The sequence below is a fragment of the Streptomyces sp. NPDC042364 genome, from assembly GCF_056437585.1.
The window spans coordinates 1-57,438 of record NZ_JBWKAJ010000016.1 but is presented as its reverse complement, the minus strand read 5'-3'; the positions used below and the strand labels follow the sequence as shown (position 1 = coordinate 57,438).

Sequence of the window (57,438 nt, the reverse complement as noted above, 5' to 3'; positions counted from 1 at the left end):
TCTACAGGGGCGATTGGTGTCAGAACGAACGCGACTGGCCCGAAGCCCTGGCCGTGCTCGGGCTGTCCGTGCCGGTGTCGGTCGTTGGTGTGGCGCTCTTCACCGGCGGGAGCGTGAGTATCCGGATGAGCGCCCACGCCGAGGCGATGCGGGAACTGGACAAGTACGCCGACGCGAGGAACTCGAACGCGTAGCCTCCACGGGGCAGCCGGGCCGGCTGCCGGTTCGAGTGCGTCGGCCGCCCGGATCAACGGGCCGACATCACCGGGAGGGAGGGCCCATCCTTCGGGTGCCTGGCTCGTCGCCGGCCCGCGGCGCCCGCCGGGCGCGCCGGCCCGGCGAGGTGACTGGATGGTCGTTGGGGCGGGGGTGGACCGGGTACACAGGGCGGCATGGCTGACGTTGTGCTGGCCGGGTTCTGGGGGCTGGTGGCGGGGGGCGCGCTGTTGCTGGGGGCCCTGTTGGGCTTTGGTGTGCGCGTGCCGCAGAAGGTGATCGCGAGTGTGATGGCCTTCGGGGCCGGGGTGTTGATCTCGGCGGTCTCCTTCGAACTGGTCGGGGAGGCTTACGAGGAGGCCGGGCTCGCTCCCGCCGCTGTCGGCACCCTGGTGGGGGCGCTGGCCTATACCGGCGGGAATGTGTGGCTCGCCCGGCGTGGTGCGCGGCATCGCAAGCGCTCCGGCCAGGCGCAGCCGTCCGAGGCCGAGCAGGGCGGGTCCGGGATGGCGCTGGCGCTGGGTGCGTTGCTGGACGGGGTGCCCGAGTCCGCGGTGATCGGGGTGAGCCTGCTGGACGGGGGCGCCGTCAGTCTCGTGACCGTGGCTGCGGTGTTCATCAGCAACGTTCCCGAGGGGCTGTCCAGTTCGGCGGGGATGAAGAAGGCCGGCCGCAGTCGCGGCTATGTGTTCGGGGTGTGGGGGGCCATCGCTGCCGCCAGCATGGTCTCGGCGATTGTCGGCTATGCGGTGGTCGGTTCTCTTCCGCCCGCCGTGATCGCCGGTGTGACCGCGGTGGCCGCCGGGGCGATCCTCGCGATGGTCGCCGACACCATGATTCCCGAGGCGTTCGAGGACGCTCACCTGGCTATTGAGGGATCAGTGGGTCTACCGCGGAGGGCTCGGCCGCTGTGGTGCTGCCGTGCGGAGAGGTGGCGGGTGGCGGGGGCGATACACCGTGGGCGCCCTCACATGACTGCAGCCGGGTGATCGCACATGCGGGGATTTGGAGGCAGACCTGCTGCTTGTGCAATGACACCGTGCGCTTTCAGCTTGCATCTGCGGCAGAATGGATGCCGTGTGGCCGGTTGGGGCTGTGGTGTTCGGAGGATCTTCGAGGCCCCCTGCGTGAGGTCCGGGAGGAGTGAGGGGCGTGGTGGCGCGTGTTCGGGGGCGGGGGTGGTCCGGTCGGTGGGGGGCCTTGATCGGTGGGGTTGTGCTGCTGGGGGTGGCCGGGTGTTCCTCGGGGGAGGGCGCCGGTGGGGGCGGAGCATCCTCGGCGGCGGGTGGGGTGTCCGGGGAGGTGACCGTGTTCGCCGCTGCTTCGTTGAAGGAGAGCTTCACGGAGCTGGGGAAGCGGTTCGAGAAGTCACATCCGGGAGTCGAGGTGACCTTCAACTTCGGCGGCAGTGACGCGCTGGCCGCGAGTATCACCGGTGGGGCCCCTGCGGATGTGTTCGCGTCGGCCAGTCCCGGGACGATGAAGATCGTGACGGACTCCGGGGATGCGGCCGGGGCGCCCGTGACGTTCGTGCGGAACGAGTTGGAGATCGCCACCTTGCCGGGCAACCCGGACGGGATCACCTCCCTCGAGGACCTCACCAGGGGCGGGCTGAAGGTCGTCCTGTGTGACGAGGAGGTGCCGTGCGGTGCCGCCGCGCGGAAGGCGCTCGATGCCGGCGGGCTCCGGCTCACTCCCGTGTCCTATGAACAGGACGTCAAGGCGGCGCTGACGAAGGTCGAGCTCAAGGAGGCCGACGCCGCGGTCGTCTACAGGACGGATGTGCTCGCCGCGGGTGACAAGGTGGAGGGCGTGGAGTTTCCCGAAGCCGCAAACGCCGTCAATGACTATCCGATCGCCCTCCTCAAGGACGCCCCGAATGCGAAGGCCGCCGAGGCGTTCATCGCGTTGGTGCGGTCCGCCGAGGGGCAGGGGGTCCTGAGCGACGCCGGGTTCCTGAAGCCGTGACCGCGGACTCGGTCGACGGCTCGGGGGCCGGGTCCAGCCGCGGCTCGGGCGGCTTCCGGTTCGGGCGTGGGCGGGCGACGATCTCGCCACGACGCGGCCCCGTGCCCGTCCCGTTGCTCGTGCCGGCGCTCGTCGGGCTGGCCTTCCTGGTTCTGCCGTTGGTCGCTCTGCTCGTACGGGCGCCCTGGTCGGACCTGCCTGCTCAGCTGACCAGTCCCGAGGTGTGGCAGGCGCTCCGGTTGTCGCTGCTCTGCGCCACGGCGGCCACGGTCGTGAGTCTCGTGCTCGGGGTGCCCCTGGCGTGGTTGCTCGCTCGGGTCGAGTTCCCGGGGCGGGGTGTGCTACGAGCGCTGGTCACCCTTCCCCTGGTGCTGCCGCCTGTGGTGGGCGGCGTGGCGCTGTTGATGGCGCTCGGGCGCAACGGGGTCGCCGGGCAGTGGCTGGAGTCGTGGTTCGGGATCAGTCTGCCCTTCACCACCGCCGGGGTCGTGGTCGCCGAGGCGTTCGTCGCCATGCCGTTTCTCGTCATCAGTGTCGAGGGGACGCTGCGGGCCGCCGACCCCCGGTACGAGGAGGCCGCGACCACACTCGGGGCCTCACGGTTCACCGCGTTCCGGCGGGTGACCCTGCCGTTGATCGCGCCCGGGATCGCGGCCGGAGCGGTTCTGGCGTGGGCGCGGGCGCTGGGCGAGTTCGGTGCGACGATCACCTTCGCCGGGAATTTCCCCGGGCGTACCCAGACCATGCCGCTCGCCGTCTACCTCGCCCTTCAGAGCGATCCCGAGGCCGCCATCGCCCTCAGTCTCGTCCTGCTGGCCGTGTCCGTCGCGGTCCTCGCGGGGCTGCGCGACCGTTGGATGCGCGCCCCGTGAGGGAGGCCGGGAGCAGGAGTGCGGCCGGCGGAAGGACTGTTCACAGAGGCGTGAGAAGGGCTCATGACTGACGGCGGTGGGATCGAGGAGGGCGGGAGCGGGGCCGCGGCCCCCGGTTCCGGCGCCGGCGAGGGCGGTTGCGAGCCGGCGTCCCCTGATCGCGGTGAAGGGCTGGATGCCCGGCTCGTCGTCCGGCGGGGGCGGTTTCGGCTCGATGTCGGGCTGCGGGTCGCGCCCGGGGACGTCGTGGCTCTGCTCGGGCCCAACGGGGCCGGGAAGACCACCGCGTTGCGGGCGCTGGCGGGGCTCGTGCCGCTCTCGGACGGGTATCTGCGGCTCGACGGTGCCGCGTTGGAGCGTACGCCGCCCGAGGCCCGTCCGGTCGGGGTCGTCTTCCAGGACTATCTGCTGTTTCCGCATCTGACCGCCCTCGACAACGTGGCCTTCGGGCCGCGTTGTCAGGGGGCCTCCAAGGCCGAGGCGCGGGCGCGGGCCGCCGGGTGGCTGGAGCGGATGGGGCTCGCCGAGCACGCCGGGGCCAAGCCCCGCAGGCTCTCCGGCGGCCAGGCCCAGCGGGTCGCCCTCGCCCGGGCCCTCGCCACCTCCCCCCGACTGCTGCTCCTCGACGAGCCCCTCGCCGCGCTGGACGCCCGTTCCCGTCTGGACGTCCGCGCCCAGCTCCGGCGGCATCTGGCGGACTTCGAGGCCGTCGCCGTGCTCGTCACCCACGACCCGCTCGACGCGATGGTGCTGGCCGACCGGCTCGTCGTCATCGAGGACGGTCACGTGGTGCAGGAGGGGACGCCGGGTGACATCGCCCGGCATCCGCGTACGGACTACATCGCCCGTCTCGTCGGCCTGAACCTCTACAAGGGCATGGCCGACCGGCACACCGTACGGCTCGACGGCGGGCCCGCCATCACCACCACCGAGGACCTCACCGGGCCGGTCTTCGTCACCTTCCCGCCGAGCGCCGTGACGCTCCACGGCGAGCGCCCCACCGGGGTCAGCGCGCGCAACCTGTGGCACTGCGAGGTCGCCGGGCTGGAGACCCACGGCGATCAGATCCGCGCCGACCTCACCGGCGAACTCCCCCTCGCGGCGGACCTCACCACGGTCGCCGCCGCCGAACTCGGCCTCCACACGGGGGCGGAGGTCTGGGCCGCGGTCAAGGCGACGCAGACGCACGCCTATCCGGCCTGAGCCACCAGCAGGGCGGTGCTGGTGGGCACGGGGCGTGCGGGCGGGCATACGGCCGGTGCTAGGCTCGCCGGGCCTCTCGTGGGGGAAGCCGGTGGGAATCCGGCGCTGACCCGCAACGGTGTGCGTGGGGACCCGACGGTCCGTGCGCGAGCCCGATTGCCCATGAGGGGTGCGACCCGTTGACTGCTCGCCGTGGACTGCGAGAGGGGACCGCGCGGCCGTCCGGTCGTACGGGCTGTCTCCTTGCGTGAGGTTCCGCAGGCGGCCCGGAGGACTGAGGACCGCCTCGATCGTGCGTCAGAGCCACAGTGACAGCCCCAGGCAGGGGCAGGGCCAAGGGCAGCGTCGTAGCGGCGTCGGCCGTGGGCCCGTTCCGAGGCGCGTGTCTGTGCCTGTGCTGGTGGTCGGGCTGAGTCTCGTGCTGGCCGGGTCGGTCGTGTGCGGGGTGGGGCTCGGGGCGGCGGGGGTCGCGTGGGGGGATGTGTTCCGGTTCCTGTGGGCCGGGGGGACCGGGGGGAGCATCCGGGCCGCGGATGTCGCCGCGTACACGATCGTCTGGGAGATACGGCTGCCCCGGGTGGTCCTGGGGGCCGTGGTCGGGGCGGGGCTCGCGGCGGTCGGGGTCGCGGTGCAGGCCATGGTGCGGAACGCGTTGGCCGATCCGTTCGTACTGGGCATCTCCTCCGGGGCTGCCGTGGGGGCCAACGCGGTGATCCTGCTGGGGGCGTTCGCGGGGCTCGGGGTGTGGGCGCTGTCGGTGTCGGCGTTCGGGTCCGCGTTGGTGGCGATGGCGCTGGTGTACGGGGTGGCCAGGTCGGGGTTCGGGCTCACGCCCCTGCGGCTGGTGCTGACGGGGACGGCGCTGGCGTACGGGTTCGAGGCCGTCACGACGGTCATGGTGTTCGGGGCCGCCCGGGGCGAGGCCGCCCGCGCGGCCATGATGTGGCTGCTGGGGAGCCTCGGCGGGGCGACCTGGGCGCAGGTGCCGATCGCCGCGTTCACGGTCGCCGCCGGGTGGGTGTGGCTCCGGACGCGGGCCGAGGCGCTCAACGCGCTCGCCATGGGGGACGAGACCTCCGCCGCGCTCGGTGTGCGGCCGGAGCGGCTGCGGCGGGAGTTGTTCGTGGTCACCGCCGCCGTGACGGGGACGGTGGTGGCGGTGAGCGGGGCCATCGGGTTCGTCGGGCTGATGGTGCCGCATGTGGTGCGGATGGTGGTCGGGGCGGATCACCGGCGGGTGCTGGCCGTCGCGCCGCTCGTCGGGGCCGTGCTGCTCGTCTGGGCCGATGTGCTGTCCCGGCTGCTGCTCGCGCCCGCCGAGCTGCCCGTCGGGGTGATCACCGCCGTGGTCGGGGTGCCGGTGTTCCTGCTGCTCATGCGGCGGGGCGGCTACGCGTTCGGAGGGCGGTGACCATGCGGCGCGACGGTGTGGGTGGGGGTCTGCGGTTCGGCGGGTGGGGGGCCGTGCGGGTTCGGCCCGGTGCGTGGCGGGTGCGGTCCGGCGCGCGGGGGGCCGTTCCGGGCGGCGGTGCGGGTGGCGGGGCGGGGGCGCGCGACGACGCGGGCGGCGGGATGTCCGGCGGCCCGGCGGCCGACGCGGGTGCCGGTGGGGCCGGCGGTCAAGGAGACGGCGCGGGCGCCGACCTGCCCGGCGAACAGGGGGCCGACCTGGGCGCAGACCCGCCCCGGGGCGGGTCAGGTGTGTCGCTCGGGGTCGAGGACGTGAGTGTCGAGGTCGCCGGGCGGCGGATCGTCGAGGACCTGCGGCTCGCGGTGGACGGCGGGGCCTTCGTGGGGCTCGTCGGGCCGAACGGCAGCGGCAAGTCGACATTGCTGCGGTGTGTGTACCGGGCGCTGCGGCCGGCCTCGGGTGTGGTGCGGATCGGCGGGGCGGACGCGCATGCCCTGCCCGCCCGGGAGGCGGCGCGTCTGCTGGCCGCACTGCCCCAGGAGTCGGCGTCGGAGTTCGACTTCACCGTGGCCGAGGTGGTGGGCATGGGGCGGCTGCCGCACCGGGAGCGGACGGCCGCCGGGGACCGGGAGATCTGCGCCGAGGCCATGGCGCGCACAGGGGTCGGGCATCTCGCCGACCGGGGGTTCCTCGGGCTGTCCGGTGGTGAGAGACAGCGGGTGCTGATCGCGCGGGCGCTCGCCCAGCAACCCCGCGTCCTCGTCCTCGACGAACCGACCAACCATCTCGACATAGCCCATCAGCTGGACGTCCTGTCCCTGGTGAGGGGCAGTGGGCTGACCGTGCTCGCGGCTCTGCACGACCTCAATCTGGCCGCCGCGTACTGCGACGCGCTGTACGTCGTCGACGGCGGGCGCGTGGTCGCCTCCGGCGCACCGCACGACGTCCTGCGGCCGGAACTGCTCGCCGGGGTGTTCGGGGTCCGGGCCCATCCCGTACGGCATCCCGAGACCGGGGCGGTGCAGCTGCTCTTCGACCGGCTTCCGCTGCCCGACGACGCCTTCGACCGGCATCCGCCCACCCACACGTAAGGACTCTCCATGCGCAAGCTGTTCGTCGCCGCGCTCTGTCTCGTCACGGCCGTCACCGCCACCGGGTGCGGCGCGACGGTCGAGGCGGACGGGGGCGCCGCGTCCGCCTCCGTCACGCTCACCAACTGCGGGAAGAAGGTGACGTACGACAAGGTCCCGGAACGGGTGGTCACCAATGACGTGGGGATCACCGAGCTGATGTTCGCGCTGGGGCTGGAGGACCGTATGGCCGGGTTCGCCATGCCCGACGACAAGGGTGATCTGCGCGGCGTGCCCTGGAAGGACGGCTACGACAAGGTCACGTGGCTGTCGAAGGACCAGCTCACCAAGGAGAACGTCCTCGACGCGCGCGGTGACTTCGTCTTCGCCGGCTGGAACTACGGCTTCCGCGAGGAGGCCGGGTTCACGCCCCGGGCGCTGAGGAAGCTCGGCATACCCTCGTACGTCCTCACGGAGTCCTGCCGCAACGGCCGAACGCAGACCTCGCGGGGCATCATGCCGCCGCTGGAGGCGCTGTACACCGACCTCACCAACCTGGGAAAGCTGTTCGGGGTGGAGAAGCGGGCCGCCTCGCTCGTCGCCGGGTTCAAGGAGCAGGTCGCCGCCGTGCGCGCGAAGGCGCCCGAGGGGGCGGCGCGGCCGAAGGTGTTCCTGTACGACAGCGGGCAGGAACAGCCGTTCACCTCGGGCCGGTACGCCGCGCCCGAGCAGATCATCAGCGAGGCGGGCGGGGTCAACGTCATGCACGACGTGGAGGACTCCTGGACCACCGTGGGGTGGGAAAGCGTCGTCGAGCGGGATCCGGAGGTCATCGTCATCTGCGACTACGGGGAGGTGAGCGCCGAGCGGAAGAAGGAGTTCCTGCTGTCGTACGGGCCGTTGCGGAACGTCTCGGCGGTCAAGAACCGGCGGATCTTCGTCCTCGACTACGTCGACCTGGTCGAGAGCCCGCGGAACCCGTCGGCCATCGCTCGGCTCGGGGAGTACCTGCGCGGGTGAGCGGGGGCTGCGGGCGGTAAGGGTGGAGGCCGTCCGTTGCCGGGGGCCGGGTGCCGGTCGGGGCGGGCGCCCGCCCCCTCGTCACACGGCTCCCCTCCGGTGGGGCGGTGTGACGACGTACAGGTCGAGGATGGGGGGCATCGGCGCCACGCCCGGGCCGCCCGCCCTCACCCAGGCGACGATGTCCTCGGTCGCGTCGGGGTCGTTGACGAGGCCGAGCCAGACCGGGCGGGCTCCGTTGGCGCGGCCCGCGGCGGAGGGCTGGACGACGACCACGTTGGCCTGGTCGCAGACGTCCAGGCAGGTGGAGATGCGGGTGGGGACCGTCTGCCGGAGCCGGGTGGTCTGGGCCTCGTGGTCGACACCGGGGAGTTTCGGGGTGCCGCAGCAGCAGTCCCGGCAGACGACGACCCGGCTGGGGACGGGGGCGGTGACGGCCTGCGCGTCGGGGGGCGACATGGGTGGCGGGAGCCTCCGGGGTGTCACGGACATGCCCAGATGATCTTCATGGGGGCCGAGTCTACTTCCCCCTCCCGGGCCCGCCCCGGGGCCGCCGTTCCGGCCCGGATGTCACGGCAGCGGCTGTTCGGTCCAGATGATCTTGCCGTCGGGGGTGTAGCGGGTGCCCCAGCGTTCGGTGAGCTGGGCGACGAGGAAGAGGCCGCGGCCGCCCTCGTCCTCGGTGCGGGCGCGGCGCAGCCGGGGTGAGGTGCCGCTGCCGTCGAACACCTCGCAGATCAGGGCGCGGTCGCGGAGCAGCCGCAGCTGGACGGGGCCGGTGGCGTGGCGGATGGCGTTGGTGACCAGTTCGCTGGCAACGAGTTCGGCGGTGTGTGCCAGGTCGTCCAGGCCCCAGTCGGTCAGCTGCTCGATGACGGACACACGGGCCCGGGAGACGACCGCCGGGTCGCTGGGCAGCTCCCACTGGGCCACCCGTTCGGCGCCCAGCGCGTGTGTGCGGGCGACGAGCAGGGCCACGTCGTCGCTCGGCCGGGTCGGCAGCAGTGCGTCGAGGACCGCCTCGCAGGTGTCCTCCGGGGCCCGGTCGTCGCCGGCCAGGACGGCACGGAGGCGGTCCAGGCCGGTGTCGATGTCCCGGTGCCGGTCCTCGATCAGGCCGTCGGTGTAGAGGACCAGCCGGCTGCCCTCGGCCAGTTCCAGCTCGACCGTCTCGAACGGCATGCCGCCGAGGCCGAGCGGCGGCCCGGACGGCAGGTCGACGAAGTCCACATGACCGTCGGGGCCGACGATCGCCGGCAGGGGGTGCCCGGCGCGGGTGAGGGTGCAGTGCCGGGAGACCGGGTCGTAGACGGCGTAGAGGCAGGTCGCGCCGATGATGCCGGAGTCCTGGTGGGTGTTCTCCACCGCCCAGCCCTCGCCCCGGTCGAGGCGGGCGACCAGATCGTCGAGGTGGGTGAGGAGGTCGTCCGGGGGCAGGTCCAGGGAGCAGAAGTTGTGGACGGCGGTGCGCAGCCGGCCCATGGTCGCGGCGGCGTGCAGGCCGTGACCGACGACATCCCCGACGACCAGGGCGACCCGGGCGCCGGACAGCGGGATGACGTCGAACCAGTCGCCGCCGACGCCCGCCTGCGCCGGGAGATAGCGGTACGCGACCTCGACCGCGCTCTGCTCGGGGTGCCCCCGGGGCAGCAGGCTGCGCTGCAGGGCGAGGGCGGTGTTGTGCTCGCGGGTGTAGCGGCGGGCGTTGTCGATGCAGATCGCCGCGCGGCCGACCAGTTCCTGGGCCAGCGACAGGTCGTCGTCCTCGAACGGGGCGGGCCGCTGCGATCGGTAGAAGCTGACGACGCCGAGGGTCGTGCCGCGGGCCCGCAGCGGCACGGTGATCAGGGAGTGGATGCCCGCCGCGAGCGCCCGTTCGAGGCGTTCGGGGTCCTGGGCGAGCCAGCCGCCGGCCTCGGCCAGGACGGGTTCGAGCACCGACCTGCCGGTCTCCCAGCTGCGGGCCTGGGGAGTGGAGGCGACGTACTGGACGCGGTCGCCGGCCTCGTACAGGTGCGAGTCGCGGTGGACGGCGCCCAGCGCGACGCGGCGCAGTGACGTGCCCTGCCCCAGCGGGTCGGGCTCGTCGCCCCGCAGGACGGAGTCGGGCAGGTCCACGGCGGCGAAGTCGGCGAACCTCGGGACCGTCACCTCCGTCAGCTCCTCGGCGGTACGGGTGACGTCCAGCGTCGTACCGATCCGGATACCGGCGTCGTGCAGCAGCTCCAGCCGACGGCGTGCGAGCACCGCCAGTCGGCCGACCCCCGGTTCGCCCACGAGCAGCGGCCAGGCGTCGGCGACCGGGCCGGCGCCGGGATCCGCGGCCGTGTCGCCGCAGGTTCCGGGCGGCGGGGCGGGTGCGGGCGGCGGGGCGGGTGCGGGTCGCGCGAGGCGCGTCGGCGGAGCCTGCGGCGGGGCGGAGGGCGGGACGAACGTACGCAGGACGACGGTCGGGCGCACAGGTGCCGCCGGGCGGGGAGGCTGGGCGGCGGGGAGTGTGCCGGGGGGCGCGGACGGTGCGGCGGCCGGAAGGGCCTGCGCGGCCGAGGCGGTCGCGTCCGGCGGCGCGCCTCCCGCCCCCGGTGTGGTCGTCGCGGGCGGGGTCGGCCCTGCCGGTGTCCCCGGCGGCGCGGGCGGGGGCAGCCCCGTCGGCGTCCCCGGCGGCGTAGGCGAAGGCAGCCCCGTCGGTGTTCCCGGGGTCGCCGGCGGCGTGGACGCCGTCGGTTCCGTGTGCCGGAGGTGGGGGCCGCCCAGGACCCGTGCCTCGACGACCACGCCGGTCTCGCCCGACGCGCCCATGATCGGGCGGCGGAGGAGTGTGGCGACGCGGCCGCCGGGGAGCACCACCTGGTCGAGGGTGAGGTGGGGGGAGGCGATGAGTTCCTCGGCCTTCTCGCGCAGGACGGACAGGGCGACCCGGCCGAGGGGCTCGACGTCGTGGCCGTGCGGCCCCCGCGTCCAGGCGGGGTCGTCGGGCTGGCGGGGCCATGCCTCGGTGGGCGGAGCGCCCCGCGCGGCCCGGCGGTACGCGGCGAGCAGGGCACGCTCCCGGTCCGTGGCCTGTTCCAGGAGGCGCGCCTCGATGTCGTGGGCGGCCTCACGGACGAGGCGCAGCATGACGGGGTCCCCGTCGTCGCGCAGGCAGGTGAGGTCGAGGACGGCCTCGACCCGGCCGCTGAGCGGATTGCGGACGGGAGCGCCGGCGCAGGCGAACAGCGAGAGGCAGTCGGCGAAGTGCTCGCGGCCGAGGACGTACACGGGTCCGCGCTCGGCGAGGGCGGTGCCGACGCCGTTGGTGCCCGCGGCGGCCTCCGAGGCGCAGAAGCCGGGGGCGAAGTTCACCTCGTCGAGACGGCTGAGGAGCCGGCGGTCGCCGCCGTGCCGCTGGACCATCCGGGCCTGGCCGTCGCAGAGCACGATGGTCATGCTCACGTTGGAGAGGGAGGCGGTGAGCTGGGAGAGCACCGGGTCCGCCGCGCGGAGGAAGGGGTCCTCCATGGTGAGGTCGGGCGCATAGGGGATCAGCAGCCGGTCCGGTTCGAGCCCCGCGGAACGACAGCGCTTCCAGGAGTCGAGCACCGGGTCGCGGACGTCCGCGTCGACCCGCGCGCCGGCGAGGAAACGCTCGTGCGCATCGACCAGACCGCCGATGTCGTCCCAGGCGACGGACAACGGGATCACTTCCCTCGCACGGAGGCCTCCCGGCCGCTCGCCGCCCCTCGGCGCGCGCCCCGAGGGGCCTGCCAAGCGTTACAACCCTAGACCTCGCGTGACACGAATCACAACATCGTTCGCACAAGGGAACGGGAGAATGCAAAACGCCTGTACGGGTGCCATACGGTGGCTCCGGCGGCGATGGGAATCCGGTTCCCCCGCACTTGAGCGTCACATCCGAAGGGAACGCTCCTGCCATCCCCCTCGTTCTTGTCACGCCTTGCCTCCGCCGGTCCGGTCCCCGTCCGCCCGGCGGCGACACGGAAGGACGACGTGCCCTTTGTATCCGCTTCCGCTCGACGCGCCGCACCCCGCGCGGCCCGCCGCCACTGATCCCGCCCCCGAGCCGCCCTGCTCCACGCTCACTCTCCCCACCGGCCTCCGGAGCCGCCTCCCCGGCGGGCTCCGCCGGCTCGTCCCCTCCCGCTCCGCCGCCACCGCCCGCCGGTTGCGCCTCACGCTCGCCCTGCTGCCGCTGCTGCTGCTCGGGGGGTGGGCCGCGGTCGACTGGCGCACGGTGTACGACGGTGCCACCCGGCTGGTCTCGGCCGACCCGCGGTGGCTGCTGGCCGGGGTCCTCTTCACCGCCCTGTGCTCGGTGGCCGCCGCGTTCGTACGGCAGGGCGCGGTGCCCGAGCGGCTGCCGCCGGGGCAGCTGATCGCGACCCAGTTCGCGGCGGGCGCCGCGGGCCACGCGCTGCCGGGCAACATCGGCGCGCACGCGGTGGTCCTGCGCTTCCTGCGCGGCCGGGGCATACCCCTGCCCCGGGCCACGGCCTCGCTCGCGCTGTACTCGGCGGTCAAACCCGTCGCCAAGACGCTGGTGATCCTCGCGTTCCTGGTCGTCTTTCCCGGCACGCTGAAGCTGACCGAGCTGCTTCCGAAGGGCGAGACGCTGGCCCTGGCCGGCGCGATCACCGGGGTCAGCGTGGCCGCCGTGGTCACCCTGATCACGACCGTACGGCCGCTGCGGCAGCCGCTCATCGGGGGGCTGCGGACCGCGCTGACCGACACGCGGCTCGTGCACAGCCGGCCCGTCCGGGCCCTCGCGCTGTGGGGCGGGGCCGCCGCGTTCCCGTTGTGCCAGGGTGCCGTCGTCGCCTCCGTCGGGACCTCGCTCGGGCTGTCGCTGTCCTGGCCCCAGATGGTCTTCGCCTACCTGGTCGCCAGCACCGCCGCCGGTGCGGTGCCCGCGCCGGGCGGCCTGGGCCCCGTGGACGCGGCCCTCGTCTTCACCCTCGTCGCCTTCGGAGCGCCCGCGTCGGTCGCCACGACCACGGTCATCGGCTACCGCGTCCTGACGGTGTGGCTGCCGCTGCTGCCCGGAACGCTGGTCCTCTCGGCTCTGGTACGGGCGAAGGTGCTGTGAGGGAACCGCGGACGAGCTGACGACGGCCGACGACGACCGTCGCGGGCACGGGTCTTCCGTGCGGAGGCACGGGCCGTGGCCGCCGGGGTACCGGCCGCGGACGCGGGGGTACCGGCCGCGGACGCGGGGGTACCGGCCGTGGACGCGGGGAGGGGTACCGGCCGCGGACGCCGCAGCCGCCCCGACCTGGCCGCAGGCGCCCCCAACGAAATGCAGCCTCCCCCAGCGGCGGCCGGGGCGGGGGGCCTCAGGCCGGGCGTTTGCGGGGGGTCGTCTTCTTGGCCGGGGTCTTCTTCGCGGTGCTCTTCGTCGCGGTGCTCTTCGCCGTGGTCTTCTTCGCCGTCGACTTCTTCGCCGTCGTCTTCCTGGCGCCCTGGGTGCTCTGGGCGCCCTGGGACGACTTCGACGTGGACTTCTTGGCGGAGGCGGCCGAGGGCGCCGACTTCTTCGTGCCGGCCGTGGACTTCTTGCCGGCGGGCTGCTTGGGGGTGCGCATGGGGGTCACGTCGGCGACGTCCTCGCCCCGGGACTCCTTGGCGGCGCGCACGCTGTTCTCCAGCGCCGCCATCAGGTCGAGCACCTTGCCGCCCGTGTCCGGGGCGGGCGCGACCGGCGGTTCCTCGCCGGAGGCCTTCGCGGCGATGAGTTCCTCGACGGCCTCGCGGTAGTCGTCGTGGAGCTCGGTGAGGTCGACCTCGCCGAGCGTCTCCATGAGGGCATCGGCCAGATCGAGCTCCTTGTCGCGGACGGTGACGTTCCCGTCGGGCGCGACCCCCTCCGTCGTACGGATCTCGTCGGGCCAGAGCAGACCGTGCATGGCGAGTACGTCGTCCACCACCCGGAGCATCCCGAGCCGCTCGCGCCCCCGTAGCGCGAACTTGCAGATGGCGACCTTCCCGCTGCGCTTGAGCGCCTCCCGCAGGAGGGTGTACGGCTTGGCCGCCGGCACGCCGTTGGCCGCCAGGTAGTACGCGGCGTCCACCTGGAGCGGGTCGACCTTCTCGGCCGGCACGAAGCCCTCGATCTCGATGGTCTTGGCGGTCGGGATCGGCAGCGACGCGAGGTCCTCGTCCGTGATCGGGATCATCGTCCCGTCGGCGTCCTCGTACGCCTTGCCGATCTCCCCCTGCGTGACCTCACGCTCCTCCAGCTCGCACACCTTGCGATAGCGGATGCGGCCGCCGTCCTCCGTATGGATCTGCCTGAAGGAGACGGAGTGGCTCTCGGTGGCGTTCACCAGCTTGATCGGGATGCTGACCAGGCCGAAGGAGATGGCGCCGTTCCAGATGGATCGCACGAGCAGCACACACCTTTCGGATGGGTTCTGCCGAGTCATCCACACCGTATCCCCGGCCGGTCACCCTCGCCCGCCGACGGTCGACCGCCCGCACCCGAGGCGCTTTGTCCCCTTTTCATGCCATTCTCATTGCATGACGCCGATCACCGAGGTGGAGGGCCACCGGGTCGCCCTGTCGAATCTGGAGAAGGTCCTCCATCCGGCGACCGGCTTCACCAAGGGCGAGCTGCTGCACTACTACGCCACCACCGCGGACGCCCTCCTCCCCCATCTGCGGGACCGGCCCGTCTCGTTCCTCCGCTACCCGGACGGCCCCGGCGGCCAGCTCTTCTTCGCCAAGAACGTGCCGCCGGGCACCCCCGAGTGGGTCACGACGGCCGAGGTGAGGCGGATGGAGGGGCCGTCCCGGATGGTGCTGGTGCAGGACCTGGCCAGTCTGATGTGGGCGGCGAACCTCGTCACCGAGTTCCACACGCCCCAGTGGACCGTCGGCTCGCCAGACGAGGCCGACCGGATCGTCTTCGACCTGGATCCGGGGCCGCCCGCGACCGTCGTGGAGTGCTGCGAGGTCGCCTGCTGGCTTCGGGAGCGGCTGGCGGCCGACGGGATCGAGGTCCACGCGAAGACGTCGGGGTCGAAGGGGCTGCATCTGCTGGCCGCGGTGCGCGGGGCGTCGTCCGAGCGGGTGACGGAGTACGCCCGGGAGCTGGCCGTGGAGGCGGAGGAGGCGATGCCCCGCCGGGTCGTCCACCGGATGACGCGCAGCCTGCGCCCCGGGAAGGTGTTCGTGGACTGGAGCCAGAACGCCGCGCGGAAGACCACGGCCGCCCCCTACACCCTGCGTGCCCGCACCGAGCCCACCGTGTCGGCGCCGGTCACCTGGACCGAGGTCGAGGAGTGCGCCTCCCCCGGGCAGCTGGTCTTCCGGGCACCGGACATCGCCCCCCGCCTCCAGGACTACGGCGACCTGCTCGCCCCCCTCCTCGACCCGACCGCATCCCACCCGCTGCCCTGAAGCCCGGGACACCCACCCGCCGCCCTGAGGCCCGGGACACCCACCCGCCGCTCTGAGGACCCGGGACTTCACCGAGGAGCCACCCCGCCTCTCCCCAGGCACTCCGCCACGAAGCCACCCACCCCGGCCGCTCCGCCGAAGCGACCGCCCCTCGTCACCGAAGGACCGCTGCTCCCGGCCCCTTCGCCCTCGGCGGCGCCCTGCGCTCACACCCTCGTCCAGGTGCCCCGGTCCCTGGCGGCCGCGTACAGGGCCTCGATGTCCGCCGGTTTGAGCATGCCTCCGGTGCGGGCGAGGTCGGGAAGGTCGCCGTCCGTCAGGACGCGGGCCTCCCGCGGGGGCGCGCTGACCCGGAGGCCGGCGGGTTCGACGAGGGCGAGGACGGCGCGGACCTCGGCGGTGAGGGCGTACGAGGCCCGGTCGGTGTCGGCGCGGAGCCGGCGCAGCAGGGGGCGGGGCTCCTGACGGCCGAGGGCGACGAGGGGGTCGGCGACCGTGACACGCTGCCTGCGGGCGTAGAGGGAGTGGACGCAGAACAGGCCACCGGGGCCGATCACCAGATGGTGGATGCGGTCTCCGCCGGGCAGCGGCAGCGAGTGCAGGGTGCGCCAGCCCGCGCCCTCCAGGCCGTCCAGCGCCGCCCCGACCGTCTGTTCCGCCGCGAGGGCCCGGCGGCGCGGGTCGGGGCGCAGTCGGCGCGGCGGCCCGGGGTCGCGGTCGAGGTCGATCAGCAGGGCCTCGCCGGGGCGGTTGGGGGCGAGGTCGTCGTCGGGGTGCAGGCTCAGCCGGGCCAGCTCGGCGGCGGTCGGCACGGGCGGTGGGCCCACCGTGACCGGGCCGGTGACGAACGGGCCCAGGGCGGCGAGCACGTCCGCTCTCGACTCCTCGCTGAGCAGGTTCACCCGGCCCGTCTCACGGTCGTACCAGGCGACGCTGCTCCCGTCGGTGCGGCACACGTACAGGCGCTCCCGTCCGTGCCGCCAGGTCGGTATGACGCGCAGTCCGTCCATGGACCATCACCCCAGACCATGGGAACAGGCGGGGTGCTCCATCGGCAAGAACCCGGATACCTTTGAGGGGACGACCCGTCGTCAGGGGCTTGGGGAGGCCGCCGTTGCCGCCGCGCAGAAAGCAACCCGACGTTCCGGCTCCGCGCGAACCGTGGAGCGAGATCGTGCCCGGCCTGTGGATGGGCGGGCACGAGTTCGCGGGGCGGACCCGCACCGGTGAAGTCGAATTCGCCGTCGTGGGCGATGAGTTCGATCTCGTGCTGTCCCTGTTGCGCCTGCCCGGGTACGGTCCGGGCGACGGCGTCGAGCACCATGTGTGGCCGATCCCGGACGGACCGCTCGACGGTACGCAGCTGGCGGGCGTGATGCGGCTGGCACAGGCCGCCTGTGACGCGCTGGAGGACGGCCGGAAGGTCCTCGTCCGCTGCTTCCACGGCTACAACAGGTCCGGTCTGGTCGTCGCGCACGCGCTGATCCGCGACGGGCACTCCGCCGAGGAGGCGATCCGGCTGATCCGCACCCGCCGCTCGCCGTGGGCGCTGCACAACGAGCTGTTCGTGGAGTATCTGCACACCGGGCTGCCGACCGTCCGCTTGCTGGAGGAGCTGGAGGAACTCGCCGATTAGGGCGGAGCGGGCCGCGCATAAGGTGTACGGGACCCAACACCGTCCTCCAGGAGTCCCGTGTTCCGCAGCCGCTCCGCACGCGTGGCCGTCGGCGCCGCGTCCGTCGCGGCCGTCGTCCTGCCGCTGACGGGCTGCGGCGACTCCGGGGGTCTGGTGAGCGCGGGCGCGACACCCACCGCGAACGGCCCGACCCGGCTCTGGCCCGGGCAGCCGCCCGCCTCCTCCCCCGCCTACGACTTCGGCGAGGCCGAGACCGAGGTGGTCAAGGGGGTCACGGTCCCCGGCGACGACATCCGGAAGGTGGACCCGGTGGCGGTCGTGCGCGCCGAGGTGGCCGCGCACCCCGACTTCTACACGGACTCCGGGGCCCCGTACCGCGGGACGGCCCGGCGCATGGCCGACTGTGCCACGGGCGGCGACCGGGACGAGTGCCCCGTCCTGGAGGCCTATTACCGGGACATCACCGGCGACGGGCACGACGACATGGTGCTGGGTTTCCGGCTGCTGCCGGGCAACCAGACGGCCGTACGGATGTACACCTTCCGCAAGGGCCGGCTGGTGCAGGTGCTGGCCAGCGATGACGCGGTGATCGCGGTCGAGCTCGCCGGCCGCACCGTGATCATCCGCTCCCCGGCGGCGATCGTCGGCTACGAGTACCGCACGCAGTGGAAATGGGACGCCGAGCAGCGGGCGATGCTGCTCACCCGGGACGAGATCCTGCGGGTCGGGAGGTCGCCGGGGGCGTCCGGCGGGCCCGCTCCCTCCCGTTCGGCTTCCGCGGCGTCGCCCACGCCGTCGGCCCCGTCGCCGTCACCGTCGTCGTCCCCGTCGTCGGAGCGCCCGTGATACGGGCGGAGAAGCCCGTCATACGGGCCGGAGAGCCCGTGCCGCGCGGCGCGGGAAGGCGTCCGGGGCTGCGCCGCAGGGCCGCCTCGCTCACCTGGAAGGCGCTGGCCTTCATCACCGTGATGTGCTGCGGTCTGGCCGCGCTGCTCGGTGCCCTCGTGCATGTCTCGGTCACCCACCAGACCGTCAGCGACGCCCGCTCGCGGGCTCTGGGCCGGCTGGAGACCGCGACCCGGGCGTACGAGGCCGGGAACCGGCTCCCGCCGGACGCCGCGATCGATCCCCCGGGGCTCCCGAAGGCGCTGCGCGCGCTGGCACAGGACGGACGGCGCGGCACGATGGTCGGCGTCGTCGACGGCCACCCGGCGATGTGGGCGGCCACCCCCGCCGACGGCCGGGCGCTCGCCGTACGGCTCGACTACGCGCAGAGCGCGGCCACGATCGAGGGGCTCGACCGGGCCATCCTGGGCTCGTCGGCGCTGGCGATCGGGGTGACGCTGACGCTGGGCGCGCTCGGCATCACCCGTGTCACCCGGCGGCTGCGCACGACCTCCCAGGTGGCGCGGCGGATCAGCGCGGGCGATCTGGACGCCCGGGTCGGTGATCCCCGTACGACTGTTCCGGCGCGGTACCGGGACGAGGTGGCCGCGGTCGCCGCGGCGCTCGACACGATGGCGTCCACGCTCCAGCGGAAGCTGCTCAGCGAGCAGCGGTTCACGGCGGACGTGGCGCACGAGCTGCGGACGCCGCTGACCGGGTTGCACGCGGCGGCCGAACTGCTGCCGCCGGGGCGGCCGACGGAGCTGGTGCGGGACCGGGTCGCCGCGTTGCGGACGCTGACGGAGGACCTGCTGGAGATCTCCCGGCTGGAGACGGGGAGCGAGCGGCTGGACCTGGAGGAGGTCCGGCTGGGTGTGCTGGCCGGCCGGGTGGCCGCGCACGCCGGTTCCGGCACGGAGGTCCGTGTCGCCGAGGACGTCTGCGTCGAGACCGACCGGCGGCGGCTGGAGCGGGTGTTGGGGAATCTGGTGGCCAACGCGCACCGGCACGGGGCACCTCCCGTCGTGCTCACCGTGAACGGGCCGGTGGTGACCGTGCGGGACCACGGGGGCGGGTTTCCGGAGTACCTCGTCGCCGACGGGCCGCAGCGGTTCCGTACGGAGGGCTCCGCCAAGGGGCACGGGCTGGGGCTGACGATCGCCGTGGGGCAGGCGGAGGTGCTGGGGGCGCGGCTGGAGTTCCGCAACGCGTGCGACGGGGGTGCGACGGCCACGCTGCGGCTGCCCGTACGCGGGGACTGACCGCACGTCCGGGACGCGGGACCTTCCCCGATGGCCCAACACGGAAGGCGCCCCCTTCCCCCTCCTCCTAATGTGGCGATTAGTCAGCTTCGCCCCCTTTCTGGAGGAGCATCACATGTCCCTGCGGATTCTGTTCATGCGGTTCGGCATAGCCGCCGCCGGCGGCGCGCTCGTGGCGCTCGCGGCCACCACTCCCGCCGCCGCCGGCGAGAGCCGGGGCCACGCCGGCCTCCACGACAAGACCGTCAAGGGGAAGGTCACGGCCCGTTCCGGGCTGATCCTGCGCAGCGCGCCCAACCGCGGCGGCGCGGTCATCCGGGTCGCGCCCTACGGTCAGATCGTCAAGATCTTCTGCAAGACCCAGGGACAGTCCATCGACGGCAACCGGCTCTGGTACCTGCTCACCGACGGCACCTGGGCCTGGGGTTCGGCCCGCTACATCGACACCTGGAAGACGCCACGCTGGTGCTGAGCTGAGCGACAAGGCGCACAAGACATTCCATTTGGGTAAGTTCCGGGCATGACCACCAAGGCCGGAACGACCCTGGCGGCGGATCCCCCCGCCGACCCGTCCCCGCCCGCCGTTCGCCTCCCCCGGCGCAGAGGCGTCGAGTTCTGCCTCGTCGTCGTGGCCGTCCTGCTCTCCGTGTACGGCTACTGCGCCGTCGGCCTGGCGAAGAACGGCACCGTCCCGCCCGGCGCCGCCGATTACGGCGCCGGGCTCGGCGTGCTCGCACTGCTGGCCCATCTGGCGGTGCGGCTGCGGGCGCCGTACGCCGATCCGCTGCTGCTGCCGATCGCGGTGCTGCTGAACGGGCTGGGGCTGGTGCTGATCCACCGGCTGGACCTGGAGACACCGGCCGACCATGCGGCACCCGCCCAGTTGAACTGGTCGGCGCTGGGCATCGGGTTGTTCATCGTGGTCGTGGTCCTGCTGAGGGACCACCGGGTGCTCCAGCGGTACGCGTATGTCTCGGTGGTGGGCGCGCTGGCGCTGCTGGCGCTGCCGATCCTCTTCCCGCCGGTGAACGGCGCCCGCATCTGGGTGCGGATCGCCGGGTTCTCCCTCCAGCCGGGCGAGTTCGCGAAGGTGCTGCTGGCGCTGTTCTTCGCCAGCTATCTCGCGGCCAACCGCAACGCGCTGGCGTACGCCGGGCGCCAGGTCTGGCGGTTCAAGCGCCTCCAGTTGCCCACCGGGCGGGTGCTCGGGCCGATCGTCACCATCTGGCTGCTGAGCGTCGGGGTGCTGGTCCTGGAACGGGACCTGGGCACCTCGCTGCTGTTCTTCGGCCTGTTCGTCATCCTGCTGTACGTCGCCACGGGCCGTACCGGCTGGATCGCGGTGGGGCTGCTGCTCGCGGGGGTGGGCGCGATGGCCGTCGGCTGGCTGGAACCGCATGTCCACGTCCGGGTCGAGGACTGGCTGCACCCGTTCGCGTCCATCGAGGCGGGGCGGGGACCCAACCAACTCGCGCAGTCGCTCTTCGCGTTCGCCGCCGGGGGGCTGCTCGGCACCGGGCTCGGCCTCGGCAACTCGATCCTGATCGGCTTCGCCGCCAAGTCGGACTTCATCCTGGCCACGGCGGGCGAGGAGCTGGGCCTGGCCGGACTCTCGGCGATCTTCCTGCTCTACGCCCTGCTGGTCGAGCGCGGCTACCGGGCCGGTCTCGCGCTGCGCGACCCCTTCGGGCGGCTGCTCGCCACCGGCCTGGCCTCGATCATCGCCCTCCAGGTCTTCGTGATCGCGGGCGGCGTGACCGGGCTGATCCCCCTGACCGGCATGGCGATGCCCTTCATGGCCCAGGGCGGCTCGTCCGTCGTCACCAACTGGATCATCGTGGCCCTGCTGCTGCGGCTGAGCGACTCGGCCCGCAGGCAGTACGACGGACCGACGGAGGGGGACGCGTGACGAAGTACATCCGCCGTGCCGCCGCGCTGTGCGCCCTGCTGCTCGTCGCCCTCCTGGTCAACGCCACCCGCGTCCAGGTCTTCCAGTCCCGTGCGTACGACGACAATCCCGCCAACCGGCGTACGGAGATCGCCCGTTGGGGCCAGCCGCGCGGGAACATCCTGGTCGGCGGCCGGCCCGTCACCGGCTCGAAGGACACGGGAGAGCAGCTCCGCTACGAACGGACGTACCGGGAGGGCCCGTTGTACGCGCCGGTCACGGGCTTCGCCTCGCAGGTGTACGGGACGACGCTGCTGGAGCACGCCGAGAACCCGCTCCTCGACGGCAGCGACCCGATGCTGTCCTTCCTGCCCCTGTGGAACGACGTCACCCGCGACCAGAACGCCGGCGGCGAGGTCGTCACCACCATCGACGCGGCGGCGCAGCGGGCGGCCTATCGGTGGCTGGGCGCCCGCCGGGGGGCGGTCGTGGCCCTCGAACCGGCCACCGGGCGGGTCCTGGCGTTGGTCTCCCGCCCTTCCTACGACCCCGGCCTGCTGTCCGGGAACGGCGCGTCGGCGGCGCGGGCCTGGGCTCGGCTCAACGGGGACGCGGACAAGCCCATGCTCAACCGGGCGGTGCGGCAGACGTATCCGCCGGGTTCGACCTTCAAGGTGGTGACGGCCGCCGCGGCGCTGGACGCCGGGGTGATCAGCGACGTCGACGCCCCCACCCGCTCCCCCGCGCCGTACACCCTCCCGGGCACCACGACCTCCCTATCGAACGAGGTCGAGGGCTGCGAGGACGCCTCGCTGCGCTATGCCTTCGAGTGGTCGTGCAACACGGTGTTCGCCAAACTCGGCGTCGACGTCGGCCTCGGCACCATGCGGGACACGGCACGGGCCTTCGGCTTCAACAACTCGGGGCTGCGCATCCCGTTCTCCGTCGCGCCGAGCAGCTTCGACACCCGGATGGACCGGGCCCAGCTCGCGCTCTCCTCCATCGGCCAGTTCGACACCCGGGCCACGCCCCTGCAGATGGCGATGGTCACGGCGGCCGTCGCCAACGGGGGGACCGTCAGATCGCCGTACCTCGTGGAGCGCACGACCACGGCCGACGGCCGTACCGTCTCCGCCACCGGTACGCGGATCCTGCGCCAGGCCATGACCCCGACCACCGCCAGACGGCTCCGCGAGCTGATGCTCGGCGTCGTCTCGGACGGCACCGGCGCCAACGCCGCCGTCCGCGGCGCCCTCGTCGGCGGCAAGACCGGCACCGCCCAGCACGGCATCGGCAACTCCGGCACCCCGTACGCGTGGTTCATCGGCTGGGCCCAGTCCCATGAGGCTCCGGAGCCCGAGGTGGCCGTGGCCGTGGTGGTCGAGGACGCGGACGCGGTACGGGGCGAGATCAGCGGGGGTGGAGACGCCGCCCCGATCGCGCGGGAGGTGATGCGGGCGGTACTGAGGGGGGCCGGGTGAGCACGGCAGGCCTCTGCGGGGCGTGCACCCCGACCTGACGAAGTGGCAGGACATCGACCCCCTGACCACGTTCATGCACCAGCGGCGACACCGGGAGATGCCGTCCCGCCGCGGGGAGTGGTTCGTGCGGCCGGCGGACCCGGCGGAGGGACCGGCCGCCGAGCCCACTCCCGGGGTCACCGACGGCTGACGCCCCGCGGCCGGGCGGCGAGGCCGTCTGCGGACCGGGGCCGGCGCAGGCGGCCCCGGGACCCTTCCCTCCCGGCGCCCCTCGGACCGCCCGCGCGCCCCGCCACCCGGCCGCGCCTCGCGCCCCCACCGGTAGACGAGTCGTCAACAAGTACCGCGCAAGGGATTGACGCCCTTGCTGACAAGTAGTCTCATAAGCGGTGACCGCCGGTAACTGACCGAAAATCCCCGTACCACGAGGTGGGAACAGCCATGACGACGGTGACCTCGGTGTCCGAGGCGGAGGTGCTCCGTGACGCCCTCGGCCTGCTCAAGGACCGGGAACAGGTGGCCGAGCGACTGCTCGCCTCCTCCGCGAAGCACTCCTTCGACCCGGACAAGGAGCTGGACTGGGACGCGCCCTTCGAACCGGGGAAGTGGTTCTGGCCGCCGGAGCTGGTGTCGCTGTACGGGACGCCGATGTGGCAGCGCATGCCGGAGGAGCAGCGGATCGCCCTGTCCCAGCACGAGGCGGCCGCCCTGGCCTCGCTCGGCATCTGGTTCGAGATCATCCTCATGCAGCTGCTCGTGCGGCACATCTACGACAAGGCCGCGACCAGCGCGCATGTGCGCTACGCGCTGACCGAGATCGAGGACGAGTGCCGGCACTCGAAGATGTTCGCCCGGCTGATCAGCAAGGGTGACACCCCGTACTACCCGGTGAGCCGTCTGCACCAGAACCTGGGCCGTGTCTTCAAGACGATCTCCACGACCCCCGGCTCCTTCACGGCGACCCTGCTCGGCGAGGAGATCCTCGACTGGATGCAGCGGCTGACGTTCCCGGACGAGCGCGTCCAGCCCCTCATCCGCGGGGTGACCCGGATCCATGTGGTCGAGGAGGCCCGGCACGTGCGCTACGCCCGCGAGGAGCTGCGCCGCCAGATGGTCACCGCGCCTCGGCTGTCGCGCGGCTTCACCCGGATCACCTCCGGTGAGTTCGCCCGTGTCTTCTCCGTCGCCTTCATCAACCCGGACGTCTACACGAATGTCGGCCTCGACCAGCGGGAGGCCCTCGCGCAGGTGCGCGCGAGCGCGCACCGCCGCGACATCATGCAGACGGGGGCGCGCCGCCTGACCGACTTCCTGGACGACATCGGTGTTCTGCGCGGGGTCGGACGGCGGATGTGGCGGTCTTCGGGGTTGCTGGGGTAGGGAGTGGGTCAGAGCGCCCCGTGGCTCGGGGGCACGGGTGGGTACGGCGGGTGCGGGTGGTTTCGGCGGTACGGGTGCGTGGGGGTTGGTCGCGCCCGTCGCGGCGGAGCCGCAGGTGTCACCGCCCCGCGCCCCCGAAAAGCGACCGGGGCCGCGCCCCGTGCTCTTGCTGTGAAGGGCGGGCCGCAGGCCCAACCCTTCAGGGGCGCGGGGAACAGCGCGAGAAACCACAGCCCACCCGCACCCGCCGACGAACCCGTACCCCCGAGCTACCATGCGCCCGGCCCCCGCCGCGCGACTACGCTTCCCGTATGACGTCCGAGGCCCCCACCCGCGCGTACCGCCGCCTGAGCGTCGAGGAGCGGCGCAGCCAGCTCCTCGACGCGGCCCTGGAACTCTTCGCGCACAACGCCCCGGAGGACGTCTCCCTCGACGACGTCGCGGAGGCGGCCGGTGTCTCCCGTCCCCTCGTCTACCGCTACTTCCCGGGCGGCAAGCAACAGCTCTACGAGGCCGCCCTCCGCTCGGCCGCCGAAGAGCTGGAGCAGTGCTTCGACGAACCCGCCGAGGGTCCTCTCACCGCCCGGCTGTCCCGCGCCCTCGACCGGTATCTGGCCTTCGTCGACGAGCACGACACCGGTTTCAGCGCCCTCCTCCAGGGCGGCAGCGTGGTGGAGACGTCCCGGGCGACGGCCATCGTGGACGGCGTACGGCGGGCCGCCGCCGAGCACATCCTGCGGCATCTGGAGGTCGCGGAGCCGGACCTCCGGCTGCGGATGACGGTCCGCATGTGGATCACCGCCGTGGAGGCCGCCTCCCTCATCTGGCTGGACGAGGGCAAGCGGCCGGACGTGGCCGAGGTGCGCGACTGGCTCGTGGAGCAGTTCGTCGCCTGTGTCACGGTCACCGCCGGCCGCGACCGGCAGACCGCGACCGCCGTCCGGGCCGCCCTCGCGATGGAGGCCGCGGACGGTGCCGTCGGCACCCTGGCCCGCCGTGTCCTGCCCGTGGTCGGCGACGCCGCCCACCTGCTGTGACACTGGTCCGGTGAAGACACAGGACACCCCTTTCGTCGGCGGCCCCCTGGACGGCCGCGTCCTGCCGGTGCTGCTCGGCATCACCGGGCACCCGCCGAAGACGTACCGGGTCCCCGTGCCCGACCCGGAGGGCGGCCCGGACACGGTGCTCGTGTACCGCAGGGTCGACGCGGGGCGGGGCGGATTCATGCACCAGCTGTGGAAGTACGAGTACGCCCCGGACGCGGACCCGGGCCGGGGCCCGAAGTGGCCGTGGTCCGGCCCGAAACGGCAATCCGCCACGCCGCCCGCGCAGCCGCCGTCCCCCGACGGGTGACCTCCGGGGGCCGGACGGGCCACCCGGCGCGCGCCCGCCCCCCGCTCCTCCCATCCTGCCGGTGCGAGGTGGACGGCCCATCCGCGCACCGGAGGTGATGACGTGTCAGGAAAGTTCCCTCGGCTGGTCCGTACGGCGGCCGCCACGGCGGTCGCGGCCGGCACACTCCTCACTGCGGCCCCCGTCCAGTCCGCGGCGGCCCCACCGCCGCTTCCCAGCGACACGGCCGGGCCTGCGACCGACGACACCGCCGGTACCGGGGCGACCGCGGACGGCGGCACCGCCGGGACCGGGGGAACCACGGACGGCGGCGGCACCGCCGCGCCCGGCGAACGCTCGGTGGCCGAGCTGCTCACCGACCTCCGGCGGCTGTACCGCGCGGCCGAGAAGTCCACCAAGGCCTACCAGGCCACCCAGAAGGAACTCGAGAAGCAGCAGGCGGAGGTCGCGCGCCTCGACCGGCGGCTCACCGCGGCCCGGCTCCTGCTGCACGACAGACGGGGTGCCGCGGGCCGGCTGGCCCGGCAGCAGTACCAGAACAGCAGCACCGACCTCTCCCCGTACGTCCGGCTGCTCCTCGCCCGCGACCCGCACCGCGCACTGGAGCAGGGCCATGTGGTCGGCCAGGTAGCCCAGGAGCGCGCCCGGACCGTGGAACGGCTGGCCGGCAGCGAGAAGACGACGAACGCGCTCGCCCGCAAGGCCCGAGCCGCCCTCGACCGCCGGCTCACCCTCACGGAGCGCCGGCAGAAGGAACGCGACACGGTACGCAGCCGTCTCGGCGAGGTCGAACGGCTCCTCGCCTCCCTCACCACCGAGCAGCTCGCCGGCATCCGGAGGCTGGAGAGGGGCACGACGGCCGGAGCCCGGCCGACGTCATCGGGGGCGAGTCGGGTGGTCGGAGCAAGATCTTCACGAGCCTTCTAGGCGCTGTCGTCCCACTCCCGTCGTCGCCCGGAGGGCGGCCTCGCGGCGTCTGGTGCGTGCTCTGGGGGTCCCCCTGCTCGAAGGGCGGAGTCTGACGACAGACCCCTGGAAGGCCCTAGCCTCCCGCGATCTCCGACAGATACGCCTCGGTCTTCTCCGCCTCGAAGAAGTAGTTCTCGAAGTCCGCCGGGTCGTCGAAGCCGCCTGCGAAGCGGTCGGCCACGCGGGGCAGCGCGCCCGCCGCTCCGATCAGTGTCAGCACATGCTCCGGCGGCTCGCCGAGCATCGCGTTCGTCCACTTCGTCGCCGGGCCCGCCGTCTCCGCCCAGAACCGCTCGAACGTCCGCCGCATCCACGCCTCGTCGAACTCCGCGTCCCCGTGGTCCAGGATCGCCCGCAGATACGTTGCCGCGCATTTGGACGCGGTGTTGGCGCCCTGCCCGGTGATCGGATCGTTGGCCACGACCACATCGGCCACACCGAACGCCAGCCCGCCGCCGGGCAGGTGGGCGACCGGCTGCCGCACGACGGGGGTGTAGCGGCCGGTCAGCACCCCGCCCGCGTCGGTGAGTTCGACCCGGCCGGTCCGCGCGTGCTCCCACGGGACGAACCGTTCCATGAGGTCCAGGGTCAGGGCGAGGTGTTCGGCCGGGTCGGTGACGCCCTGGAACACATCGGCCGGGCCGCCGGGCACCGCCTCCCAGAAGAGCAGGTCCGCCCGCCCGGAGGTGGTCAGCGTCGAGGTGACGAAGAGTTCGCCGACGCCGGGGACCAGATTGCAGTGCGCCGCCTCGTAGTCGGGGTGCTCGGGGCGGGGCTCCAGACCGTGGACGTACGCCGCCGCGAGGGAGCGCTGCGGCCGGGTGAACGGCGACCGGGCGGGGTCGCGGGAGAACAGGGAGACCAGCTCGCCCTTGCCCGCGGCGACCAGGACCAGGTCGTAGATCCGGGCGAAGTAGTCGAGGTCGGAGACGGCCGCGCCGTGGATGACCAGTTGGCCGCCCCGCCGGGCGAAGGTGTCCAGCCAGCCGGCCATCTTCACCCGCTGGTCGACGGACTGGGCGTACCCGTCGAGCCGCCCGACCCAGTCGACGAGGCGCTCGGCCCCGGGGCCGGAGACCGAGACGCCGATACCCACCATCCGCGGCGCCTGCGACTCCCAGAAGTTCAGCCCGAGGTCCCGCTCGTGCTGCAACGCGGTGGGGAACATGCACTGCGTCGACATGACCCGCCCGTGCCGGATCTCGTCCGCCGTACGGTTGGACATCAGCGTGACCTCGTACCCGTGCGACTGGAGGCCGAGGGCGAGCTGGAGCCCGGACTGGCCGGCTCCGACGACGAGTATCTTCCGCATCCGGACTGGTCTCCTCCTACGCCTCGGTGTGCCCCGCGCCCTGCCGGGGCTACTCGGGGCTGACGGATATCGCGTGGCCGCAGAGCGCGAGCAGGGTCTCCAGCACCGAGGCCCGGTCCCGCGCGTCCATGATCATGACAGGTACATGGGCGGGCACGGTCAGCGCGTCCCGTACGTCCTCCGGCTCGTACCGGTCGCTGTCGTCGAACTCGTTGACGGCGACGATGTACGGCAGGCCGCAGCTCTCGAAGTAGTCGAGCGCGGGGAAGCAGTCGGTGAGACGGCGGGTGTCGGCGAGGACGATGGCCCCGATCGCGCCGCGCACCAGGTCGTCCCACATGAACCAGAAGCGCTCCTGGCCGGGCGTGCCGAACAGGTAGAGGACGAGGTCGTCGTCGAGGGTGATGCGGCCGTAGTCCATGGCCACGGTGGTGGTGATCTTCTCCGGGGTCGCGGAGAGGTCGTCCGTGGCGGCGCTGGCCTCGGTCATCAGGGCCTCGGTGCGCAGTGGGGTGATCTCGGAGACCGCGCCGACGAGGGTGGTCTTGCCGACGCCGAACCCGCCCGCCACCACGATCTTGGTGGCGATGGGGGCGCGGGACAGGTCGGCCTGCCAGGGTTTCAGGTCCTCCTCGGGCTCCGGCTCGTACCGGGGCGCGGGCGCCGCGGTCAAGCGGTCGAGACCGCGGGAGGCGGCCCGGGCGAAGCCGCCGGGCCGGGGGGCGTCGGCGGTGACGCCCGGGTTGACGCCGGGCGAGGCGTCGGGGGTGACGCCCGGCGAGGCGGCGTCAGAGACGGCGGAGTCCACTCAGCACCCTTTCCAGCAGAGCGCGGTCCGGCTGTCCCGGGCCGTGACCTGTTCCGTACACACGGATCTTTCCCTGGTCCGCGAGATCGCTGAGGAGAACGCGGACCACACCGAGCGGCATCTTGAGCAGCGCGGCGATCTCCGCCACCGTCCGCATACGGCGGCAGAGTTCGACGATGGCCCGCATCTCGGGCATCACCTTGGTGTTGAGTGGCCCTCCCCCACCGCCGAACGCGTGGGCGGTGCCCCCGGCCGGCTCCGGTCTGTCGGCCGGTGCTTCGAGCACGGCGACGAAGGTCTCGACGAGGAGCACATGGCCGAAGCGGGTGCGGCCGCCGGTCAGGGAGTAGGGGCGTACGCGGGCGGGTTTGCGGTCCCCGCCGCGCACCGGGAGCCTCTTGTGAGGGGACCGCTGCAGGCCCGGCTTCCTCGCCGAGCCCTGCTTGGGGGCGCGCGCCCTGGTCTTCTTCGCGCCGCTCATCGCCGGCTCCCGGCCGCCTCGATCTCCTCGGCCTCCAGGGACTTGCGCAGTTCGCTGCGGAGTTCGGGTGTGAGGACGTGTCCGGCACGGCCGACGAAGAGGGCCATGTGGTACGCCACCACGCTCATGTCGCAGTCCGGGGAGCCGTGGACGCCGAGCAGCGAGCCGTCGCTGATCGACATCACGAAGAGGCTGCCCTCGTCCATCGCGACCATGGTCTGCTTGACCCCGCCGAACTCCATGAGCTTGGCGGCGCCGATGGTGAGGCTGCCGATGCCGGAGACGATGGTGGCGAGGTCGGCGGCGGAGCCCCGGGGGCCCTGGGGCCGTTCTCCCTGGGCCTCGCGGGCCTCGGCGTTGCGGCCGGGGTCGGAGGAGAGCAGGAGCAGACCGTCGGAGGAGACCACCGCGACCGACAGCAGTCCCGGCACCTCCTCGACGAGGTTGGTCAGCAGCCAGTGCAGGTTGCGGGCTTCACTGCTCAAGCCGAAGGTACTGGGCGCGGTCAACTGCTTGCCTCCTCGGAAGTGCCCCCCGTGGTGTCAACTGCCTCTGTCCGGTACTCCTGTGGCTCGGGTGCCCGTGTCTCGCCCGACTGCTCGGCGATCTCCGCCTCGACGTCGCGGCGTCCCTCCCTGGCCCCCTGGTGGAACCCGCCGAGCCGACGCCTGAGCTCCTCGGCGTTCACGCCCCCCGCGCGCTGCCTGGGGGCCGTGGGCACCGGTGCGGTGATCCTGGGCGTGCGCTTGGGCAGGCCCTTGTCGGTGAGGCGCGGGGTCCCCTCCGTCGTACGCGCCGCGTCCCCCTCGTCGGCGGCGCGCTCATGGGTGTCGGGGCCGATGGTGTACGGGTCGCCGTCGTCCTCGTCGGCGGCCGGCTCCGGGGCCACGGGAGCGAACAGCTCCATGGTGGTCTCGGAGACGGACTCCGCCGGGGCCGCCGGCGCGTCCTCCCGTACGTCGTCGTCCTCGTCCTCCCCTGCCGCGTCCGCGTTCCCCTCGCGGACGGCGGTGTCCGTGCCCGGTCCGGGGTCCGCGTTCCCCTCGCGGACGGCGGTGTCCGTGCCCGGTCCGGGGTCCGCGTTCCCCTCGCGGACGGCCGTCTCCGTGCCCGGTCCGGGGTCCGCGTTCCCGCCGCGGACGGCCGTCTCCGTGCCCGGTCCGAGGTCCGCGTTCCCACCGCGGACGGCCGTGTCCGTGCTCGTGTCGGGTCCGCTGCCCTCGTCGTCCGCCGCGCCGTCCGCGTTCCCCGCGCGTCCGGCGGTGTGGGGGGCCTCCCGCGCGAGCAGCGCGCGTTCCGCGGCCTCGATCAGCGGGTCGCCGTCGCCCTCCGGCTCGCGTACGGCGACGGTACGGGCGGGCAGGGCGCCCTCGTTGCTCTCGGCGGCGATGCCGGGCAGGGACAGCACGGGCCCCGCGGCGGGCGGCGGGCCTCCGGCGGGCGCGGCCGGTGCCGCGGCCAGCAGCGACTTGGGCAGCACGACCACCGCGGCGGTACCGCCCGGTGTCTGCTCCTGGAGCCGCACGCGGCTGCCGAGCCGGTGGGCGAGGCGGGCCACGACGTACAGGCCGAGTCCGAGGCCCTCGCCGTCCTCCTGGTCGTAGGGGGCGTCGGGGTCGAATTCGGTGAGGCGGGCGTTGAGCTTCGCGAGCCGGTCGGCGGCGATGCCGAGGCCGCCGTCCTGGACGGAGACGGTGACCTCGCCGTTCTCCATCAGCCAGCCGGAGATCTCGACGCTCATCTCCGGCGGCGAGAACGACGTGCCGTTCTCCAGGAGTTCGGCGAGGAGGTGGCTGAGGTCGTCGGCGGCGAACCCGGCGATGTGCGCGCTCGGCGGCAGCGCGCCGATACGGACCCGTTCGTAGCGCTCGATCTCGCTGACCGCGGCGCGGACGACGTCGACCAGCGGGACGGCGCCGGCGTGGTGCTGGATGTGCTCGTGGCCGGCGAGGACGAGGAGGTTCTCGCTGTGGCGCCGCATGACGGTCGCGAAGTGGTCGAGCTTGAAGAGGGTGGCGAGCCGGTCGGGGTCCTGCTCGCGCTCCTCCAGGGACTCGATCACGGCGAGCTGGCGCTCGACGAGGCCGAGGGTGCGCAGCGCCAGGTTCACGAACGTGCCGTGGATGCTGTGCTGGATCCTGCCCAGGTGGGCGCCGGCCTCGGCGAGTTCGGCGCGCAGCCGGTCGCGTTCGTCGGCCATGGTCTGGCGCTGGCCGATGAGGTGCTTGCGGTCGCCTTCCAGGGGCGCGAGCCGCTCGTGCAGGGCGAGGGCGTGCGCGTGGAGCGCGTTCACGGAGCGTACGACCTGGGCGAACTCGTCGTTGCGGCCGGTGAACTTGATGGGTTCCTCGGCGACGGGGTCACCGGCGACGCGGGCGGAGCCGATGCGCAGCACCGCGAGCGGGCGGGTGAGGGAGCGGGCCATGCCGGTGGCGACACCGACGGCGAGGAGCATCAGCGCGCCGAGGAGGGCGACACGGATCTCCAGCGCGGTCACGTCGTCGTCGCGCAGCTGGGCGAGGTCCTTGGTGCGCCGGTCGTAGAGGGAGGACTCGGCGCCGCGCATCAGGTCGACGCGGGCGGAGAGCGCGGCGTCGACCTTGGTGGCGCCGGTGCCCTTCTCGTCGTCGGAGAGGGAGGGCTGGTCGGTGAGGCGCGCGAGGTACTTGTCCGCGGCGTCGGCCTCGGGGCCGGTGACGGTGGCGTCGTACGCGGAGCGGGCGGTGGCGGGCGCGGTCTCGCGGAAGTGGGCGAGGGCGGCGTCGGAGCGGACGCGGGCCTGCTGGGCGGCGGCGCCGAGGGCGTCTCGCTGCTTCTCGTCGGCGGCGGAGGAGCCGGTCGTGGTCGTGGGCAGCCCGGTGGCCGGGTCGACGACGGTCTGCGAGGTGCTGGGGACGCTGAGCGCGGCGACGAGCAGCCCCCGGGCGGCGGCGGCCTGCTGGACGGCGGTGTCCAGTTCGGCGAGGGCGTAGGCTCCGCCGCCCGCGCGGGGCGGCAGCTGCTGGGCGAGTTCCTCGGCGAGCGCGTGGAGTTCGGTGACGACGGCGGTGTACGCCTGATGCGCTTCAAGAGCGGTGCTCCGCCCGGAGAGCGCCGCTTTCCGTACGGCGGCGATGGACCCGATGTCCTTGCGCAGCGCGGCGGAGGTGTCGGTGTCGGCGCTCAGCTCCTCGACCTGGCGGTCGACGCGGTCGGCGCGTTGCTCGCCGGGCGCGTCCGACTTGGGCCGTCCGGCGGCGATGTACGCGGTGACCTCGTCGCGCTCGTCGGCCAGCGCGTGGGCGAGGGTGAGCGTCTCCTGGGTCTGCTCGGCGAGCGTGACCAGGCTCTGGGTGTCGTGCAGTTGCTCCGAGGCGGCGAGGACCGAGGGGGCCCCCGCACCCGCGATGGCGGCGGCCACGACGGCCACGGCGATGATGAGCCGGTTGCGTACGTGCGCCTTGCGCCCGGTGCCGACGGTGGGGGCCTGCTGCGCCGTCCCCTGCTGGTTCGGGGAGGCCGCGGAGGCCTTCGAAGCTGCCTTCTTGCCTGTGCGCCGAGGCCGCGTCTTCTGCACCGGTGCTCGCATTCCTGACTCGTGTACCCATGGGCCCGGGTGACGTTCCGTCAACTTGTGAGCGTCCCCCCGGTACGGCTCCCGACCCTCCCAGTGCCGGTGGGTGATGGTCCCGCATCATCGGGCCCGCCACCCGAAGGAGTGAACATCCCCGGGGAGTTGACGGGCAAGTTCCACCGGCTCGTGCCGATGTCCCGCGCGGTCGGCCGGTTGGACGTCGGCGACGCGCTTTGGCAGTATTCGCCGCCGCGCTTCACCACTCACGATCATTCCATGCCAAACCCGGCACCCGGCCTGGAGGGTCCGGGTCGTACGGCGACCATTGTCGGCCTTTCACGGATCTTGTGGAGGGCTCGTGCAGACTGGCCGAATGCGTACGGAACTCGTCTCGGAGCCGGGCGATCCCACCCGCCCCAACGAGGACTTCGCGTCGGTCGCGCTTCCCGCCGGGGGACAGGGCGGCACCGTGGTCCTCCTTGACGGTGTGACACCACCGCCCGCCGACTACGGCTGTCGACATTCGGTCGCGTGGTTCACCTCCCGCCTCGGCGGCGCGCTGACCGAACTGTCCCTTTCGGAACGGGATTCACCCCTGACCGCCGTCCTTTCGCAGGCAATCACTCGTACCGCCCGGGCGCACGCCCAAACCTGTGACCTTTCTCACCCAAGAACCCCGCAGGCCACAGTGGTTCTGGCGCGGTGGTCGCAGGACTGGTTGGAGTACCTGGTCCTCTCCGACTCGGCGCTGCTGTTCGAGGGGCCGGACGGGCTGGTGACGGCGGTGCTGGACGACCGTCTGTCGGAACTCCCGCGCGCCCTGCTCGCCACCGCCGCGATCGCCGACTCCACCGTCCGCAACAAGGAGGGCGGCTTCTGGACGGCGGCGGCCGATCCGTCCGTGGCCGCACGGGCGGTGACGGGGGTCGTCCCCCGCGAACGGGTCAGGGCCGTGGCCGCCTTGACGGACGGAGCGTCCCGCTGGGTGGAGAAGTTCCGCGAAGGGGGCTGGGAGGACTGCTTCACGTTCCTGCGGAAGGAGGGCGCCGCCGCCCTGGTGGAGCGCGTACGGGACCTGGAGCACGCCGACACCGAGCGCCGGTTCCTCGGGCGGGCGAAGACCCACGACGACGCGAGCGTGGTGTACGCGGAGCTGTGAGGACGCGCGGCCGTGGAGGCGGCGTGGTGCGTGGGCGGGTGTGAGGGGCGGCAGCCCGGCCCGGCGCGCCTCTCGGGAGGTCAGCCCTCCGCGCCCCGGTTCAGCTGGTGCAGGAGCCGCGCGAGTTGGGCCACCTCGTCCCGGTCCCAGTCGGCCAGCTGGCGCACGTACGCCACCCGCCGGGCGTCCCGCACCGCGCGGAACCGCGCCCGCCCCTCGTCCGTGAGGTGGACGAGCCAGGCGCGGCCGTCGGCCGGGTCGGGTTCGCGGGCGATGAGGCCGAGGTGTTCCAGGGCGCGCAGCTGACGGGACATCGTGGCCTTGCCGACGCCGATGTACGCGGCGAGTTCGGTGGCGCGGAGCCGGCCCGTCTCGTCGAGCCGGGCCAGGAGCCCGTACGCGGCCGACTCCAGGTCCGGGTGGACCGCCCGGGCCATCTCGCCGGACTTGGCGCGGGCGCGCCGCAGCAGGACCGTCAGTTCCCGCTCCAGCGCGAGGAATGCCTGGTCCATGCCGCCGGTCGGCGCTCCGGGCCCGACATCGCCCTCGCCGCCGTTTCCGCCCTCGTCCTGCACGTCAGCGCTCCTGATCCCGATACCGCGTAGCCGAAGAGTTGCCGAATGTTTCCGCCGGGGACCGCCGTCGTGGGCGGCGCCGTAAGTATTCCGCAGGTGAGGGGTGGCCCGGACCGCCGGGAGGGCGTGTGCGAGGGGTGCCGCCCGCACGGGGGACCCAAGGGAGAGGCCCGGGCCTCCCTCACGGGACCCGGGCCTTCCCTCGTCCGGTGGATGTCCGTCACGTCACCACCGGAGCTCCGTGGAGCCGCCCGTGCGCCGGGCGGCCGTGCGGTCGTCAAGCCGCCGCCGGGACCGCCACCTCCGCCGGTGAGAGGGCCAGTTCCAGCACCTGGCGGACGTCGGTGACGGCGTGGACCTCCAGCTTGTCGAGGACCTCGGCGGGGACGTCGTCCAGGTCGGGCTCGTTGCGCTTGGGGATGATCACCGTGGTGACCCCGGCCCGGTGCGCGGCGAGCAGCTTCTGCTTGACGCCGCCGATGGGCAGGACCCGCCCGGTGAGCGAGACCTCACCGGTCATCGCCACATCCGTGCGGACCAGCCGGCCGGACAGCAGCGAGGCGAGGGCCGTCGTCATGGTGACACCGGCGCTGGGTCCGTCCTTGGGCACCGCGCCCGCCGGGAAGTGGATGTGCACACCCCGGTCCTTCAGGTCGGCGACGGGCAGTTCCAGTTCGGCGCCGTGCGAGCGCAGGAAGGAGAGCGCGATCTGCGCGGACTCCTTCATCACGTCGCCCAGCTGCCCGGTGAGCGTCAGCCCCGCCGCGCCGGTCTCCGGGTCGGCCAGCGACGCCTCGACGTAGAGGACGTCACCGCCCGCACCGGTGACCGCGAGCCCCGTGGCGACACCGGGGACGGCCGTACGCCGCTCCGCCGGGTCCTGGGCGGACTCGGGCACGTGGTGCGGGCGCCCGATCAGGCCGCGCAGGTCGGCGTCGGTGACGGTGAACGGCAGCTCCCGCTCGCCCAGTTCGTGCTGGGCGGCGACCTTGCGCAGCAGCCGGGCGACGGACCGCTCCAGGTTCCGGACCCCCGCCTCGCGGGTGTACTCGCCGGCGAGCCTGCGCAGCGCGCTCTCCTCGAGGGTCACCTCGTCGGCGTCGAGCCCGGCCCGCTCCAGCTGCCGCGGCACCAGGTGGTCCCGGGCGATGACGACCTTCTCGTCCTCCGTGTAGCCGTCGAGCCGGACCAGTTCCATACGGTCGAGCAGCGCCTCGGGGATGGCTTCCAGAACGTTCGCCGTGGCGAGGAAGACGACGTCGCTCAGGTCCAGCTCGACCTCCAGGTAGTGGTCCCGGAAGGTGTGGTTCTGCGCCGGGTCGAGGACTTCGAGCAGCGCCGCCGCCGGGTCGCCCCGGAAGTCGGAGCCGACCTTGTCGATCTCGTCGAGCAGGACGACCGGGTTCATCGAACCCGCCTCCTTGATGGCGCGGACGATACGGCCGGGCAGCGCGCCCACGTAGGTGCGCCGGTGGCCGCGGATCTCCGCCTCGTCCCGCACGCCGCCGAGGGCGACCCGGACGAACTTGCGGCCCATGGCGTGCGCCACGGACTCGCCGAGGCTGGTCTTGCCGACGCCGGGCGGCCCGACGAGGGCGAGCACCGCGCCGCCGCGCCGGCCGCCGACGACACCGAGGCCGCGGTCGGAGCGCCGCTTGCGCACGGCGAGGTACTCGGTGATGCGCTCCTTCACGTCCTCCAGGCCGGCATGCTCGGCGTCCAGGACGCCCTTGGCGCCCTGGATGTCGTACGCGTCCTCGGTCCGCTCGTTCCAGGGCAGTTCGAGCACGGTGTCGAGCCAGGTGCGGATCCAGCTCCCCTCGGGGGACTGGTCGCTGGACCGCTCCAGCTTGTCGACCTCCTTGAGCGCGGCCTCGCGGACCTTCTCGGGCAGGTCGGCGGCCTCGACCCGGGCGCGGTAGTCGTCGGACTCCTCGCCCTCCTTCTCGCCGTTCAGTTCACGCAGTTCCTTGCGGACGGCTTCGAGCTGACGCCGCAGCAGGAACTCGCGCTGCTGCTTGTCGACGCCCTCCTGGACGTCCTTGGCGATGGTCTCGGCGACGTCCTGCTCGGCGAGGTGGTCGCGGAGCTGCTGGGTGGCGAGCTTCAGCCGGGCGACCGGGTCGGCGGTCTCCAGCAGCTGCACCTTCTGCTCGGTCGTCAGGAACGGCGAGTAGCCGGAGTTGTCGGCGAGTGCGGAGACGTCGTCGATGGCCTGTACCCGGTCCACCACCTGCCAGGCGCCGCGCTTGCGCAGCCAGCTGCTGGCCAGTGCCTTGTACTCGGTGACCAGTTCGGCGACATGCCCGGGCAGCGGCTCCGGCACGCTCTCCTCGACGCGGGTCCCCTCGACCCACAGCGCGGCCCCGGGCCCGGTGGTCCCGGCCCCGATCCTCACCCGGTCACGCCCCCGGATCAGCGCCCCGGGGTCGCCGTCGGCGAGCCGCCCCACCTGCTCGACGGTGCCGAGCACACCGGTGGCCGCGTACGCGCCGTCGATCCGCGGCACCAGCAGCACCCTCGGCTTGCCGCGTTCCGCCCGCGCCGCCGCCTGCGCGGCCTCCACCGCGGCCCGTACATCCGTGTCATTGAGGTCCAGCGGCACCACCATGCCGGGCAGCACGACCTCGTCGTCGAGCGGCAGTACGGGCAGGGTGAGCGGTGCGGACGTCGAAGCCATGATCTCTCCCTCGGCAGTCAAGTTGAGCTATGCCGACTCAATGCAGAGGAGCCTCCCCATGTTCCCGAGGGTCGGCGTGTTCGCTGTGGGCGATCACCGGGGACCCTCGAATGTAATACCCTCAATCCAGTATCACCTCTTACGGCACACACGCGCGGGGGCGGCAGTGGACGGAATCGTGCGGGCCTGGGTCGACGGCTGGGTGGTCTCGCGGGGAGCGGCGCCCCCGGTCGTGGAGCCCTGGGGCCACACGACCGACAACGGAACGGCCGCCCATGTCACCCGCCACGTCTTCGCGGCGACGCACGCCGACGTCGAGGAGGAGACGGTCCGGGAGGTCGCCGACGCCGTGACCGCGTCCGGGATGTGGCTCAAGGTCTTCGCCGAGACGCCGGGAGTCGCCCCTGGCCGGGCGAGGGCTGGTGGGTCGATCCGGAGCCGGGCCGGCTGATGGCCGTACCCCTGGGGGCACCGGACACCCCGGCCGTCACGGCCCCCGAGGGCTACCGCCTGCGCACCTGGTCCCGGGGCGGCGTGATCCGCGCCATGGCCGCCGCACCGGACGGCTCCTGGGCCGCACGCGGGCAGATCGCCCCGACCGGACGGACCGCGGTCGTGGACCGGATGGAGACCTCTCCGTCGCACCGCCGCCGGGGCCTCGGCTCGCTGGTCATGCGCACCCTGACCCGGTCCGTGGTCGACCAGGGCGCGGAGCTCGGCGTACTGGGCGGAACACCGGAGGGGCGGGCCCTGTACGAGTCCCTGGGCCGGACGACGGTCGCCCCGCTGACGACCGCGGGATTCGACGGCCGGCAGTGAAGACCGCGACACCTCAGACGGCGGCGTCCACCTGACGCACCGGATTCGGCGCGAACGCGTCGCGGGCCCCCGCCGCCCGCCGCCACCGCCGCACCACCGGCCATGTGGCCACGCCGATCCCGAGGGCGATCAGATGTCCCCAGTCGGTCATCGGGTCCGCGAACGCGAGCAGGTCGTCCATGAGCATCCCGCCGAAGCCGAGCAGCAGCGGCCAGCGCGACCACCACGGCAGCAGGCCCGCCAGCGCGCCCGCGCTGGCCGCCACCCCGAAGCTGATCCCGTAGTCGAGGCGGTGGAGGGAGCTGCCCGGCAGCCCGCCTGCCAGGACGGACAGGCCGACCGGGACCTCGGTGGCGAGGGTGGCGAGGACATGCCCCAGCAGGAAGACCCCGGCCGTCCGAAGGCCGCCGATCCGGCGTTCCAGGGCGGTCAGCACCAGCACGAAGCCCGGCGTGTACGCCGACGTCACCCCGCCGGCGATCCACAGCGCGCTCGCGATCAGCACCGGAACAGGGGCACCCACGAGATGCGCCACGTCCGTGCTGAAGCCGTGGTGGAGGGCGCGGACGAGGGCCGGGTCCCCGTACGCGGTGATCGCCGAGGTGATCGCGAGCACCGTGAGGTACCAGAAGGTGAACGGCGTGGCGGAAGGGGTGGGGAGCAGCCGCCAGGGGCGCGGGAGGTGGGCACGGGCGGGATGCGGGCGGCGGCCGGACCCGACCCCGCGGTTCCGGCCGCCGGACCCCGAAGGCCCGGGCCGCTGTCGACCGAGCCCCGAAGACCCGGCCTTCCCTCCGCCTCCTCCGGGTGCCGACGCGCCCGGCTGCCGAGGGATTCCGTCCAGGAGCGGCCCCGCGCCCGACGGCGGCGTCACGTCGGTCCGGGCCGGCCCTTCCCCGGTCTCCACACGGTCCAAGGTGAGGCGCTCCTTCCGTTTCGCTCCACCTTCGACAGGCCACCACCCCCGTGTCTGTGACCTGCGCCACCTTCACCGTGATTCACAGCAATCCGACAGCGACACCCGGCCTGTGCGGCGGCGGACGCGGACGGCGTGCCAGGCGTCGCGGGGCAGACGGGATTTTGACGACAGCCCCCAGGCGCGCGCGGGGCGTCGAACGCCTCTCCGTCGCCGGGCGAGCGGCAACGGCCCTCGCTCGGGCGCCGACCGGTTCGGCCACGCGCGGTGTCCGGACGTCATCCGTGGAACCGGTGCGTCCGGGCCGGGATCTCCGAGCAGGGTGCCGGCTCCTTCCCCACGCCGGTTCCCGCACAGGGCGTTCGGGCTCGGGCTCTTCGCGAGGCGGTACGGCGACCCGGGAAGGGGCCGAGGAGACCGTCGGCGCGGCCGAGTTCACACGCGGGCGCGCGGACGGCGTCCCCGTACGGTGACGACGTCACCGATCCCGCCCGCGCGGACATGGCAGTGCCGCGGCCGCGGCTGCGGTCTCCGCAGGAGGAACGGCCGGGCCGCTTCGTCGAGTCGTTCTTCCACCCGAGGGCGCCGGCCTTCGGCGAGGAGCCGCTCCGGGATGCCCTGGCGCTGCTGGAGGGCGCGCCGGCCCGCCGGCCTCGAACTGGAGCGGCCCGCCGCGCTCCCGCGGATCGCGCGAAGGCGGCGCCCGTCGCCGACGACGGCGCGTCCGACACGGCGCGGCCCGACACGGCCCGACACGGCGCGGCGCGACGCGACGCGACGCGACGCGACGACACAGCATGGCCCGACGCGGCGTTGCCCCACACCGCGTTGCCCGGCGTTGCCTTCGGCCGGGCGCGGGCGGAGGACGGCTGCCGGTCGAACTTCCGCGTTCCATGGCCGCTTCGGAGCCATCCCGGCCGGACAGCGCCGAACGACACCGGTGACCCCGCCTTCCCGGACGGGCGCCATGCGGAGATCCGCGCACGCCCCGTCGTGACGGACCGGCGTTCCGAACACGCCAAGCCCCGGCGGAGCGGTCGTAATTCGGCCGCCGTCGGGCAAGGGACGCGTAAGGATGGGTGGATGACCACCATCGACGTACCCGAAGTCATCGACCGGCGCGAGGGCCCCTACGGCGAGGTCGTCCTGCGGCGGCACGGGGAGCTGCTGCAGATCATCGCCAACGGGTGCTTCCTGATGGACACCTCGGACGGGCGCTCGGAACGCCTGCTGGTCGACGCCGCCCTCGACGCCCTCGACGGGCGCTTCCAGCCGAGTGTGCTGATCGGGGGCCTGGGCGTCGGCTTCTCGCTCGCACACGCCGCCGCGAACCCGAGTTGGGGCGCGATCACCGTTGTCGAACGCGAACCGGCCGTCATCGACTGGCACCGCTCGGGCCCCCTCGCCGAACTGTCCGGCGCGGCCCTGGCGGACCCGCGCACGGAGATCGTGGAAGCCGATCTCGTCCAGTACGTCAATGAGACTTGCGCCACGTTCGACGCGCTCTGCCTGGACATCGACAACGGGCCCGACTGGACCGTCTCCGAGAGCAACGAAAACCTGTACTCACCGGCCGGATTGGCAAGCTGCGCAAGGGTGTTGAACCCCGGCGGGGTTCTGGCCGTGTGGTCGGCGCAGCCTTCCCCCGAATTCGAGGAAACCTTGGGGAATGCCGGGTTCCAACAGGTGCGTACCGAAGAGATCCCGGTTGCCCGAGGAGTTCCGGACGTGGTGCACCTCGCGGTCAGACCTGGATAGCCCTGGCATGGTGACTGCCCGTACCCTGCTTGCCTGGCGCCGATCATTCAAGCGTCAATCGCAGTCATGCGCAGCCATGCGTAGTCAAGGGATCACCCCACGGATTCCGGAAAGCAACTCAGGGGCGGGCGATGGAGCAGACACACACCTCCCACAGCAGCACGACGGCGACCCCGGGCGCTCAGCGCCGGGTACTCGTGGTCGAGGACGACCCGACGATCGTCGACGCCATCGCGGCCCGCCTGCGCGCCGAGGGTTTCGTCGTACAGACCGCGTCCGACGGCCCGGCCGCCGTCGACACGGCGGAGGCGTGGCAGCCCGACCTGCTGATCCTCGACATCATGCTGCCCGGCTTCGACGGCCTGGAGGTGTGCAGGCGCGTCCAGGCCCAACGGCCCGTCCCCGTGCTGATGCTCACCGCGCGGGACGACGAGACGGACATGCTGGTCGGGCTCGGCGTCGGCGCCGACGACTACATGACCAAGCCGTTCTCCATGCGTGAACTGGCCGCGCGCGTGCATGTGCTGCTGCGCCGCGTGGAGCGCGCCGCGCTGGCCGCCACCACCCCGCGTTCGGGCATCCTGCGCCTCGGTGAGCTGGAGATCGACCACGCGCAGCGCCGGGTCCGGGTGCGCAGCGAGGACGTCCACCTCACCCCCACCGAGTTCGACCTGCTCGTATGCCTCGCGAACACGCCGCGTGCCGTACTCTCGCGCGAACAGCTGCTCGCCGAGGTCTGGGACTGGGCGGACGCGTCCGGGACGCGGACCGTGGACAGCCACATCAAGGCGCTGCGGCGGAAGATCGGCGCGGAGCGGATCCGCACGGTGCACGGTGTCGGGTACGCCCTGGAGACCCCGACCCCCTGAGCCGCGCCCGCACCGCGCGCGTCGGAGTTGCGTAGGCACAGGGGGCTGGTGGCGAAATGAGCGGAGTCGGTGACCCACGGTCGGGGAGTCTCGGTGACGCGCAGTCACGGAAGGTCGCGGGACCGCTCGGCGGTCTGCGCCCCTTCTCGATCAAGACGAAACTGGGCACGCTCGTCGTCGTCTCCGTCCTGATCACCACCGGTCTGTCGATGATCGCGGTGCACACCCAGACGGAACTGCGCTTCATCACGGTGTTCTCGATGATCGCCACACTGTTGATCACGCAGTTCGTGGCGCATTCGCTCACCGCCCCGCTGGACGAGATGAACGCGGTCGCCCGGTCCATCTCGCGGGGCGACTACACCCGGCGGGTCAGCGAGAACCGCCGGGACGAGCTGGGCGACCTGGCCCACACGATCAACCTGATGGCCGATGAGCTGGAGGCCCAGGACCGGCAGCGCAAGGAGCTCGTGGCGAACGTCTCCCACGAGCTGCGCACTCCCATCGCGGGCCTGCGGGCGGTGCTGGAGAACATCGTGGACGGCATAGCGACCGCCGACCCCGAGACGATGCGTACGGCGCTGAAGCAGACGGAACGGCTGGGCCGGCTGGTCGAGACGCTGCTGGACCTCTCCCGCCTCGACCACGGCGTGGTCCCGCTCCGCAAACGCCGTTTCGAGGTGTGGCCGTATCTCTCCGGGGTCCTCAAGGAGACGCAGATGGTCGCCAGTGCCCGCGGGGGCATGGCCTCCGGCTCCGGCAGCCACACCCGCAAGGACGTCCACCTGCACCTCGACGTCCACCCCCCGGAGCTGACCGCGCACGCCGATCCCGAGCGCATCCACCAGGTGGTCGCCAACCTCATCGACAACGCGGTCAAGCACAGCCCCCCGCACGGCCGTGTCACCGTCAAGGCCCGCCGCGGACCCACGCCGGAGTCCCTCGACCTCGAAGTGCTGGACGAGGGCCCGGGCATACCCGAGTCCGAGTGGCACCGGGTCTTCGAACGCTTCAACCGCGGCGCGGTGAGCCGCCCTCACGGCCCCGGCAGCGACGGCGGCACCGGCCTCGGCCTCGCCATCGCCCGCTGGGCCGTCGACCTCCACGGCGGCCGCATAGGAGTCGCCGAGTCCCCCAAGGGCTGCCGCATCCAGGTGGCCCTGCCCGGAGCACCGGCCCCGCGCTCACCCCAGCCTTAGAGCTCCGAACAAGAGTGGAGTCCGATCAGCTCGCGGCGTCTGGTGCGTGCGATCGCAAGGCGCCGGAAGCTCCTTGTAGCGGGGCTACCAGGGGCTTTCGGCAACGCGGCGAGCGTGCGTGCCAGACGTCGCGAGCCGGGCTCCACTTTTGCTCGGAGCTCTTCGGGACTTCGCCGCGGCAGGGTTCGAGGGAAGAGTTCCGGTGTCGAGGTGGTCGGCGAGCGGCACCGTCGTGGTCGCTCGCGCGGTTCCCCGTGCGACAAACCACAACGCGGCCGCGGACGCACCCGCACCGAGCCGCACCGAGCCGCCCCGGGATCACGGGGTCCGGCGCGGCGGCCCCGCCGACGTCGCCAGAGACGCGCCACGAGCGCCGTGTACCCACCCTCCCGTGGCCGAATCCCCTCCTGCTTGCCAGATTTCGCTCATCCTCTCAGGGCTTACATCTGTGCCAAGTTGACGTAAAGTTCGAACCGGAGCCACAAGATCCATGTGTGATCCGCGCCGACGGACACGTGTGATCAGGTGCGTTCACGCAGCGGGCCGCGCGTTCATCGCCGCAGGCCCCGCCCGACGCATGCCCGATCTGTGCCCACCACACCTGTTCCGGACCGGAACCACGCTTGTTTCCCGCCATTTCCAGCCCCGAAACACGCATTCCGATGTGACTTACGCGACGATGAAGGGGCTCGACCTGACCTTCCCGGCCACAGAGGCGTAGCCTTTATTCCCGCTGTCCATCACCTTGTGAAGCGGAAGAGGGCGGTTGCCGCCGTGTCGCCACAGTCCCCCAGTAACTCGAGCATCTCGACCGACTCAGACCAAGCGGGTAAGAACCCCGCCGCGGCCTTCGGTCCCAACGAGTGGCTCGTCGACGAGATCTATCAGCAGTACCTCCAGGACCCGAACTCGGTAGACCGAGCCTGGTGGGACTTCTTCGCCGACTACAAGCCCGGGGCGGCCGCCGCCTCGGCTCCGGCGAGTACTGCGGCGAAGGGGGCCGCAGCGACCACGACGCCCGCGGCGCCCGCCGCCCCGGCCCAGGCGGCTCCCGCGGCTCCCGCCGCGCCCGCTCAGGCCGCCCCGAAGCCCGCCGCCTCGGCCCCGGCCGCCGCGAAGCCCGCGGCCGCCGCGCCGGCCAAGCCGGCCGCCGCCCCCGCGAAGCAGGCCGCGCCCGCCGCGCCCGCCGACGGCCCGGAGCTGATCACGCTGCGCGGCCCCGCCGCCGCCGTCGCGAAGAACATGAACGCCTCGCTGGAGCTGCCCACGGCCACGTCCGTGCGCGCCGTCCCGGTGAAGCTGCTCTTCGACAACCGCATCGTCATCAACAACCATCTGAAGCGCGCCCGGGGCGGGAAGATCTCCTTCACGCACCTGATCGGCTACGCGATGGTGCAGGCCATCAAGGCGATGCCGTCGATGAACTGGTCCTTCGGCGAGAAGGACGGCAAGCCGACCCTCATCAAGCCGCCGCACGTCAACCTCGGCCTGGCCATCGACCTGGTGAAGCCCAACGGCGACCGCCAGCTGGTCGTCGCGGCGATCAAGAAGGCCGAGACGCTGAACTTCTTCGAGTTCTGGCAGGCCTACGAGGACATCGTCCGCCGCGCCCGCGACGGCAAGCTGACGATGGACGACTTCACCGGCGTCACGGTCTCCCTGACCAACCCCGGCGGCCTCGGCACCGTCCACTCCGTGCCGCGTCTGATGCCCGGCCAGTCCGTGATCATGGGCGTCGGCTCCATGGACTACCCGGCCGAGTTCCAGGGCACGAGCCAGGACACCCTGAACAAGCTCGGCATCTCGAAGGTCATGACGCTCACGTCGACCTACGACCACCGGGTGATCCAGGGCGCCGCCTCCGGCGAGTTCCTCCGCCAGGTCGCGAACCTGCTGCTCGGCGAGAACGGCTTCTACGACGACATCTTCGAGGCCCTGCGCATCCCCTACGAGCCGGTCCGCTGGCTCAAGGACATCGACGCCAGCCACGACGACGACGTCACCAAGGCCGCCCGCGTCTTCGAGCTGATCCACTCCTACCGGGTCCGCGGCCACGTCATGGCCGACACCGACCCGCTGGAGTACCGCCAGCGCAAGCACCCCGACCTGGACATCACCGAGCACGGGCTCACCCTGTGGGACCTGGAGCGCGAGTTCGCGGTCGGCGGATTCGCCGGCAAGTCCCTGATGAAGCTCCGCGACATCCTCGGCGTCCTGCGTGACTCGTACTGCCGTACGACCGGCATCGAGTTCATGCACATCCAGGACCCGAAGCAGCGCAAGTGGATCCAGGACCGCATCGAGCGCCCGCACACCAAGCCGGAGCGCGAGGAGCAGCTGCGCATCCTGCGCCGCCTGAACGCCGCAGAGGCCTTCGAGACCTTCCTGCAGACGAAGTACGTCGGCCAGAAGCGCTTCTCCCTGGAGGGCGGCGAGTCCGTCATCCCGCTGCTCGACGCGGTCATCGACAGCGCCGCCGAGTCGCGCCTGGACGAGGTCGTCATCGGCATGGCCCACCGCGGCCGCCTGAACGTCCTCGCGAACATCGTCGGCAAGTCGTACGCGCAGATCTTCCGCGAGTTCGAGGGCAACCTCGACCCGAAGTCGATGCACGGCTCCGGCGACGTGAAGTACCACCTGGGCGCCGAGGGCACCTTCACCGGCCTCGACGGCGAGCAGATCAAGGTCTCCCTGGTCGCGAACCCCTCGCACCTGGAGGCCGTGGACCCGGTACTGGAGGGCGTCGCCCGCGCCAAGCAGGACATCATCAACAAGGGCGGCACGGACTTCACCGTCCTGCCGGTGGCCCTCCACGGCGACGCGGCCTTCGCGGGCCAGGGCGTGGTGGCCGAGACCCTGAACATGTCGCAGCTGCGCGGCTACCGCACCGGCGGCACGGTCCACGTGGTCATCAACAACCAGGTCGGCTTCACGGCCGCCCCGGAGTCGTCCCGCTCCTCGATGTACGCCACGGACGTGGCCCGCATGATCGAGGCCCCGATCTTCCACGTGAACGGCGACGACCCGGAGGCCTGCGTCCGCGTGGCACGCCTGGCCTTCGAGTTCCGCCAGGCGTTCAACAAGGACGTGGTGATCGACCTCATCTGCTACCGCCGCCGCGGTCACAACGAGACCGACAACCCGGCCTTCACCCAGCCGCTGATGTACGACCTGATCGACAAGAAGCGCTCGGTGCGCAAGCTCTACACCGAGTCCCTCATCGGTCGCGGCGACATCACCCTGGAAGAGGCCGAGCAGGCGCTGCAGGACTACCAGGGCCAGCTGGAGAAGGTCTTCACCGAGGTCCGCGAGGCGACGTCGCAGCCGGCCTCCGCCCCGTCCCACGACCCGCAGGACGGCTTCCCCGTCTCGGTGAACACCGCGGTCACGGCCGAGGTCGTCAAGCGCATCGCCGAGTCCCAGGTCAACGTCCCGGACCGCATCACCGCCCACCCGCGTCTGCTGCCGCAGCTCCAGCGCCGGGCGTCGATGGTCGAGGACGGCACGATCGACTGGGGCATGGGCGAGACCCTCGCCATCGGCTCCCTCCTGCTGGAGGGGACCCCGGTCCGCCTCGCCGGCCAGGACTCGCAGCGCGGCACCTTCGGCCAGCGTCACGCGGTGATCATCGACCGCGAGACGGGCGAGGAGTTCACGCCGCTGATGTACCTCTCCGAGGACCAGGCGCGCCTGAACGTCTACAACTCGCTCCTGTCCGAGTACGCCGCGATGGGCTTCGAGTACGGCTACTCGCTGGCCCGCCCCGACGCGCTCGTGATGTGGGAGGCCCAGTTCGGCGACTTCGTCAACGGCGCCCAGACGGTCGTGGACGAGTTCATCTCCTCCGCCGAGCAGAAGTGGGCGCAGACCTCCGGCGTCGTCCTGCTCCTCCCGCACGGCTACGAGGGCCAGGGCCCGGACCACTCCTCGGCCCGCCCCGAGCGGTTCCTGCAGCTCTGCGCGCAGAACAACATGACGGTCGCCATGCCGACCCTCCCGTCGAACTACTTCCACCTCCTGCGGTGGCAGGTGCACAACCCGCACCACAAGCCGCTGGTGGTCTTCACCCCGAAGTCGATGCTGCGTCTGAAGGCCGCCGCGTCGAAGGCGGAGGAGTTCACGACGGGCGAGTTCCGCCCGGTCATCGGCGACGACTCGGTCGACCCGGCCACCGTCAAGAAGGTCGTGTTCTGCGCCGGCAAGGTCTACTACGACCTGCAGGCCGAGCGGCAGAAGCGCGGCGCCACGGACCCCTCGGCCGCCGAGACGGCGATCATCCGCCTCGAGCGCCTCTACCCGCTGCCGGGTGCCGAGGTCCAGGCGGAGATCAAGAAGTACCCGAACGCCGAGAAGTACCTGTGGGCCCAGGAGGAGCCGGCGAACCAGGGCGCTTGGCCCTTCATCGCCCTCAACCTGATCGACCACCTGGACCTGGCGGTCGGCGCCGACGTCCCGCACGGCGAGCGTCTGCGCCGCATCTCCCGCCCGCACGGCTCGTCCCCCGCCGTGGGGTCGGCCAAGCGGCACCAGGCGGAGCAGGAGCAGCTGGTGCGTGAGGTGTTCGAGGCGTAAGCACCCTCGACGGCATCCGTACGCGGCCGGGCCGCACCCCTTCCGAGGGGTGCGGCCCGGCCGTTTTCCCGCACTTATCCTTGACCCATGTACTTCACGGACCGTGGCATCGAGGAACTGGAGAAGCGGCGCGGTGAGGAGGAGGTCACCTTCGAGTGGCTCGCCGAGCAGCTGCGGACCTTCGTCGACCTGAACCCGGACTTCGAGGTACCGGTCGAGCGGCTGGCGACCTGGCTGGCTCGGCTGGACGACGAGGACGACGAGTAGGTCCCTGAGCCGGTTCCCCGGCCCGGCGGAGTCCGGGCTTCCTCCGTCGCAGGTGCGTCGGGAGCCGGTGTCGGCGAAGCCCCCTGCAGAGGTCAGTCGCGAGGGCGGGTGAGGTCGTACATCAGGCCGAGGGCCCCGTGGGCGACCAGGAGGGCGCCCGCGACGGTCCAGCCGCCGCTTCGGCGGCGCAGGCCCCAGGCCGTGAGGGGCAGGCCCGCGAGCAGCTGCGCGGTGGCGAGGCCGCGGGCCCGCGACGTGCCCGCCCAGGGCAGCCAGGGCCCGAGACGGCCGCGTTCGAGCGCGTCGAGTTCCATCCGCACGGCTCCGCGCCAGCCGGTCCACTCGATGCGCTGGGCGTCGGGCTGGACCCGGGCGACCTCACGGAGCCGGTCGGCGGGTTCGCCCGGTGTGAGACCCGCCGGGAGGACGACACCGGCACGGGCCAGGGCGGCGAGGAGGCCCAGCATCCGCGTGCGGGCGTTCGCCGAGGGATCCGCTTCGGTGAGGTCGTAGAGGAGCTGCGCGTCGAGGGTGGGGTCCAGGCCCAGCCGCGCCGCGATCGTGCGCATCGCCTCGTCCTCGCCGACCGGGGTGCCGTTCGCGAGCCATACGTAGCCGACGGTGCGGCGAAAGCCGGCGGCCAGGGTGCAGCCGCTGCGGTCCGCGTCCCACCACAGGGCCAGGACCGGCCAGGGAGCGCTCACGGCGAGCGCGGTGGCCCACCCGGTGAGGACGCGGTCGACGGGCTCCCCTCCCTGCAGCCAGGGCTTGCCCTCGGGCACGAGCGCGCTCCACCCCGGGCCGGCCGAGGTGAGCAGCATCCGCTCCCGGAGGAGCTGGGCGACGGGGGCGACGGATTCACGGTCCGCGCGGCAGAGCAGCAGGGCGCCCGGGGCGGGCGCGGGTCGGGGGCGCGGCGATCCCGGTGTGCTTTCCGTCGACATGACCCCCACGCTAGGGCGATTTGTCTGCATTCATCCTGCGGGATCACCAGAACGGGTGGCTTGACTTCCGGCCAGCGCGATATATCGTGAATTACGTGAGACGCGATATGGCGCGTTGTGTAGTCCTGTTCGGTCTGTCATAGGGGGTCAGCACATGTCCGAGTGGTCCGTCGCCGAGCCACGGAAGCTCACGTTCGACGAACCGGTGACGGCACTCCAGGTGCGCGTCGTCAACGGAACGGTGAACGTCGTGGGCACCGACGAGAGTTCCGCCCGTCTGGAGGTGTCGGACCTGGAGGGCCCGCCCCTCACGGTGACCCAGGAGGACGGCACGCTGACCGTGGCGTACGACGATCTGCCCTGGAAGGGCTTCCTGAAGTGGCTCGATCGCAAGGGCCGGCGCCGCAACGCGCTGATCTCCCTCACCGTTCCGGCGGGCACACGCGTGGAGGTGGGCGCGGTCGGTGCCACCGCCGTCATCTCGGGCGTGGAGGGGCGCACGGAGGTGAAGGGCATCTCGGGCGACACGACCCTGGTCGGCCTGTCGGGACCGGTCCGGGCGACGACGGTCTCCGGGAACGTGGAGGCCCAGGCCCTCACCGGGGACGTCCGGCTGAGTTCCGTCTCCGGTGACCTGACCGTCATCGAGGGGTCCTGCCCGACACTCAAGGCCGACTCGGTGAGCGGCTCGATCATCCTCGACCTCGACCCCGTGGGCGGCCCGGCCGACGTCGGCCTCACCAGCGTCTCCGGTGAGATCGCCATCCGCCTCCCCCACCCCGCCGACGCCGAGATCGAGGCCAACACCGCCAGCGGCACCATCTCCAACGCCTTCGAGGACCTCCGCGTCAGCGGCCCCTGGGGCGCCCACAAGATCACCGGCCGTCTCGGCAGGGGGAACGGCCGGCTGAAGGCCACGACCATCTCCGGCTCCATCGCCCTCCTGCGCAGGCCTCCTGCCGAGGACGAGCCCTGGGGCGAGAGCAGGGACACCGCCGAGGGGGGCGGCACAACGGGGGCCGGAGGCGCCGGTGACGAGATACCGACGGGCGCCGGTTCGACCGCCGCGGACAAGGCGCCGGACACCCCACCGACCGAACCGTCCGGCACCGTGACCGACAATGCGTCTGCCGGTGCAGCCGAGCAGTCCGAAGCCCCTGCGGGCCGCACGACAGCCGACGGCCCCACCGGCTCCTCGTCCGACGGCCCGGCCGACGGCACGGCCCCCGGCACGACCGACAAGAAGGTGCTCTGACATGCCTCCCGTCTTCGCCCACGGACGCCTGCGGTTGTATCTGCTGAAGCTGCTGGACGAGGCGCCACGTCACGGCTACGAGGTGATCCGCCTGCTGGAGGAGCGCTTCCAGGGCCTGTACGCGCCTTCCGCCGGCACCGTCTACCCCCGCCTCGCCAAGCTGGAGGCGGAGGGCCTGGTCACCCACACCACCGAGGGCGGGCGGAAGGTGTACGCGATCACGGACGCCGGCCGCGCCGAACTGGCCGACCGCAGTGGAGAGCTCGCCGACCTGGAGCTGGAGATCCGTGAGTCGGTGGCGGAGCTGGCCGCCGAGATCCGGGCCGATGTACGGGGCGCGGCGGGCGACCTGCGCCGCGAGATGCGGGCGGCGGCCTCCGCGGCGCGCCAGGGCTCCGGGGCCGACGCCGGGGAGAGCGAACCGCTCGGGGAGTTCGGGAAGCACGCCGACAACGAGGCGTGGCGCGCGGCGAAGGAGGAGATGCGCCGCGTCAAACAGGAGTGGAAGGAGCAGGCCCGGCGCGCCAAGGACGAGAGCCGCCGCGCCCGCGAGGAGGCCCAGCGGGCTCGCCGCCAGGCCAAGGAGGCACAGGAGCGGGCCCGCACCCAGGCCCAGGAGGAGCTCCAGCGCATCGCCAAGCGGGTTCAGGATCACGTCCAGGACCACTTCTCCCGCGGTGACTGGCCGACCGGTGTGCGCGAGGGTCTGACGGAACTGGCCAAGGAGTTCGGCGAGTTCGGAAAGGACTTCGGCAAGGAGTTCGGGAAGGACCTCGGCTTCGGACGCCCGGGTGCGGAGTCCGGCTCGGGTACGGCGGGTGCGACGGGCCCGGGTGCGGGCTCGGCGCCCGGCACGGCGCCGGGCGGCCCGGGGAGGCCGACGGAGGCGGAGGCGGCCGGCACGGGCGCACAGACCGGCGTGAGCGAGGACGTGCGCGGGGGCGGGGCGACGGGCGGCGCCGGTGCCTGGGGGCCGGACTACTCGGTCACCCCCGAGGACTTTCCGGGTGCTTATGAACCCTCCTGGGTGCACGAGCCCCCCACAGGCGACCCGGCCCGCGATCTCGACCGGCTCCTGGACCGCTTCCGCGACGACATCCGCGACGCGGCCCGCGACCACGGGGTGACGGAGGACCAGCTCCGCGACGCCCGCCGCCACCTGTCGGCGGCGGCGGCTCACATCGGAGCGGCACTGCGGGCGGCCAAGGGCTGACGGGCAGAAGGGGCGACGGAGAGGCCCGCGCCTCACGGCGGGGGCCCCTCCCCCCGCATCAACTCGCCCGGGCCTCCCCCACCCCGTACAGCACGCGCTCCAGGGACTCGTAGGTCACTCCATGGTCGGCGAGGACCTCGGCGGGGACTCCGGGGCGGGTGGTGAGGGCGAGCAGCATGTGCTCGTCGCCGATGTGGCGGTCGCTGTGGGACTGGGCGACGCGGAGGGAGCGGGTGAGCACGTCCTTGGCATCGCGGGTGAAGGGCCGATGGCCCGAGCGGCGAGCCCGCCCGCTCCTGCCACCGCGCCCACCACCCTTTCGGCCGAACCGTTCGCTGCCGTCACCGTCGCCGCCGGCATCACGGTCCCCGTCACTGTCGCCCCGCCGACGCCCCGGCTCCAACGCACCCGCTCCATGGGCCTCCTCGACGCGGGAGACGATCTGCGCGAGGTCGATACCGAGGTCGGACAGGGCGTCCGCCTCGGCGCGGGTGAGGCCACCCCGGCGGCGGGCGTCGGCGAGGGCCTGTTCGACGGAGCCCCGGCTGCCGGCCAGGCCCAGCGAGGCGAGGGCGAACGAGGCACGGCTGGCGCGGCGGTCCAGCAGGGCGAGCAGAAGGTGCTCCTCGGTCACCTTGTCGGCGCTGGAGCGTTCCGCGTGGTCGACCGCGGCGAGGACCACGGCACGGGCATCCTTCGTGAACCGTTCGAACATCAATGCCTCCCGTACTTCTTGTGCACGGCCTGCCTGCTCACACCGAGTTCCGTGGCGATCTCCTGCCACGACCAGCCCTGATTGCGCGCACTGCGCACCTGTACCGACTCCAGTTGCTCCAGCAGCCGGCGCAGCGCGGCGACGGCCCGCAACCCGATCCGAGGGTCACGGTCACCGGCCCGCTCGGCGAGATCCGTAGCTTCGGTCATACCGTCAACTTACGTTGACAGGGAGCCGCTGTCAACATTGGTTGACATGACGAAGGCCGGCCCGGGGAACCGGGCCGGCCGTGGTGTCACTCGTTCAGCGGGAGCGAGACCGTCAGGGGGTGGTGAGCACGATCTTGCCGAAGAGGTCGCCGGCCTCCAGGCGCTCGAAGCCCTCGCGGGCGCGGTCGAGGGGGAGCACCTCGTCGATGACGGGGCGGACACCCGTCGCGGCGCAGAAGGAGAGGAGGTCCTCCAGTTCGTCCTTGGTGCCCATGGTGGAGCCGACGACCTTCAGTTCGAGGAAGAAGATGCGGGTGAGCTCGGCGTGGGCGGGCCGGTCGCCGCTCGTGGCACCGGAGATGACGAGGGTGCCGCCGGGGCGGAGCGACTTCACCGAGTGGGACCAGGTCGCGGCGCCCACGGTCTCGATGACCGCGTCGACGCGCCGCGGCAGCCGCGCGCCCGGCTCCAGCGCCTCGACAGCGCCGAGTTCCAGGGCCCGCTTGCGCTTGGCCTCGTCCCGGCTGGTGGCGTAGACGCGCAGACCGGCCGCCTTGCCGAGCACGATCGCGGCGGTGGCCACACCGCCGCCGGCGCCCTGGACCAGGACGGAGTCACCCGGACGGACGCCGCCGTTGGTGAAGAGCATGCGGTAGGCCGTCAGCCAGGCGGTGGGCAGGCACGCGGCCTCCTCGAAGGAGAGTTCCGCGGGCTTGGGGAGGACGTTCCAGGTCGGGACGGTGACCAGTTCGGCGAACGTGCCCTGGTAGCGCTCGGTGAGGATCGAGCGGGGCTCGTTGGGGCCGACGCCGTGGCCGCTCTGGCCGATCACCGAGTGCAGGACGACCTCGTTGCCGTCCTCGTCGATACCGGCGGCGTCGCAGCCGAGGATCATGGGCAGCTTGTCCTCGGCGAGGCCGACGCCACGCAGGGACCACAGATCATGGTGGTTCAGCGAGGCGGCCTTCACCCTGACGGTCGTCCAGCCGGGCCTGGACTCCGGGGCCGGGCGATCGCCCAACTCCAGTCCGTTGAGCGGGTTGTCACGGTCGATACGGGCGGCGTAGGCAGCGAACATGGGCCTGACCATAGGTGTACGCCGCACTCGATGGAACCGGGCAACGCTGTGACACGCGTCCCGCGGGGCGCTGCGCGCTGCAGGGCGCCGGGAGTGTGCGGGCCGTTGGGGGCTGGTCGCGCCCACGCGGCGGAGCCGCAGGTGTCACCGTCCCGCGCCCCCTGAAGAGCGGCCGGGGCCGCGCCCCGTGTTGTTCACCCGAAGGGCGGGCCCAGGCCCGGCCCTTCAGGGGCGCGGGGAACTGCGCGAGAAACCACGCACCACCCGCACCGCCAAAGAACCCGCACCCCTGAGCCCCCAGGCGCGCCCGAAGCGAACGGCCCCGCCCCGCCGACGCGGGAGCAGGGCCGTCGCACCTCACTCGGCGCTCAGCCTCAGCGGCGAGCAACCCCCTCCGCCCGCGCGGCCGCGGCCACCGCCGCCGTCACCGCGGGAGCGACCCGCTCGTCGAACGGGGACGGGATGACGTAGTCGGGGGCGAGGTCGTCGCCGACGACCGCGGCCAGCGCCTCCGCCGCCGCGATCTTCATCCCCTCGGTGATCCGCGACGCCCGCACCTGGAGCGCCCCCGCGAAGATGCCGGGGAAGGCCAGGACGTTGTTGATCTGGTTGGGGTAGTCGGAGCGGCCGGTCGCGACGACAGCCGCGTACTTGTGGGCCACATCCGGGTGCACCTCGGGGTTCGGGTTGGCCATGGCGAAGACGAACGCGCCCTCGGCCATCGAGGCCACCGCCTCCTCCGGGACCGTACCGCCGGAGACGCCGATGAAGACGTCGGCGCCGGCGAGCGCGTCCTCAAGGGAGCCCGTGATCCCCGCCTTGTTGGTGAACCCGGCCACCTCGCGCTTGACGTCGGTGAGGTCCGCGCGGCCCGCGGAGATGACGCCCTTGCGGTCGGCCAGGGCGACGTCACCGATGCCCGCCTCGACCAGCATCCTGGCGATGGCCACACCGGCCGCGCCGGCACCGGAGATGACCGCCCGCAGCTGACCGATCTCCCGGCCGCTGAGCCGCGCCGCGTTCCGCAGGGCCGCCAGCGTCACGACCGCCGTACCGTGCTGGTCGTCGTGGAAGACCGGGATGTCCAGGCGCTCCTGGAGCCGCTTCTCGATCTCGAAGCAGCGGGGGGCCGAGATGTCCTCCAGGTTCACGCCGCCGAAGGACGGGGCGAGCCGGACGACGGTCTCGACGATCTCGTCGACGTCCGTGCAGGCGAGCGCGATCGGCACCGCGTCGACACCGCCGAACTGCTTGAACAGGATCGCCTTGCCCTCCATCACCGGGAGGGACGCCTCGGGACCGATGTCGCCGAGACCGAGGACCGCCGTACCGTCCGTCACGACGGCGACGACGGAGGACTTCCAGGTGTAGTCGTCGACCAGCTCGGGACGCTCGGCGATGGCGGTGCACACCCGCGCGACGCCCGGCGTGTAAGCGAGGGACAGGTCGTCCTTGTCGCGGATCGGCACCGTGCTCTGCACGGCCATCTTGCCGCCGCGGTGCAGCGCGAAAGCGGGGTCGAAGGGGTCGGGGGCGCCGAGGGAATTGAGGGGCTCCCCGTTGCCTTCCTGGTCCGTACTGCCGTCGCTGCTCTCGGTGCGAGGATTGACAATCTCCGCTGCCACTTTTGTTTACCCCTTAAGTCTTCAAGGTTTGAGGGTGACCGCTCCCGGTTCGGGAGTGGGCGGGCACCGCGTAGGTCCCAGGTCAACCGGTACGTACGGCGACACGTATGGGCTCAGACGCGACGGGCGCGCCGCACACGCGCCCTGGGCCCCGGATGAGGGGTGTAAGGAACCTTCTTACCGGACGGACGGTGCCGACGACGAGTCCAGACCCGTTCATACCTCGAAGGTCACAACTCGAAGGTCATTTGCAGCCTCCCGAGGGCGCCACGACTCGTCGACGAATGACGGGACAAGTCGGATAATCCATGACAGGCGCCAGACCGCCGCACGTGCGGAGGTTCGTGGCCGACCGCATCCTGAGATGCACCGAAGATCTTCCGGCCGGAAGGGAAAAATTCCGCACAAGATCCGGCGCGATCGCACGGTCCACAGCGGTTCGTAGGCCATTCAGGGGTCACCCGTTATCCGATTTTGACATAGCGGGTCATCTGAATGCACATGCCCGAATGGCAAGATGCCGTAATCACACGAGGTCGCGACACTCGAAGAAGCGTGTCAACCATCGACCTAGGCAACTCCACCCATCCCGCCGGAGGAACCCACCATGACCGCAAGCACCACCCGTCGTACGACCCGCCTGCGCTCCCGGACAGCCGCGGTCGGAGCGATCGCGGTCGCGGGCGCCCTGCTGCTCACCGGCTGCGGTGACCAGACGGACAAGAGCTCGAGCTCGGACAGCACCTCGGCAACCGCCTCCGCGCCGCTCGCCGACAAGCTTCCCGCAGACATCCGCAAGGCGGGTGTCATCAAGGTGGGCTCCGACATCGCGTACCCCCCCGTGGAGTACATGAAGGACGGCAAGGCCGTGGGTATCGACCCGGACATCGCCGAGGCGCTGGGCAAGCAGCTCGGCGTGAAGTTCGAGTTCCAGAACAACAAGTTCGCGCAGCTCATCGTGGGTCTCGAGGCCAAGCGGTACAACGTGATCATGTCCGCGATGAACGACACGGCGGACCGCCAGAACGGCATCGACTCCGAGACCGGCAAGAAGGTGGGCAACGGGATCGACTTCGTCGACTACTTCACCGCCGGCACCTCCATCCTGGTCCAGAAGGGCAACCCCAAGGGCATCAAGTCCCTGGACGACCTGTGCGGCCAGGTCGTGGCGCTGCAGGTGGGCACCACATCCGAGGGCATTGCCAAGGAACAGAGCAAGAAGTGCGTCAAGGACGGCAAGAAGGCCATCAAGCTGCAGACCTTCGACACTGACCCCGAGGCGCTCCTCCGGCTCAAGCAGGGGGCGTCCGTCGCCGACCTCAATGACTTCCCGGTCGCGGCCTACAACGCCAAGACATCCGGGGGCGGCAAGGACTTCGAGGTCGTCGGCGAGCAGATCGAGGCGGGCCCGTACGGCATCGGCATCAGCAAGAACAACGCCGAGCTGCGCGATGCCCTCCAGGCGGCGATGAAGGCGATCATCGAGAACGGCGAGTACGAGAAGATCCTCCAGAAGTGGAACGTCACCGACGGTGCCGTGACCGAGGCGAAGATCAACGGCGGCTCCTGAACCACAGGCAACACTGAAGGGCAGTCGCTGTGACTGACATCGCCGACAAGGCTCCGGAGGCCGCGCTGCCGCCGGAGCAGATCAAGGCCATCCCGGTGCGCCATTACGGACGCTGGGTGGCCGCGGTCGTGGTCGTCGCCATCCTGGTACTGGTCGGGATCGCGTTCTCCAACGCCAACATCAACTACAGCATCATCCCGGACTACCTCACGGCTGACACCATCCTCCGCGGAGCCTGGGCCACGCTGTACATCTCCGTGCTCTCCATGGCGCTGGGCCTCACCCTGGGCGTAATCCTCGCCGTGATGCGCATGTCGTCGAACCCGGTCACGAGCACCGTGTCCTGGTTCTACATCTGGTTCTTCCGAGGCACCCCCGTCCTGGTGCAGTTGCTCCTCTGGTACAACATCGCCCTTGTGTTCCCCGTCCTCAACCTGGGGTTCTACAAGGACGAGATGAACCAGGTGATGACGCCGTTCCTGACGGCACTGCTGGGGCTCGGACTGAATGAGGCCGCGTACATGGCCGAAATCGTTCGGGCGGGCATCCAGTCCGTGGACGAGGGCCAGACTGAGGCGTCGCACGCGCTGGGCATGACGCGGGCACAGACGCTGCGCCGTGTCGTCCTCCCCCAGGCCATGCGCGTGATCGTGCCGCCCAGCGGCAACGAGTTCATCAACATGCTCAAGACGTCATCGCTTGTCTACACGGTGCAGTTCACCGAACTCATCAAGGCGGCTCAGGACATCTCCAGCACCTCGCTGGCTGTGGTCGAGATGTACTTCGTGGCCTCGATCTGGTACCTGATCCTGACGAGCATCTTCAGTGTCGGCCAGTACTACCTGGAGCGCCGCTACGCGCGCGGTTCGACGCGCAATCTGCCGCCGACCCCGTTGCAGCGTCTCAAGGCGAACGTCCGCCTGTTCGCTTCGTTCCGCCGTCCGGAGGTCGTTCGATGACCGCTCTCAGCAAGGGCACCGATCTCGGCAAGGGCGGCACCGGCCGGCCGATGGTCAAGGCCGAAAGTGTGCACAAGTCCTTCGGGCCGGCACACATCCTCAAGGGGATCGACCTGGAGGTGAACCCGCGCGAGGTGTTCTGCCTCATCGGCCCGTCCGGATCCGGCAAATCCACCTTCCTTCGGTGCATCAACCACCTTGAGAAGATCAGCGCAGGTCGGCTCTACGTCGACGGCGACCTGGTCGGCTACCGGCAGAAGGGCGACAAGCTCTATGAGCTCAAGGAGAAGGAGGTAGCCACGCAACGGCGGGACATCGGCATGGTGTTCCAACGCTTCAACCTCTTCCCTCACATGACGGCTCTGGAGAACGTCATGGAGGCGCCGGTCCAGGTCAAGCGCGAGAGCAAGGCCGTCGCCCGGGAGCGTGCGGAACGCTTGCTGGACCGGGTGGGTCTCGGCGACCGCAAGGGGCACTACCCCGCCCAGCTCTCTGGCGGCCAGCAACAACGCGTCGCCATCGCCCGCGCGCTGGCGATGGAACCGAAGCTGATGCTCTTCGACGAGCCGACCTCGGCTCTGGATCCGGAGCTGGTCGGCGAGGTCCTCGACGTGATGCGCGACCTCGCCGAGGACGGCATGACCATGATTGTGGTCACGCACGAGATGGGCTTCGCCCGTGAAGTCGGTGACTCGCTGGTCTTCATGGACGATGGTGTGGTGGTTGAATCAGGCCACCCGCGCGAGGTCCTGTCCAACCCCCAGCACGACCGCACCAAGTCGTTCCTCTCCAAGGTCCTCTGACAGTGATCATGTGACTGGTGGTTCTGCTGATGAGCCTGACTCACCCTCTGACTGACGTCGCTGACTGTCCTGTTTCGGATTTGTCGGCTC

The 57,438-nt window shown here is 72.1% G+C and carries 51 protein-coding genes (1 of these 51 only partly in view); 34 read left to right on the top strand and 17 right to left on the bottom strand.

The genetic code is table 11. From position 1 onward, the window contains the following. The 8 genes from AC067N_RS27685 to AC067N_RS27650 form a co-directional block, all read left to right on the top strand. Positions 1-194: the 3' end of a hypothetical protein gene (locus AC067N_RS27685; RefSeq protein ID WP_478681593.1), read on the top strand. The gene continues 214 nt to the left of window position 1, outside the view; the window shows 194 of its 408 coding nt (coding positions 215-408); its start codon lies off the left edge, out of view; its stop codon occupies positions 192-194. 198 nt (positions 195-392) lie between these two features. Beyond that, complete coding sequence (locus tag AC067N_RS27680) at positions 393-1,205, top strand: ZIP family metal transporter (RefSeq protein ID WP_478681592.1); 813 nt, start codon at positions 393-395, stop codon at positions 1,203-1,205. 211 nt (positions 1,206-1,416) lie between these two features. After that, positions 1,417-2,184 carry a molybdate ABC transporter substrate-binding protein gene (gene modA, locus AC067N_RS27675; RefSeq protein ID WP_478681591.1) on the top strand — a complete coding sequence of 256 codons (768 nt, stop codon included), beginning with the start codon at positions 1,417-1,419 and terminating at the stop codon, positions 2,182-2,184. Beyond that, positions 2,181-3,056, top strand: a complete 876-nt coding sequence (locus tag AC067N_RS27670) for an ABC transporter permease (RefSeq protein WP_478681590.1) — start codon at positions 2,181-2,183, stop codon at positions 3,054-3,056. Before modA ends, AC067N_RS27670 begins: the two co-directional genes overlap by 4 nt. Before the next feature lie 63 nt (positions 3,057-3,119). Next, a complete protein-coding gene (locus AC067N_RS27665; protein ID WP_478681589.1) occupies positions 3,120-4,259 on the top strand; it encodes an ABC transporter ATP-binding protein in 1,140 nt (379 codons plus the stop codon). A 388-nt stretch (positions 4,260-4,647) separates the two neighbouring features. After that, positions 4,648-5,670 carry a FecCD family ABC transporter permease gene (locus AC067N_RS27660; protein ID WP_478681588.1) on the top strand — a complete coding sequence of 341 codons (1,023 nt, stop codon included), beginning with the start codon at positions 4,648-4,650 and terminating at the stop codon, positions 5,668-5,670. 290 nt (positions 5,671-5,960) lie between these two features. Continuing rightward, entirely contained in the window at positions 5,961-6,761 is an 801-nt protein-coding gene (locus AC067N_RS27655) for an ABC transporter ATP-binding protein (RefSeq protein WP_478681706.1), read from the top strand. 9 nt (positions 6,762-6,770) lie between these two features. Next, complete coding sequence (locus AC067N_RS27650) at positions 6,771-7,760, top strand: ABC transporter substrate-binding protein (RefSeq protein WP_478681587.1); 990 nt, start codon at positions 6,771-6,773, stop codon at positions 7,758-7,760. An 81-nt stretch (positions 7,761-7,841) separates the two neighbouring features. On the opposite strand, the gene AC067N_RS27645 is transcribed toward AC067N_RS27650, so the two are convergent. Both AC067N_RS27645 and AC067N_RS27640 read right to left on the bottom strand, forming a co-directional pair. Next, positions 7,842-8,219: a (2Fe-2S) ferredoxin domain-containing protein gene (locus AC067N_RS27645; RefSeq protein ID WP_478681705.1), complete on the bottom strand. Its 378-nt coding sequence runs from the start codon at positions 8,217-8,219 to the stop codon at positions 7,842-7,844. Positions 8,220-8,330: 111 nt separating this feature from the next. Then, positions 8,331-11,441, bottom strand: a complete 3,111-nt coding sequence (locus AC067N_RS27640; RefSeq protein WP_478681586.1) for a SpoIIE family protein phosphatase — start codon at positions 11,439-11,441, stop codon at positions 8,331-8,333. Between the two features lie 313 nt (positions 11,442-11,754). Here AC067N_RS27640 and AC067N_RS27635 point away from each other — a divergent pair, with 313 nt between their 5' ends. Further along, a complete protein-coding gene (locus tag AC067N_RS27635) occupies positions 11,755-12,843 on the top strand; it encodes a lysylphosphatidylglycerol synthase transmembrane domain-containing protein (RefSeq protein ID WP_478681585.1) in 1,089 nt (362 codons plus the stop codon). Between the two features lie 247 nt (positions 12,844-13,090). On the opposite strand, the gene ku is transcribed toward AC067N_RS27635, so the two are convergent. Further along, complete coding sequence (gene ku / locus AC067N_RS27630) at positions 13,091-14,140, bottom strand: non-homologous end joining protein Ku (protein WP_478681584.1); 1,050 nt, start codon at positions 14,138-14,140, stop codon at positions 13,091-13,093. A gap of 133 nt (positions 14,141-14,273) precedes the next feature. Between ku and ligD the strand changes: the two genes are divergently transcribed. After that, a complete protein-coding gene (ligD, locus tag AC067N_RS27625; RefSeq protein WP_478681583.1) occupies positions 14,274-15,155 on the top strand; it encodes a non-homologous end-joining DNA ligase in 882 nt (293 codons plus the stop codon). Positions 15,156-15,361: 206 nt separating this feature from the next. Here the strand turns inward: ligD and AC067N_RS27620 are convergent, their stop codons facing one another. Continuing rightward, positions 15,362-16,165, bottom strand: coding sequence for a nuclease-related domain-containing protein (locus AC067N_RS27620; protein ID WP_478681582.1), 804 nt, complete (start codon positions 16,163-16,165; stop codon positions 15,362-15,364). Between the two features lie 104 nt (positions 16,166-16,269). Here AC067N_RS27620 and AC067N_RS27615 point away from each other — a divergent pair, with 104 nt between their 5' ends. The 11 genes from AC067N_RS27615 to AC067N_RS27565 all read left to right on the top strand — a co-directional run bounded on the left by AC067N_RS27615 (position 16,270) and on the right by AC067N_RS27565 (position 25,967). Next, a complete protein-coding gene (locus AC067N_RS27615) occupies positions 16,270-16,791 on the top strand; it encodes a protein-tyrosine phosphatase family protein (RefSeq protein WP_478681581.1) in 522 nt (173 codons plus the stop codon). Positions 16,792-16,848: 57 nt separating this feature from the next. After that, on the top strand, positions 16,849-17,637 hold the full coding sequence (locus AC067N_RS27610) for a hypothetical protein (RefSeq protein ID WP_478681580.1): 789 nt from the start codon (positions 16,849-16,851) through the stop codon (positions 17,635-17,637). Between the two features lie 38 nt (positions 17,638-17,675). Next, positions 17,676-18,938: an ATP-binding protein gene (locus tag AC067N_RS27605; protein WP_478681704.1), complete on the top strand. Its 1,263-nt coding sequence runs from the start codon at positions 17,676-17,678 to the stop codon at positions 18,936-18,938. A 115-nt stretch (positions 18,939-19,053) separates the two neighbouring features. Beyond that, positions 19,054-19,410, top strand: coding sequence for an SH3 domain-containing protein (locus AC067N_RS27600; protein ID WP_478681579.1), 357 nt, complete (start codon positions 19,054-19,056; stop codon positions 19,408-19,410). Between the two features lie 48 nt (positions 19,411-19,458). Then, positions 19,459-20,847, top strand: a complete 1,389-nt coding sequence (locus tag AC067N_RS27595) for an FtsW/RodA/SpoVE family cell cycle protein (protein ID WP_478681578.1) — start codon at positions 19,459-19,461, stop codon at positions 20,845-20,847. After that, positions 20,844-22,307 (top strand): penicillin-binding transpeptidase domain-containing protein, encoded by a 1,464-nt coding sequence (locus AC067N_RS27590; protein WP_478681577.1) that lies wholly within the window; start codon positions 20,844-20,846, stop codon positions 22,305-22,307. The genes AC067N_RS27595 and AC067N_RS27590 overlap by 4 nt, the downstream gene beginning before the upstream one ends. A 22-nt stretch (positions 22,308-22,329) precedes the next feature. Continuing rightward, the gene (locus AC067N_RS27585) at positions 22,330-22,497 is read left to right on the top strand and encodes a DUF3291 domain-containing protein (RefSeq protein WP_478681576.1); all 168 of its coding nucleotides are present in this window, start codon (positions 22,330-22,332) and stop codon (positions 22,495-22,497) included. Between the two features lie 251 nt (positions 22,498-22,748). Then, positions 22,749-23,687, top strand: a complete 939-nt coding sequence (locus AC067N_RS27580; RefSeq protein WP_478681575.1) for an AurF N-oxygenase family protein — start codon at positions 22,749-22,751, stop codon at positions 23,685-23,687. Between the two features lie 311 nt (positions 23,688-23,998). After that, positions 23,999-24,724, top strand: coding sequence for a TetR/AcrR family transcriptional regulator (locus AC067N_RS27575; RefSeq protein ID WP_478681574.1), 726 nt, complete (start codon positions 23,999-24,001; stop codon positions 24,722-24,724). A 10-nt stretch (positions 24,725-24,734) separates the two neighbouring features. Beyond that, on the top strand, positions 24,735-25,040 hold the full coding sequence (locus AC067N_RS27570) for a hypothetical protein (protein ID WP_478681573.1): 306 nt from the start codon (positions 24,735-24,737) through the stop codon (positions 25,038-25,040). Between the two features lie 102 nt (positions 25,041-25,142). Beyond that, positions 25,143-25,967, top strand: a complete 825-nt coding sequence (locus AC067N_RS27565; protein WP_478681572.1) for a coiled-coil domain-containing protein — start codon at positions 25,143-25,145, stop codon at positions 25,965-25,967. A 115-nt stretch (positions 25,968-26,082) separates the two neighbouring features. Here AC067N_RS27565 and AC067N_RS27560 read toward each other — a convergent pair whose 3' ends face one another. The 5 genes from AC067N_RS27560 to AC067N_RS27540 form a co-directional block, all read right to left on the bottom strand. After that, the gene (locus tag AC067N_RS27560; protein ID WP_478681571.1) at positions 26,083-27,321 is read right to left on the bottom strand and encodes a styrene monooxygenase/indole monooxygenase family protein; all 1,239 of its coding nucleotides are present in this window, start codon (positions 27,319-27,321) and stop codon (positions 26,083-26,085) included. Between the two features lie 49 nt (positions 27,322-27,370). Then, positions 27,371-27,994, bottom strand: a complete 624-nt coding sequence (locus AC067N_RS27555) for a GTP-binding protein (RefSeq protein ID WP_478681703.1) — start codon at positions 27,992-27,994, stop codon at positions 27,371-27,373. 115 nt (positions 27,995-28,109) lie between these two features. Continuing rightward, positions 28,110-28,610, bottom strand: coding sequence for a DUF742 domain-containing protein (locus AC067N_RS27550; protein WP_478681570.1), 501 nt, complete (start codon positions 28,608-28,610; stop codon positions 28,110-28,112). Beyond that, a complete protein-coding gene (locus tag AC067N_RS27545; RefSeq protein ID WP_055518822.1) occupies positions 28,607-29,119 on the bottom strand; it encodes a roadblock/LC7 domain-containing protein in 513 nt (170 codons plus the stop codon). Before AC067N_RS27545 ends, AC067N_RS27550 begins: the two co-directional genes overlap by 4 nt. Beyond that, the gene (locus AC067N_RS27540; protein ID WP_478681569.1) at positions 29,116-32,166 is read right to left on the bottom strand and encodes a sensor histidine kinase; all 3,051 of its coding nucleotides are present in this window, start codon (positions 32,164-32,166) and stop codon (positions 29,116-29,118) included. Before AC067N_RS27540 ends, AC067N_RS27545 begins: the two co-directional genes overlap by 4 nt. Before the next feature lie 370 nt (positions 32,167-32,536). Between AC067N_RS27540 and AC067N_RS27535 the strand changes: the two genes are divergently transcribed. Beyond that, the gene (locus AC067N_RS27535) at positions 32,537-33,322 is read left to right on the top strand and encodes a protein phosphatase 2C domain-containing protein (RefSeq protein ID WP_478681568.1); all 786 of its coding nucleotides are present in this window, start codon (positions 32,537-32,539) and stop codon (positions 33,320-33,322) included. 80 nt (positions 33,323-33,402) lie between these two features. On the opposite strand, the gene AC067N_RS27530 is transcribed toward AC067N_RS27535, so the two are convergent. Both AC067N_RS27530 and lon read right to left on the bottom strand, forming a co-directional pair. Further along, positions 33,403-33,897, bottom strand: a complete 495-nt coding sequence (locus AC067N_RS27530; RefSeq protein WP_478681567.1) for a MarR family winged helix-turn-helix transcriptional regulator — start codon at positions 33,895-33,897, stop codon at positions 33,403-33,405. A 277-nt stretch (positions 33,898-34,174) separates the two neighbouring features. Beyond that, positions 34,175-36,577, bottom strand: a complete 2,403-nt coding sequence (gene lon / locus AC067N_RS27525; protein WP_478681566.1) for an endopeptidase La — start codon at positions 36,575-36,577, stop codon at positions 34,175-34,177. 166 nt (positions 36,578-36,743) lie between these two features. Here lon and AC067N_RS27520 point away from each other — a divergent pair, with 166 nt between their 5' ends. Both AC067N_RS27520 and AC067N_RS27515 read left to right on the top strand, forming a co-directional pair. Then, entirely contained in the window at positions 36,744-37,028 is a 285-nt protein-coding gene (locus tag AC067N_RS27520) for a hypothetical protein (RefSeq protein WP_478681565.1), read from the top strand. Continuing rightward, positions 37,028-37,396: a GNAT family N-acetyltransferase gene (locus AC067N_RS27515; RefSeq protein WP_478681564.1), complete on the top strand. Its 369-nt coding sequence runs from the start codon at positions 37,028-37,030 to the stop codon at positions 37,394-37,396. The genes AC067N_RS27520 and AC067N_RS27515 overlap by 1 nt, the downstream gene beginning before the upstream one ends. 13 nt (positions 37,397-37,409) lie before the next feature. Here AC067N_RS27515 and AC067N_RS27510 read toward each other — a convergent pair whose 3' ends face one another. After that, the gene (locus AC067N_RS27510; RefSeq protein WP_478681563.1) at positions 37,410-38,312 is read right to left on the bottom strand and encodes a rhomboid-like protein; all 903 of its coding nucleotides are present in this window, start codon (positions 38,310-38,312) and stop codon (positions 37,410-37,412) included. Positions 38,313-39,395: 1,083 nt separating this feature from the next. Here AC067N_RS27510 and AC067N_RS27505 point away from each other — a divergent pair. The 5 genes from AC067N_RS27505 (at position 39,396) to AC067N_RS27485 (ending at position 46,977) form a co-directional block, all read left to right on the top strand. After that, on the top strand, positions 39,396-40,070 hold the full coding sequence (locus AC067N_RS27505; RefSeq protein WP_478681562.1) for a spermine/spermidine synthase domain-containing protein: 675 nt from the start codon (positions 39,396-39,398) through the stop codon (positions 40,068-40,070). Positions 40,071-40,201: 131 nt separating this feature from the next. Further along, positions 40,202-40,939, top strand: coding sequence for a response regulator transcription factor (locus tag AC067N_RS27500; RefSeq protein WP_009341146.1), 738 nt, complete (start codon positions 40,202-40,204; stop codon positions 40,937-40,939). Positions 40,940-40,995: 56 nt separating this feature from the next. Further along, the gene (locus AC067N_RS27495; protein ID WP_478681561.1) at positions 40,996-42,138 is read left to right on the top strand and encodes a HAMP domain-containing sensor histidine kinase; all 1,143 of its coding nucleotides are present in this window, start codon (positions 40,996-40,998) and stop codon (positions 42,136-42,138) included. Positions 42,139-42,912: 774 nt separating this feature from the next. After that, positions 42,913-46,710 (top strand): multifunctional oxoglutarate decarboxylase/oxoglutarate dehydrogenase thiamine pyrophosphate-binding subunit/dihydrolipoyllysine-residue succinyltransferase subunit, encoded by a 3,798-nt coding sequence (locus tag AC067N_RS27490; protein WP_478681560.1) that lies wholly within the window; start codon positions 42,913-42,915, stop codon positions 46,708-46,710. A gap of 87 nt (positions 46,711-46,797) precedes the next feature. Then, entirely contained in the window at positions 46,798-46,977 is a 180-nt protein-coding gene (locus AC067N_RS27485) for a DUF6104 family protein (protein ID WP_003992906.1), read from the top strand. A gap of 92 nt (positions 46,978-47,069) precedes the next feature. Here AC067N_RS27485 and AC067N_RS27480 read toward each other — a convergent pair whose 3' ends face one another. Beyond that, the gene (locus AC067N_RS27480; protein ID WP_478681559.1) at positions 47,070-47,921 is read right to left on the bottom strand and encodes a hypothetical protein; all 852 of its coding nucleotides are present in this window, start codon (positions 47,919-47,921) and stop codon (positions 47,070-47,072) included. 154 nt (positions 47,922-48,075) lie between these two features. Here AC067N_RS27480 and AC067N_RS27475 point away from each other — a divergent pair, with 154 nt between their 5' ends. Together AC067N_RS27475 and AC067N_RS27470 are read left to right on the top strand one after the other, a co-directional pair. After that, a complete protein-coding gene (locus AC067N_RS27475; RefSeq protein ID WP_478681558.1) occupies positions 48,076-49,176 on the top strand; it encodes a DUF4097 family beta strand repeat-containing protein in 1,101 nt (366 codons plus the stop codon). Position 49,177: 1 nt separating this feature from the next. Further along, positions 49,178-50,389 carry a PadR family transcriptional regulator gene (locus AC067N_RS27470; RefSeq protein WP_478681557.1) on the top strand — a complete coding sequence of 404 codons (1,212 nt, stop codon included), beginning with the start codon at positions 49,178-49,180 and terminating at the stop codon, positions 50,387-50,389. A gap of 58 nt (positions 50,390-50,447) precedes the next feature. Here the strand turns inward: AC067N_RS27470 and AC067N_RS27465 are convergent, their stop codons facing one another. From AC067N_RS27465 to AC067N_RS27450, 4 genes are all read right to left on the bottom strand, one after another. Next, a complete protein-coding gene (locus AC067N_RS27465) occupies positions 50,448-51,104 on the bottom strand; it encodes a Clp protease N-terminal domain-containing protein (protein WP_478681556.1) in 657 nt (218 codons plus the stop codon). Continuing rightward, positions 51,104-51,313, bottom strand: coding sequence for an RNA polymerase sigma factor sigma-70 region 4 domain-containing protein (locus AC067N_RS27460; RefSeq protein WP_055513588.1), 210 nt, complete (start codon positions 51,311-51,313; stop codon positions 51,104-51,106). Before AC067N_RS27460 ends, AC067N_RS27465 begins: the two co-directional genes overlap by 1 nt. Positions 51,314-51,425: 112 nt before the next feature. Further along, entirely contained in the window at positions 51,426-52,391 is a 966-nt protein-coding gene (locus AC067N_RS27455; RefSeq protein WP_478681555.1) for a zinc-binding dehydrogenase, read from the bottom strand. 374 nt (positions 52,392-52,765) lie between these two features. Next, positions 52,766-54,016: an NAD(P)-dependent malic enzyme gene (locus AC067N_RS27450; RefSeq protein WP_478681554.1), complete on the bottom strand. Its 1,251-nt coding sequence runs from the start codon at positions 54,014-54,016 to the stop codon at positions 52,766-52,768. 607 nt (positions 54,017-54,623) lie between these two features. On the opposite strand from AC067N_RS27450, the gene AC067N_RS27445 reads away from it, so the two are divergent. The 3 genes from AC067N_RS27445 to AC067N_RS27435 are packed head-to-tail and all read left to right on the top strand — an operon-like array spanning position 54,624 to position 57,348. Further along, positions 54,624-55,586, top strand: a complete 963-nt coding sequence (locus tag AC067N_RS27445) for an ABC transporter substrate-binding protein (protein WP_478681553.1) — start codon at positions 54,624-54,626, stop codon at positions 55,584-55,586. Positions 55,587-55,615: 29 nt separating this feature from the next. Then, positions 55,616-56,545, top strand: coding sequence for an amino acid ABC transporter permease (locus AC067N_RS27440; RefSeq protein WP_478681552.1), 930 nt, complete (start codon positions 55,616-55,618; stop codon positions 56,543-56,545). Beyond that, positions 56,542-57,348, top strand: a complete 807-nt coding sequence (locus AC067N_RS27435; RefSeq protein WP_478681551.1) for an amino acid ABC transporter ATP-binding protein — start codon at positions 56,542-56,544, stop codon at positions 57,346-57,348. The genes AC067N_RS27440 and AC067N_RS27435 overlap by 4 nt, the downstream gene beginning before the upstream one ends. Positions 57,349-57,438: the final 90 nt, after the last annotated feature.

Excerpts from the sequence above, each read along its gene's own strand:
- AC067N_RS27465 (WP_478681556.1), bottom strand. The coding sequence starts at position 51,104 with ATGTTCGAACGGTTCACGAAGGATGCCCGTGCCGTGGTCCTCGCCGCG.
- AC067N_RS27500 (WP_009341146.1), top strand. The coding sequence starts at position 40,202 with ATGGAGCAGACACACACCTCCCACAGCAGCACGACGGCGACCCCGGGC.
- AC067N_RS27535 (WP_478681568.1), top strand. The coding sequence starts at position 32,537 with ATGCGTACGGAACTCGTCTCGGAGCCGGGCGATCCCACCCGCCCCAAC.
- AC067N_RS27470 (WP_478681557.1), top strand. The coding sequence starts at position 49,178 with ATGCCTCCCGTCTTCGCCCACGGACGCCTGCGGTTGTATCTGCTGAAG.
- AC067N_RS27445 (WP_478681553.1), top strand. The coding sequence starts at position 54,624 with ATGACCGCAAGCACCACCCGTCGTACGACCCGCCTGCGCTCCCGGACA.
- AC067N_RS27645 (WP_478681705.1), bottom strand. The coding sequence starts at position 8,219 with ATGTCGCCCCCCGACGCGCAGGCCGTCACCGCCCCCGTCCCCAGCCGG.
- AC067N_RS27495 (WP_478681561.1), top strand. The coding sequence starts at position 40,996 with ATGAGCGGAGTCGGTGACCCACGGTCGGGGAGTCTCGGTGACGCGCAG.
- AC067N_RS27485 (WP_003992906.1), top strand. The coding sequence starts at position 46,798 with ATGTACTTCACGGACCGTGGCATCGAGGAACTGGAGAAGCGGCGCGGT.
- ligD (WP_478681583.1), top strand. The coding sequence starts at position 14,274 with ATGACGCCGATCACCGAGGTGGAGGGCCACCGGGTCGCCCTGTCGAAT.
- AC067N_RS27650 (WP_478681587.1), top strand. The coding sequence starts at position 6,771 with ATGCGCAAGCTGTTCGTCGCCGCGCTCTGTCTCGTCACGGCCGTCACC.
- AC067N_RS27665 (WP_478681589.1), top strand. The coding sequence starts at position 3,120 with ATGACTGACGGCGGTGGGATCGAGGAGGGCGGGAGCGGGGCCGCGGCC.
- AC067N_RS27620 (WP_478681582.1), bottom strand. The coding sequence starts at position 16,165 with ATGGACGGACTGCGCGTCATACCGACCTGGCGGCACGGACGGGAGCGC.
- AC067N_RS27480 (WP_478681559.1), bottom strand. The coding sequence starts at position 47,921 with ATGTCGACGGAAAGCACACCGGGATCGCCGCGCCCCCGACCCGCGCCC.
- AC067N_RS27505 (WP_478681562.1), top strand. The coding sequence starts at position 39,396 with ATGACCACCATCGACGTACCCGAAGTCATCGACCGGCGCGAGGGCCCC.
- AC067N_RS27460 (WP_055513588.1), bottom strand. The coding sequence starts at position 51,313 with ATGACCGAAGCTACGGATCTCGCCGAGCGGGCCGGTGACCGTGACCCT.
- lon (WP_478681566.1), bottom strand. The coding sequence starts at position 36,577 with ATGGCTTCGACGTCCGCACCGCTCACCCTGCCCGTACTGCCGCTCGAC.
- AC067N_RS27475 (WP_478681558.1), top strand. The coding sequence starts at position 48,076 with ATGTCCGAGTGGTCCGTCGCCGAGCCACGGAAGCTCACGTTCGACGAA.
- AC067N_RS27435 (WP_478681551.1), top strand. The coding sequence starts at position 56,542 with ATGACCGCTCTCAGCAAGGGCACCGATCTCGGCAAGGGCGGCACCGGC.
- AC067N_RS27580 (WP_478681575.1), top strand. The coding sequence starts at position 22,749 with ATGACGACGGTGACCTCGGTGTCCGAGGCGGAGGTGCTCCGTGACGCC.
- AC067N_RS27600 (WP_478681579.1), top strand. The coding sequence starts at position 19,054 with ATGTCCCTGCGGATTCTGTTCATGCGGTTCGGCATAGCCGCCGCCGGC.
- AC067N_RS27455 (WP_478681555.1), bottom strand. The coding sequence starts at position 52,391 with ATGTTCGCTGCCTACGCCGCCCGTATCGACCGTGACAACCCGCTCAAC.
- AC067N_RS27680 (WP_478681592.1), top strand. The coding sequence starts at position 393 with ATGGCTGACGTTGTGCTGGCCGGGTTCTGGGGGCTGGTGGCGGGGGGC.
- AC067N_RS27595 (WP_478681578.1), top strand. The coding sequence starts at position 19,459 with ATGACCACCAAGGCCGGAACGACCCTGGCGGCGGATCCCCCCGCCGAC.
- AC067N_RS27515 (WP_478681564.1), top strand. The coding sequence starts at position 37,028 with ATGGCCGTACCCCTGGGGGCACCGGACACCCCGGCCGTCACGGCCCCC.
- AC067N_RS27550 (WP_478681570.1), bottom strand. The coding sequence starts at position 28,610 with ATGAGCGGCGCGAAGAAGACCAGGGCGCGCGCCCCCAAGCAGGGCTCG.
- AC067N_RS27575 (WP_478681574.1), top strand. The coding sequence starts at position 23,999 with ATGACGTCCGAGGCCCCCACCCGCGCGTACCGCCGCCTGAGCGTCGAG.
- AC067N_RS27560 (WP_478681571.1), bottom strand. The coding sequence starts at position 27,321 with ATGCGGAAGATACTCGTCGTCGGAGCCGGCCAGTCCGGGCTCCAGCTC.